Annotated in this window: 55 protein-coding genes (1 of these 55 running past the window's edge); 33 read left to right on the top strand and 22 right to left on the bottom strand. The window is 67.8% G+C overall.

Features of this window, described 5'->3' with window-relative positions; translation table 11 throughout:
* A protein-coding gene (locus AC07PF_RS27775) for a heavy metal sensor histidine kinase (protein ID WP_494614045.1) crosses the window boundary here: on the top strand, window positions 1-236 show its final stretch. The gene continues 1,168 nt to the left of window position 1, outside the view; 236 of the gene's 1,404 nt are visible here — the last part of the coding sequence; its start codon lies off the left edge, out of view; its stop codon occupies window positions 234-236.
* Window positions 237-263: 27 nt separating this feature from the next.
* Here the strand turns inward: AC07PF_RS27775 and AC07PF_RS27770 are convergent, their stop codons facing one another.
* Window positions 264-1,067, bottom strand: coding sequence for an exodeoxyribonuclease III (locus tag AC07PF_RS27770; protein WP_494614044.1), 804 nt, complete (start codon window positions 1,065-1,067; stop codon window positions 264-266).
* Window positions 1,068-1,077: 10 nt separating this feature from the next.
* Between AC07PF_RS27770 and pyrE the strand changes: the two genes are divergently transcribed.
* Together pyrE and AC07PF_RS27760 are read left to right on the top strand one after the other, a co-directional pair.
* On the top strand, window positions 1,078-1,776 hold the full coding sequence (gene pyrE / locus AC07PF_RS27765) for an orotate phosphoribosyltransferase (protein WP_494614043.1): 699 nt from the start codon (window positions 1,078-1,080) through the stop codon (window positions 1,774-1,776).
* Window positions 1,777-1,780: 4 nt separating this feature from the next.
* Window positions 1,781-2,476: a hypothetical protein gene (locus tag AC07PF_RS27760; RefSeq protein WP_007858121.1), complete on the top strand. Its 696-nt coding sequence runs from the start codon at window positions 1,781-1,783 to the stop codon at window positions 2,474-2,476.
* 83 nt (window positions 2,477-2,559) lie between these two features.
* On the opposite strand, the gene gatB is transcribed toward AC07PF_RS27760, so the two are convergent.
* The 3 genes from gatB to gatC are packed head-to-tail and all read right to left on the bottom strand — an operon-like array spanning window position 2,560 to window position 5,832.
* Window positions 2,560-4,020 (bottom strand): Asp-tRNA(Asn)/Glu-tRNA(Gln) amidotransferase subunit GatB, encoded by a 1,461-nt coding sequence (gatB, locus tag AC07PF_RS27755; RefSeq protein ID WP_494608999.1) that lies wholly within the window; start codon window positions 4,018-4,020, stop codon window positions 2,560-2,562.
* Window position 4,021: 1 nt separating this feature from the next.
* Window positions 4,022-5,524 carry an Asp-tRNA(Asn)/Glu-tRNA(Gln) amidotransferase subunit GatA gene (gene gatA, locus AC07PF_RS27750; protein WP_494614042.1) on the bottom strand — a complete coding sequence of 501 codons (1,503 nt, stop codon included), beginning with the start codon at window positions 5,522-5,524 and terminating at the stop codon, window positions 4,022-4,024.
* Between the two features lie 8 nt (window positions 5,525-5,532).
* Entirely contained in the window at window positions 5,533-5,832 is a 300-nt protein-coding gene (gene gatC / locus AC07PF_RS27745; RefSeq protein WP_007858124.1) for an Asp-tRNA(Asn)/Glu-tRNA(Gln) amidotransferase subunit GatC, read from the bottom strand.
* A gap of 204 nt (window positions 5,833-6,036) precedes the next feature.
* Between gatC and AC07PF_RS27740 the strand changes: the two genes are divergently transcribed.
* The 4 genes from AC07PF_RS27740 (at window position 6,037) to mrdA (ending at window position 10,661) form a co-directional block, all read left to right on the top strand.
* Complete coding sequence (locus AC07PF_RS27740) at window positions 6,037-7,080, top strand: rod shape-determining protein (RefSeq protein ID WP_007858125.1); 1,044 nt, start codon at window positions 6,037-6,039, stop codon at window positions 7,078-7,080.
* A gap of 132 nt (window positions 7,081-7,212) precedes the next feature.
* Window positions 7,213-8,136 (top strand): rod shape-determining protein MreC, encoded by a 924-nt coding sequence (mreC, locus tag AC07PF_RS27735; RefSeq protein WP_007858126.1) that lies wholly within the window; start codon window positions 7,213-7,215, stop codon window positions 8,134-8,136.
* Window positions 8,133-8,651 carry a rod shape-determining protein MreD gene (gene mreD / locus AC07PF_RS27730; protein WP_007858127.1) on the top strand — a complete coding sequence of 173 codons (519 nt, stop codon included), beginning with the start codon at window positions 8,133-8,135 and terminating at the stop codon, window positions 8,649-8,651. Before mreC ends, mreD begins: the two co-directional genes overlap by 4 nt.
* Window positions 8,652-8,714: 63 nt before the next feature.
* Window positions 8,715-10,661, top strand: coding sequence for a penicillin-binding protein 2 (mrdA, locus tag AC07PF_RS27725; protein ID WP_145694396.1), 1,947 nt, complete (start codon window positions 8,715-8,717; stop codon window positions 10,659-10,661).
* A 9-nt stretch (window positions 10,662-10,670) separates the two neighbouring features.
* Here mrdA and AC07PF_RS27720 read toward each other — a convergent pair whose 3' ends face one another.
* The 6 genes from AC07PF_RS27720 to AC07PF_RS27695 all read right to left on the bottom strand — a co-directional run bounded on the left by AC07PF_RS27720 (window position 10,671) and on the right by AC07PF_RS27695 (window position 16,296).
* On the bottom strand, window positions 10,671-11,561 hold the full coding sequence (locus AC07PF_RS27720; RefSeq protein ID WP_494614041.1) for a DMT family transporter: 891 nt from the start codon (window positions 11,559-11,561) through the stop codon (window positions 10,671-10,673).
* Window positions 11,562-11,630: 69 nt separating this feature from the next.
* Complete coding sequence (locus AC07PF_RS27715; protein ID WP_007858132.1) at window positions 11,631-12,926, bottom strand: DcaP family trimeric outer membrane transporter; 1,296 nt, start codon at window positions 12,924-12,926, stop codon at window positions 11,631-11,633.
* 49 nt (window positions 12,927-12,975) lie between these two features.
* Window positions 12,976-13,719: an amino acid ABC transporter ATP-binding protein gene (locus tag AC07PF_RS27710; protein WP_007858134.1), complete on the bottom strand. Its 744-nt coding sequence runs from the start codon at window positions 13,717-13,719 to the stop codon at window positions 12,976-12,978.
* Window positions 13,716-14,498: an amino acid ABC transporter permease gene (locus AC07PF_RS27705; protein ID WP_007858135.1), complete on the bottom strand. Its 783-nt coding sequence runs from the start codon at window positions 14,496-14,498 to the stop codon at window positions 13,716-13,718. Before AC07PF_RS27705 ends, AC07PF_RS27710 begins: the two co-directional genes overlap by 4 nt.
* A gap of 25 nt (window positions 14,499-14,523) precedes the next feature.
* Complete coding sequence (locus tag AC07PF_RS27700; protein WP_145694400.1) at window positions 14,524-15,288, bottom strand: ABC transporter substrate-binding protein; 765 nt, start codon at window positions 15,286-15,288, stop codon at window positions 14,524-14,526.
* 249 nt (window positions 15,289-15,537) lie between these two features.
* The gene (locus AC07PF_RS27695; RefSeq protein ID WP_007858137.1) at window positions 15,538-16,296 is read right to left on the bottom strand and encodes a sulfite exporter TauE/SafE family protein; all 759 of its coding nucleotides are present in this window, start codon (window positions 16,294-16,296) and stop codon (window positions 15,538-15,540) included.
* Between the two features lie 353 nt (window positions 16,297-16,649).
* On the opposite strand from AC07PF_RS27695, the gene AC07PF_RS27690 reads away from it, so the two are divergent.
* Both AC07PF_RS27690 and AC07PF_RS27685 read left to right on the top strand, forming a co-directional pair.
* Window positions 16,650-18,029: an ammonium transporter gene (locus AC07PF_RS27690; protein ID WP_494614040.1), complete on the top strand. Its 1,380-nt coding sequence runs from the start codon at window positions 16,650-16,652 to the stop codon at window positions 18,027-18,029.
* Between the two features lie 30 nt (window positions 18,030-18,059).
* On the top strand, window positions 18,060-18,383 hold the full coding sequence (locus AC07PF_RS27685) for a hypothetical protein (RefSeq protein WP_007858139.1): 324 nt from the start codon (window positions 18,060-18,062) through the stop codon (window positions 18,381-18,383).
* A 4-nt stretch (window positions 18,384-18,387) separates the two neighbouring features.
* Here the strand turns inward: AC07PF_RS27685 and AC07PF_RS27680 are convergent, their stop codons facing one another.
* A complete protein-coding gene (locus AC07PF_RS27680; protein ID WP_494614039.1) occupies window positions 18,388-20,061 on the bottom strand; it encodes a GMC family oxidoreductase in 1,674 nt (557 codons plus the stop codon).
* 279 nt (window positions 20,062-20,340) lie between these two features.
* On the opposite strand from AC07PF_RS27680, the gene AC07PF_RS27675 reads away from it, so the two are divergent.
* The 5 genes from AC07PF_RS27675 (at window position 20,341) to AC07PF_RS27655 (ending at window position 25,372) form a co-directional block, all read left to right on the top strand.
* Window positions 20,341-21,468 (top strand): MlaE family ABC transporter permease, encoded by a 1,128-nt coding sequence (locus tag AC07PF_RS27675; protein WP_007858141.1) that lies wholly within the window; start codon window positions 20,341-20,343, stop codon window positions 21,466-21,468.
* A gap of 4 nt (window positions 21,469-21,472) precedes the next feature.
* Window positions 21,473-22,366, top strand: a complete 894-nt coding sequence (locus tag AC07PF_RS27670) for an ABC transporter ATP-binding protein (protein ID WP_494614038.1) — start codon at window positions 21,473-21,475, stop codon at window positions 22,364-22,366.
* Window positions 22,366-23,343, top strand: coding sequence for an MlaD family protein (locus tag AC07PF_RS27665; RefSeq protein WP_494614037.1), 978 nt, complete (start codon window positions 22,366-22,368; stop codon window positions 23,341-23,343). The genes AC07PF_RS27670 and AC07PF_RS27665 overlap by 1 nt, the downstream gene beginning before the upstream one ends.
* Window positions 23,344-23,378: 35 nt before the next feature.
* Window positions 23,379-24,056 (top strand): ABC-type transport auxiliary lipoprotein family protein, encoded by a 678-nt coding sequence (locus AC07PF_RS27660; RefSeq protein ID WP_494614036.1) that lies wholly within the window; start codon window positions 23,379-23,381, stop codon window positions 24,054-24,056.
* Between the two features lie 368 nt (window positions 24,057-24,424).
* A complete protein-coding gene (locus tag AC07PF_RS27655; RefSeq protein WP_494614035.1) occupies window positions 24,425-25,372 on the top strand; it encodes an NHL repeat-containing protein in 948 nt (315 codons plus the stop codon).
* A 148-nt stretch (window positions 25,373-25,520) separates the two neighbouring features.
* Here AC07PF_RS27655 and AC07PF_RS27650 read toward each other — a convergent pair whose 3' ends face one another.
* The 3 genes from AC07PF_RS27650 to AC07PF_RS27640 form a co-directional block, all read right to left on the bottom strand.
* Window positions 25,521-26,879: an NAD(P)/FAD-dependent oxidoreductase gene (locus tag AC07PF_RS27650; protein ID WP_494614034.1), complete on the bottom strand. Its 1,359-nt coding sequence runs from the start codon at window positions 26,877-26,879 to the stop codon at window positions 25,521-25,523.
* Window positions 26,880-27,117: 238 nt separating this feature from the next.
* Window positions 27,118-28,563, bottom strand: coding sequence for a DUF1501 domain-containing protein (locus AC07PF_RS27645; protein WP_494609011.1), 1,446 nt, complete (start codon window positions 28,561-28,563; stop codon window positions 27,118-27,120).
* A 14-nt stretch (window positions 28,564-28,577) separates the two neighbouring features.
* Window positions 28,578-30,743 (bottom strand): DUF1800 domain-containing protein, encoded by a 2,166-nt coding sequence (locus tag AC07PF_RS27640; RefSeq protein ID WP_494614033.1) that lies wholly within the window; start codon window positions 30,741-30,743, stop codon window positions 28,578-28,580.
* A 352-nt stretch (window positions 30,744-31,095) separates the two neighbouring features.
* Here AC07PF_RS27640 and AC07PF_RS27635 point away from each other — a divergent pair, with 352 nt between their 5' ends.
* The 3 genes from AC07PF_RS27635 (at window position 31,096) to AC07PF_RS27625 (ending at window position 32,683) form a co-directional block, all read left to right on the top strand.
* Complete coding sequence (locus AC07PF_RS27635; protein ID WP_007851196.1) at window positions 31,096-31,314, top strand: CsbD family protein; 219 nt, start codon at window positions 31,096-31,098, stop codon at window positions 31,312-31,314.
* A 125-nt stretch (window positions 31,315-31,439) separates the two neighbouring features.
* Window positions 31,440-32,021 (top strand): hypothetical protein, encoded by a 582-nt coding sequence (locus tag AC07PF_RS27630; protein ID WP_494609013.1) that lies wholly within the window; start codon window positions 31,440-31,442, stop codon window positions 32,019-32,021.
* Between the two features lie 167 nt (window positions 32,022-32,188).
* Window positions 32,189-32,683, top strand: coding sequence for a hemerythrin domain-containing protein (locus AC07PF_RS27625; protein WP_494614032.1), 495 nt, complete (start codon window positions 32,189-32,191; stop codon window positions 32,681-32,683).
* 20 nt (window positions 32,684-32,703) lie between these two features.
* Here AC07PF_RS27625 and AC07PF_RS27620 read toward each other — a convergent pair whose 3' ends face one another.
* Window positions 32,704-33,027 carry a hypothetical protein gene (locus AC07PF_RS27620; protein WP_035202568.1) on the bottom strand — a complete coding sequence of 108 codons (324 nt, stop codon included), beginning with the start codon at window positions 33,025-33,027 and terminating at the stop codon, window positions 32,704-32,706.
* Window positions 33,024-34,463, bottom strand: a complete 1,440-nt coding sequence (gene creD, locus AC07PF_RS27615; protein WP_494614031.1) for a cell envelope integrity protein CreD — start codon at window positions 34,461-34,463, stop codon at window positions 33,024-33,026. Before creD ends, AC07PF_RS27620 begins: the two co-directional genes overlap by 4 nt.
* Window positions 34,464-34,610: 147 nt before the next feature.
* Between creD and AC07PF_RS27610 the strand changes: the two genes are divergently transcribed.
* Window positions 34,611-35,153 (top strand): hypothetical protein, encoded by a 543-nt coding sequence (locus tag AC07PF_RS27610; RefSeq protein WP_494614030.1) that lies wholly within the window; start codon window positions 34,611-34,613, stop codon window positions 35,151-35,153.
* Here the strand turns inward: AC07PF_RS27610 and creC are convergent.
* Genes creC through AC07PF_RS27590 form a run of 4 tightly spaced genes read right to left on the bottom strand, consistent with a single transcriptional unit; the run spans window position 35,150 to window position 38,731 of the window.
* Window positions 35,150-36,616 (bottom strand): two-component system sensor histidine kinase CreC, encoded by a 1,467-nt coding sequence (gene creC / locus AC07PF_RS27605; protein ID WP_494614029.1) that lies wholly within the window; start codon window positions 36,614-36,616, stop codon window positions 35,150-35,152. The genes AC07PF_RS27610 and creC overlap by 4 nt on opposite strands.
* 16 nt (window positions 36,617-36,632) lie before the next feature.
* Complete coding sequence (gene creB / locus AC07PF_RS27600; RefSeq protein WP_494614104.1) at window positions 36,633-37,325, bottom strand: two-component system response regulator CreB; 693 nt, start codon at window positions 37,323-37,325, stop codon at window positions 36,633-36,635.
* Window positions 37,326-37,342: 17 nt separating this feature from the next.
* Complete coding sequence (locus AC07PF_RS27595; protein ID WP_007851175.1) at window positions 37,343-37,978, bottom strand: MarC family protein; 636 nt, start codon at window positions 37,976-37,978, stop codon at window positions 37,343-37,345.
* A gap of 6 nt (window positions 37,979-37,984) precedes the next feature.
* A complete protein-coding gene (locus tag AC07PF_RS27590; protein WP_494609019.1) occupies window positions 37,985-38,731 on the bottom strand; it encodes an SDR family oxidoreductase in 747 nt (248 codons plus the stop codon).
* 111 nt (window positions 38,732-38,842) lie between these two features.
* Here AC07PF_RS27590 and AC07PF_RS27585 point away from each other — a divergent pair, with 111 nt between their 5' ends.
* From AC07PF_RS27585 to AC07PF_RS27575, 3 genes are all read left to right on the top strand, one after another.
* Window positions 38,843-39,532 (top strand): dienelactone hydrolase family protein, encoded by a 690-nt coding sequence (locus AC07PF_RS27585; protein ID WP_494614028.1) that lies wholly within the window; start codon window positions 38,843-38,845, stop codon window positions 39,530-39,532.
* Window positions 39,533-39,536: 4 nt separating this feature from the next.
* On the top strand, window positions 39,537-40,439 hold the full coding sequence (locus AC07PF_RS27580; RefSeq protein ID WP_494614027.1) for an amidohydrolase family protein: 903 nt from the start codon (window positions 39,537-39,539) through the stop codon (window positions 40,437-40,439).
* Window positions 40,440-40,580: 141 nt separating this feature from the next.
* On the top strand, window positions 40,581-41,159 hold the full coding sequence (locus tag AC07PF_RS27575) for a chalcone isomerase family protein (protein WP_494614026.1): 579 nt from the start codon (window positions 40,581-40,583) through the stop codon (window positions 41,157-41,159).
* 33 nt (window positions 41,160-41,192) lie between these two features.
* Here AC07PF_RS27575 and AC07PF_RS27570 read toward each other — a convergent pair whose 3' ends face one another.
* Both AC07PF_RS27570 and hemB read right to left on the bottom strand, forming a co-directional pair.
* Window positions 41,193-42,311, bottom strand: coding sequence for a magnesium transporter CorA family protein (locus AC07PF_RS27570; RefSeq protein WP_007851167.1), 1,119 nt, complete (start codon window positions 42,309-42,311; stop codon window positions 41,193-41,195).
* Between the two features lie 29 nt (window positions 42,312-42,340).
* Entirely contained in the window at window positions 42,341-43,351 is a 1,011-nt protein-coding gene (gene hemB, locus AC07PF_RS27565) for a porphobilinogen synthase (RefSeq protein WP_494614025.1), read from the bottom strand.
* A 283-nt stretch (window positions 43,352-43,634) separates the two neighbouring features.
* Between hemB and AC07PF_RS27560 the strand changes: the two genes are divergently transcribed.
* The 12 genes from AC07PF_RS27560 to AC07PF_RS27505 all read left to right on the top strand — a co-directional run.
* Window positions 43,635-44,063, top strand: coding sequence for a CopD family protein (locus tag AC07PF_RS27560; RefSeq protein WP_007851160.1), 429 nt, complete (start codon window positions 43,635-43,637; stop codon window positions 44,061-44,063).
* Between the two features lie 20 nt (window positions 44,064-44,083).
* The gene (locus AC07PF_RS27555; RefSeq protein ID WP_007851158.1) at window positions 44,084-45,175 is read left to right on the top strand and encodes a VanZ family protein; all 1,092 of its coding nucleotides are present in this window, start codon (window positions 44,084-44,086) and stop codon (window positions 45,173-45,175) included.
* A gap of 176 nt (window positions 45,176-45,351) precedes the next feature.
* Window positions 45,352-45,861 (top strand): sigma-70 family RNA polymerase sigma factor, encoded by a 510-nt coding sequence (locus AC07PF_RS27550; protein ID WP_494614024.1) that lies wholly within the window; start codon window positions 45,352-45,354, stop codon window positions 45,859-45,861.
* The gene (locus AC07PF_RS27545) at window positions 45,858-46,838 is read left to right on the top strand and encodes a FecR domain-containing protein (protein ID WP_494614023.1); all 981 of its coding nucleotides are present in this window, start codon (window positions 45,858-45,860) and stop codon (window positions 46,836-46,838) included. The genes AC07PF_RS27550 and AC07PF_RS27545 overlap by 4 nt, the downstream gene beginning before the upstream one ends.
* 114 nt (window positions 46,839-46,952) lie before the next feature.
* Entirely contained in the window at window positions 46,953-49,382 is a 2,430-nt protein-coding gene (locus AC07PF_RS27540) for a TonB-dependent siderophore receptor (RefSeq protein ID WP_494614022.1), read from the top strand.
* Between the two features lie 110 nt (window positions 49,383-49,492).
* A complete protein-coding gene (locus tag AC07PF_RS27535) occupies window positions 49,493-49,855 on the top strand; it encodes a (2Fe-2S) ferredoxin domain-containing protein (protein ID WP_007851146.1) in 363 nt (120 codons plus the stop codon).
* Window positions 49,856-49,946: 91 nt separating this feature from the next.
* Complete coding sequence (locus AC07PF_RS27530; RefSeq protein WP_494609025.1) at window positions 49,947-50,591, top strand: alpha/beta hydrolase; 645 nt, start codon at window positions 49,947-49,949, stop codon at window positions 50,589-50,591.
* A 99-nt stretch (window positions 50,592-50,690) separates the two neighbouring features.
* Complete coding sequence (locus AC07PF_RS27525) at window positions 50,691-51,860, top strand: D-alanyl-D-alanine carboxypeptidase family protein (RefSeq protein ID WP_494614021.1); 1,170 nt, start codon at window positions 50,691-50,693, stop codon at window positions 51,858-51,860.
* Between the two features lie 170 nt (window positions 51,861-52,030).
* Window positions 52,031-52,408, top strand: a complete 378-nt coding sequence (gene rpsL / locus AC07PF_RS27520; protein ID WP_007851137.1) for a 30S ribosomal protein S12 — start codon at window positions 52,031-52,033, stop codon at window positions 52,406-52,408.
* 163 nt (window positions 52,409-52,571) lie between these two features.
* On the top strand, window positions 52,572-53,045 hold the full coding sequence (gene rpsG, locus AC07PF_RS27515; protein WP_005798541.1) for a 30S ribosomal protein S7: 474 nt from the start codon (window positions 52,572-52,574) through the stop codon (window positions 53,043-53,045).
* A 151-nt stretch (window positions 53,046-53,196) separates the two neighbouring features.
* Complete coding sequence (gene fusA / locus AC07PF_RS27510; protein WP_007851118.1) at window positions 53,197-55,299, top strand: elongation factor G; 2,103 nt, start codon at window positions 53,197-53,199, stop codon at window positions 55,297-55,299.
* A gap of 180 nt (window positions 55,300-55,479) precedes the next feature.
* Window positions 55,480-55,571 (top strand): GTP-binding protein (locus tag AC07PF_RS27505; protein WP_005434227.1); only part of this gene is annotated, 92 nt, incomplete at its 3' end.

The raw sequence follows: 55,571 nt of genomic DNA, 5'->3' as shown, positions 1-55,571 counted from the left end.
AGGAGGGTGCCTCAACGATGGTGGTGGAGAACCAGGGCCTGCCGATTCCGCCCGCGCAGATGGAGCGGCTCTTCGACCGCTTCTACCGGGCCGAGGCCGTGCACGCCCGCCCCGCCGAGTCCAGCGGCCTGGGCCTGGCGATCGTCAAGGCCATCATGGACCTGCATGGGGGCGAGGTCCGGGCGTCGTGCCCGGCACCGGGCACGATCCGTTTCGAACTGCGGTTCCCGCGCTGAGCGGATCGCCGGCAAACCCCCGCGGGCTCACATCGTGAAGTCGTAGCCGATGGTGATGGGCGCGTGGTCCGAGAACTTCACGTCCTTGTAGATGGCCTCGGTGCGCGCCAGCGCTGCCATCGCCGGGGTGGCCAGGTGGTAGTCCAGGCGCCAGCCCACGTTGTTGGCATAGGCCTGGCCGCGGTTGCTCCACCATGTGTACGCGGTGTCGGTGGTGGTCGGTTGTAACTGACGGTAAACGTCGATCAGGCCGCCGCCTTCATCAGTTGTGTGCAACAACTTTGTCATCCACGCCCGTTCTTCGGGCAGGAAACCGCTGTTCTTCTGGTTGCTGCGCCAGTTCTTGAGGTCGATCTGCTGGTGCGCGATGTTGATGTCGCCGCACAGGATGAACTCGCGCTCGCCCTTGAGCTTCATGAGGTGGGGATGGAACTCGGCGAGAAAGCGGTACTTGGCGAGCTGGCGCTCCTCGCCCGAGGAGCCGCTCGGGAAATAGGCGCTGATGATGGACAGCTTGCGCCGGGGGGTGTCAAAGCGCAGTTCGAGGTAGCGGCCTTCGGCATCGAACTCGGTCGAGCCGTAGCCGACGACCACGTCGCTGGGCAGGTGGCGGGTGTAGATGCCCACGCCCGAGTAGCCCTTCTTCTGCGCGTAGTGGAAGTGGCCGTCCATCTCGGCCAGGCGCTCGAAGCGTGTGGCAATGTCGGCGGCCTGCGCCTTGACTTCCTGCACGCAAATACAATCTGGCCGTGTGGCAGCCATCCAGCTTTCCACCCCCTTGGTGGTGGCGGACCGGATGCCATTGAGGTTGAGGCTGGTCAAATTGAACAAGGAATTTCCCATGGTAGATGTAGGTAGCCAGGGCCCGGATCAGGGCCAGCTGGCGCAGGACTTTGTGCGGTTTGCCGTCGAATCGGGGGTGCTGCGCTTTGGGGAATTCAAGACCAAGGCCGGGCGCCTGAGTCCTTATTTCTTCAATGCAGGCCTGTTCGCCGATGGCAGCAAGATGGGGCGCCTGGCCGAATTCTATGCAAAAGCCCTGATCGCCAGCGGCATCGAGTTCGACATGGTGTTCGGGCCCGCCTACAAGGGCATCCCGCTGGCCGCCACCGTGGCGGTGGAGCTGGCGCGCCATGGGCGCAATGTGCCCTTTGCCTATAACCGCAAGGAGGCCAAGGACCATGGTGAAGGCGGCACCCTGGTGGGCGCGCCCCTGCAAGGCCGCGTGCTGATCGTGGACGACGTGATGTCGGCCGGCACTGCCGCGCGCGAGTCCATCGCCCTCATCCAGGCCGCCGGTGCCACTCCCCATGCCGTGGCCATTGCACTGGACCGCCAGGAGAAAGCCACCGAAAATGGACTGGACGTGGAGCACAGTGCAGTGCAGTATGTGCGCCAGCAGCTTGGAATGAAGGTTTGTACTATCGCCAAGCTGGCAGACTTATTGCTGTACCTATCGCAAACAGGGGGGGCGGAGATGCGCGCTCACCACGAGCGGGTTTTGGCCTATCGCGAGCGGTACGGGGTGAATGAAGGGTAATTAGTTGCACAAGACGGCGTGGCTCATCGGCGAGTTGGCATTGGCAGGCCTGGCCACGGCATCCGTGTGGGCGCAGCAGCCTACGGGCCCCGTAGGCAGTATCTACACCTGCACGGACCGCAATGGGCGCAAGCTCACGGCGGACCGGCCGATTGCTGACTGCCTGGACCGCGAGCAGCGAGAGCTGGCCCCCTCGGGCATGGTGCGGCGCCAGGTCGGCCCGGTGCTGTCCGAGCAGGAGCGTGCGGTGGTCGAGGCGCGCCAGCGCAAGGAGGCCGAGGAGCGCTCCCGTGCCCTGGAGGAGCGCCGCCGCGAGCGTGCCTTGACGGCGCGCTACCCCGACAAGGCAGCCCACGACGTGGAGCGCAAGGCCGCCATCCAGATGGTGGAAGACGTCGCTGCCACGGCAGAAAAGCGCCTCATCGAGTTGCGCCAGCAGCGCAAGACGCTGGACACCGAGATGGAGTTCTACAAGAAGGACCCGAGCAAGGCGCCGATGGTGCTGCGCACGCGGATCGCCGAGAACGAAGACAGCGTTGCCGAGCAGCAGCGCTTCATTGCCGGCCAGGGTGACGAGAAGCGCCGGGTGCACCAGCGCTTCGATGTGGAGCTGGCACAGCTGCGCAAGCTGTGGGACGAGCAGCGGGGCGTTGCGGTGCCCGGTGCCGCCACCCCGGCATCCGCTGGCGGCTCACGCTGAGCCTACATCCCTGGAACCCCGGGCGGGGTTCCGTGGGGCAGACACTTTCCAGGGGATGGAAGGAAGGTGCCCGGGGAACGGTGTCAGCCTGACAGCTTGGCGCGCAGCAGGTCGTTGACCTGTTGCGGGTTGGCCTTGCCCTTGCTCGCCTTCATGATCTGGCCCACCAGTGCGTTGAAGGCCTTGTCCTTGCCCGCGCGGAACTGCGCGACGTTGTCGGCATTGGCCGCAATCACCTCGTCGATGATGCCTTCCAGTGCGCCCGTGTCGTTCATCTGCTTGAGGCCCTTGGCCTCGATGACGGCATCCACGTCGCTGGACTCGCCGGTCCACAGCGCTTCGAACACCTGCTTGGCGGCGTTGTTGGACACCGTGCCGTCGGCGATGCGACCGATCAGCGCACCCAACTGGGCGGCCGTCACGGGCGATGCGTCGAGCGCCAGGTCGCCTGCGTTCAGGCGGCGCGAGACCTCACCCATGATCCAGTTGCTGGCCAGCTTGGGCTGCTGGCTGGCCTGGGCCGCTGCCTCGAAGTAGGCGGCCATGGCCTTGCTCTGGGTCAGCGTGGTGGCGTCGTACTCGGGCAGGCCGTAGTCGGCCACGAAACGCGCGGCCATGGTGCGCGGCAGTTCGGTCATGAGTGCGCGCTGCGCATCCACCCACTCGCGCGGGATCTGCAGCGGCGGCAGGTCCGGGTCGGGGAAGTAGCGGTAGTCGGCCGCGTCTTCCTTGGTGCGCATGGCGCGCGTCTCGCCCGTGGCGTCGTTGAACAGCACCGTGGCCTGCTGGATGGTGCGGCCATCCTCGATCTCCTCGATCTGCCACAGGATCTCGTAGTCGATGGCCTGCTGCATGAACTTGAAGCTGTTCAGGTTCTTGATCTCGCGGCGCGTGCCCAGCGGGGCGCCGGGCTTGCGCACCGAGACGTTGGCATCGCAGCGGAACGAACCTTCCTGCATGTTGCCGTCGCAGATGCCGATCCAGGTCACGATCTTGTGCAGTTCACGCGCATAGGCCACGGCTTCTTCGGTGGAGCGCATGTCGGGCTCCGTCACGATCTCCAGCAGCGGCGTGCCGGCACGGTTCAGGTCGATGCCGCTTTGGCCGATGAAGTCCTCGTGCAGCGACTTGCCGGCATCCTCTTCGAGGTGGGCGCGCACCAGGCGCACGGTCTTCTTCTCGTCGCCGAGGAAGAATTGCACCTCGCCACCCTGCACCACGGGGATCTCGAACTGGCTGATCTGGTAGCCCTTGGGCAGGTCGGGGTAGAAGTAGTTCTTGCGCGCGAAGATGCTCTCGGGCGCGATGTGCGAGCCGAGGGCCAGGCCGAGCTTGATCGCGCATTCCACCGCGGCGCGGTTCATCACCGGCAGCGTGCCGGGCAGGGCCAGGTCCACGGCGCAGGCCTGGGTATTGGGCTCGGCACCGAAGGCCGTGGAGGCACGGCTGAAGATCTTGCTTTCGGTGGCGAGCTGGGCGTGGGTCTCGAAGCCGATCACGACCTCGTAGCCGCGGATCAATTTGCTGGTCGTCGTTGTCGTCATGTCACAGACCTCCGGGTTGGCGGAGGTGAAAGTCGGTGGCCTGCTGCAGCCGGTGCGCTGCGTTGAGCAGGCGCGCTTCCTGGAAGTAGTTGCCGATCAGCTGCAGGCCCACGGGCATGCCGCCTTCGCCGAAGCCCGCGGGCACGCTCATGCCCGGCAGGCCGGCCAGCGAGCCGGGCAGCGTGAAGATGTCGGCCAGGTAGTCGGCCAGCGGGTCGGCGCCATGCTCGCCCAGCTTCCAGGCCACGGTGGGGGCCACGGGGCCGGCGATCACATCGCACTGCGCGAACGCCTGCTGGAAATCGTCGGCGATCATGCGGCGGATCTTCTGGGCCTTGAGGTAGTAGGCGTCGTAGTAGCCGTGCGAGAGCACGTAGGTGCCGATCATGATGCGGCGCTTGACCTCGTCGCCGAAGCCTTCGGCGCGGGTCTTCTTGTACATGTCCACCAGGTCGACGTAGTCCTTGGCGCGGTGGCCGAACTTCACGCCGTCGAAACGGCTCAGGTTGGACGACGCCTCGGCCGGCGCGATGATGTAGTACACCGGGATCGACAGTTCCGTGCGTGGCAGGCGGATGGGCACCAGCTTCGCGCCGAGCTTCTCGTATTCCTTGAGCGCAGCGTCCACGGCGGCGCGCACGTCGGGTGCCAGGCCGTCGCCGAAGAACTCGGCCGGGATGCCGATGCGCAGGCCGTCGATGGAGTCGTTCAGCGAGCGGCTGTAGTCCTCGGCAGGCACGTCCAGCGAGGTGGAGTCGCGGTCCAGGTCCGGGCCGCACATGGTGGACAACAGCAGCGCGCAGTCCTCGGCGGTGCGCGCCATGGGGCCGGCCTGGTCCAGGCTGGAGGCGAAGGCGATCATGCCGTAGCGCGAGGCCCGGCCATAGGTGGGCTTGATGCCGGTGATGCCGCAGAACGAGGCCGGCTGGCGGATGGAGCCGCCGGTGTCCGTGCCGGTCACGGCCGGGGCCAGGCGCGCGGCCACGGCCACGGCGCTGCCGCCCGAGGAGCCGCCAGGAATGCGCGCGGTGTCCCAGGGGTTGCGCACCGGGGCGGGTGCATCGAAGCCCACGGGGACCACGGCCGAGTTCTCGTTGGCCGAGCCCATGGCGAATTCGTCGCAGTTGAGCTTGCCCAGGGTCACGGCGCCGGCTTCGGCCAGCTTGCGCACCACGGTGGCGTCGAACGGTGACTGGTAGCCCGCGAGCATCTTCGAGCCGGCGGTGCTGGGGAAGTCGCGCGTGACGAAGATGTCCTTGTGCGCCAGCGGCACGCCTTCGAGCGTGCCGGCCGTGCCTGCGGCGATGCGGGCATCGGCCGCGCGGGCCTGGGCCAGTGTGGCGTCTTCATTGACCGCCACGTAGGCACCCAGCGACTGGTGGGCCTTGGCGCGGGCCAGGAAATGCTGGGCCGCTTCCACGGCGGAAACCTGGCGTTCGCGCAGCTGCGCGGCCAGGGCGGTGACGGTCAGGTCGTGCAGGTCGGTGGTCTTGTTGTCGCTCATGGCCGGCCTCACTCGATCACCTTGGGCACAAGGAACAATCCTTGCTCTACCGCCGGGGCACTGCGCTGGTTGGCCTCGCGCTGGTTGGGTTCGCTGACCACATCGTCGCGCAGGCGCAGGGCGACCGCCTGGATGGCCGCCACGGGGTGTGCCAGGGGCGTGAGGTCCCCGGTATCCACAGCGCTCATTTTCTCGACGATGCCGAAAAAGCCGTTGAGTTGCGTGAGCATGCGCTCACTTTCGCTCGCGCTCAATTCCAGTCGCGCCAGGTTGGCGATTCGACCGATGTCCAGGGATGTCAGTGCCATAGGGAAAAAATTCGGGGGAAACCAGATGTAAAGCTGAATGGGGGGGGGGGGCCAGGGGAGTTATTCACAGGGGATAGGGTATTATCCCGGCTTTGCCGCAATACCCTCCCTCATGCCGGTCATTGTGCGAAAAAAGCGAAATTTGACCCCGTAAACCCGGCGATGGCAGGCCGATGCGCACGCCATGCCTGAGAGGATTCTTGAATGTTCGGAGCTTTCCGTCGGTACTTCTCCACCGACCTTGCCATTGATCTTGGCACAGCCAACACCCTGATATTCGCCCGCGACAAAGGCATTGTGCTCGATGAGCCCTCTGTAGTCGCCATCCGCCACGAAGGCGGCCCCCATGGAAAGAAAGTCATCCAGGCCGTAGGCCATGAAGCCAAGGCCATGCTGGGCAAGGTGCCCGGCAACATCGAAGCCATCCGGCCCATGAAGGACGGGGTGATCGCCGACTTCGTGATCACCGAGCAGATGATCAAGCAGTTCATCAAGATGGTGCACCCGCGCACGCTGTTCACTCCCAGCCCGCGCATCATCATCTGCGTGCCCTGCGGCTCCACCCAGGTCGAGCGCCGTGCCATCAAGGACGCGGCCGAAGCGGCTGGCGCCACCGCCGTCTACCTGATCGAGGAACCCATGGCCGCCGGCATCGGCGCCGGCCTGCCGGTCTCGGAAGCCAGCGGCTCCATGGTCGTGGACATCGGCGGCGGCACCACCGAGGTGGGCGTGATCTCGCTGGGTGGCATGGTCTACAAGGGCAGTGTGCGCGTGGGCGGCGACAAGTTCGACGAAGCCATCATCAGCTACATCCGCCGCAACTACGGCATGCTGATCGGCGAGCCCACCGCCGAATCCATCAAGAAGAACATCGGTTCCGCCTTCCCGGGCTCCGAAGTGCGCGAGATGGAAGTCAAGGGCCGCAACCTTAGCGAAGGCGTGCCACGCAGCTTCACCATCTCCAGCAACGAAGTGCTGGAGGCGCTGACCGATCCGCTCAACCAGATCGTCTCGGCCGTCAAGAACGCCCTGGAGCAGACCCCGCCGGAACTCGGTGCCGACATCGCCGACCGCGGCATGATGCTGACCGGTGGCGGTGCGCTGCTGCGTGACCTCGATCGTCTGCTGGCCGAGGAAACCGGCCTGCCGGTGCTGGTGGCCGAAGACCCGCTGACCTGCGTGGTGCGCGGCTGCGGCATTGCGCTGGAGCGCATGGACCGCCAGGGCAGCATCTTTACAAGCGAGTAAGTTCCCCGTGCCTGCGCGCCGCGCAGGCACCCCATCGCGCTGAAATGGCATGACCGCAACCGCACCGATGCTTTTTGAGCCGTGCCCCTGGCCGCCGCGTTCTCACGCGCTGCAGATCCGACGCTGAGCGCCATGCCCCTGGGAACCCTGGAGCGCAGTGCGCCTCCCTTCTTCAAGCAAGGCCCTTCGGCCCTGTCACGGCTGGCGCTCTATGGCGCTCTGGCCCTGTTCCTCATGGTGGCGGACGTCCGCTTCAAGCTGACCGGGCCGTTCCGCCAGGCCGTCTCCACCGTGCTCTACCCTGTGCAGTGGCTCATGCTGCAGCCGGTGGAGTTCGCGGGGCGGGGCGCCGGCTACTTCCAGGACCTGAAAACCGCGCAGCACGATGCCGATGCCGCGCGCAGCAAGATGGCGCAGATGTCCGAGCGCGCCAGCCAGGCCGAGCAACTGCTGCTGGAGAACGATCGCCTGCGCAAGCTGCTGGCGCTGCGCGAGCGGGTCAGCACGCCATCGCAGGCGGCCGAGGTCATCTATGACACCGCCGATCCCTACACCCGCCGGGTGGTGCTGGACAAGGGCCAGATGGGCGGCGTGGAGCTCGGCGCCCCGGTGCTCGACGAGGCCGGCATCCTGGGCCAGGTCACGCGTGTGTTCCCCATGCTCAGCGAGGTCACGCTGCTGGTGGACCGCGACCAGGCCATCCCGGTTCTTAACATCCGCACCGGCGCGCGCGGCGTCGCCTATGGCGATCCGGTCGCCGGCAACGAGGGCGGCATGGAACTGCGCTTCATGCCCGCCAATGCCGACGTGCGCGAGGGTGACCTGCTCACCACCAGCGGCGTGGACGGCCTGTACCCCTCGGGCCTGCCCGTGGCCAAGGTCGTGCGTGTGGAGCGCCGTGCCGATTCGGCCTTTGCGCGCATCTACTGCGCCCCGCTGGCCCAGGTGCAGGGGGCCCGCCACGTGGTGGTGCTCAAGCCGCTGTCGGGCCACATCCCGGAGCGGCCCGAGCCGGCACCCACGCCCAGCTCCAGCAAGAAGGGGCGCCACAAATGATCATGCCGCGCGGCCAGCCGCTGCTGCTCCCCGTCAATCCCGTGTTCATCGCTGCCAGCCTGGCGGTGGGGCTGGCCATCAACATGCTGCCCCTGGGCCGCGTGGTCTGGACGCCCGACCTGCTGATGCTGCTGATCGTGTTCTGGAGCGTGCACCAGCCGCTGCGCATCGGCATGGGCACGGCCTTTGCGCTGGGCCTGTGCATGGATGTGCAGCAGTCCGCGCTGCTCGGCCAGCATGCGCTGTCCTACTCGGTGCTGGCCTTCGGCGCCATCGCCATCCACCGCCGCCTGCTGTGGTTCAGCGTGCCCTCGCAGGCGCTGCAGGTGCTGCCGCTGTTCCTCATCGCGCATTCCATCGAACTGCTGGTGCGCGTGGTCTCGGGGGGCATCTTCCCCGGCCTGTGGATCTTCGTGGCGCCAGTGCTGGAGGCGCTGCTCTGGCCCCTGGCCAGCTGGGTGCTGCTGGCACCCCAGCGGCGCCCGCCCGATCGCGACCAGAATCGCCCGCTATGAGCCCGGTGTGGACCATCCAGCAACCCGCCTGCGCCCGCCGCATGGTGGTGGGGAGCGTGCAGCATGACTGAATTGCGCAACGCCGAAGCGGACTCCTCGCGCTTTCGCGCCCGCATCTTCACCGTCGCCTTCGTGGTGCTGCTGGCCTTCGGCCTGCTGGTCTCGCGCCTGGTGTACCTGCAGGTGGTGCGCCACGACGACCTGGCCGCCCAGGCCGAGAGCAACCGCACGGCCGTGGTGCCCATCGTCCCCAACCGCGGCCAGATCATGGACCGCAACGGTGTGGTGCTGGCCACCAACTATGCAGCCTACACGCTGGAGATCACGCCCTCGCGCACCGGCGGGCTGGAAGACACCATCGAGGAACTCGCCAAGGTGGTCGACATCCAGCAGCGAGACCGGCGGCGCTTCAAGCGCCTGCTGGAGGAGTCGCGCAATTTCGAGTCCCTGCCCATCCGCACGCGCCTCACGGACCAGGAAGTGGCGCGGTTTTCCGCGCAGCGCTACCGCTTCCCCGGCGTGGACATCAAGGCCCGGCTGTTCCGCAACTACCCGCTGGGCGATGCGGGCGCCCACGCCATCGGCTACATCGGGCGCATCAACCAGACCGAGAAGGCGCGCATCCAGGATTCGGAGGACGAGGCCAACTACCGCGGCACCGAATACATCGGCAAGCTCGGCGTGGAGCAGAGCTTCGAGAACATGCTGCATGGCCTGACCGGCGTGGAGCGCATGGAGACCTCGGCCGGGGGCCATGCCGTGCGGCGCCTGGCCAGCCACCCGGCCACACCGGGCAACACGGTGATGCTGTCGCTGGACATCAAGCTGCAAAAGCTCATCGAGGACATGTTCGGCGACCGGCGCGGCGCGCTGGTGGCGATCGACCCGCGCAACGGCGAGGTGCTGGCACTGGTGAGCAAGCCCACCTTCGATCCGAACCTGTTCGTCGAAGGCATCGACAGCGAAAGCTGGCAGGCGCTCAACGAGTCCATCGACAAGCCGCTGCTCAACCGCGCGCTGCGCGGCACCTACCCGCCGGGCTCGACCTACAAGCCCTTCATGGCCCTGGCCGCGCTGCAACTGGGCAAGCGCTCGCCGAGCATGGTGGTCAACGATCCGGGCTTCTACACCTTCGGCGGCCATACCTTCCGCAGCCACGAAGGCGGGCTGGGCGGCGTGGACATGCACCGCGCCATCCAGTTCTCGAGCAATACCTACTTCTATTCGCTGGCCGTTGAAATGGGCGTGGACGCCATCCACGACTTCATGAAACCGCTGGGCCTGGGCCAGGTCACGGGGATCGATCTCAATGGCGAGCTGCGCGGCGTGTTGCCCAGCACCGCCTGGAAGCGCAACGCCTACAAGCGCCCCGAGATGAAGCGCTGGCATCCGGGCGAGACCGTGTCCCTGGGCATCGGCCAGGGCTACAACAACTTCACCATGCTGCAGCTGGCGCAGGCCGAGGCCACGCTGGCCAATGGCGGTACGCGGTATGCGCCGCACCTCATCAAGGCGGTGCGCGACACGGTCACCGGCACCGTGACACCGGTGGTGCAGCCCCCGGGTGAAAACCTCGGCTACCTGCCCAAGAACGTGGAGATCGTGCGCAATGCGCTGGTGGCGGTGAACAAGGGCGGCACGGGCACGCGCATTTTTGCCGGCGCACCCTACACCTCCGCCGGCAAGACGGGTACCGCGCAGGCCATGAGCCTGGGCCAGAATGTGCGCTACAACGCCAAGGCGCTCGAAGAGCACCAGCGCGACCACTCGCTCTTCGCGGCCTTCGCGCCGGCCGAGGAACCCAGGATCGCGCTGGCGGTCATCGTGGAGAACGCCGGCTTCGGCGCGGCTGCGGCCGGCCCGATCGCGCGGCGCGTGTTCGATTACTGGCTGCAGGGCGAGTACCCGAACGAGGAAGACCTGGCCGCCGTGCGCAAGGGCCTGGCCGCGGCGCCCATCGGCAAGCCGCGCCTCGCGGCCGATGTGCCCGTCAGCCCGGCGGCACCCTGAGTTTCTTCGTCAGGCCTTGGCGCCCTGTGCCGGCGGCGCCAGCTGGCTGAACACCAGCGCGGCCACGATCAGGGCCGCGCCGCCCAATCCTGCCCAGCCCAGCCGCTCACCCAGCAGGGCCCAGGCCGTGAGGGCGGCAAACACCGGCTCCAGCCCGAAGACGATGGCACTGCGCATGGCGTCCACGCGCTGCTGGCCCCAGGCCTGCAGCGTGACCACCACCACGCTGGCCAGCACGCCCAGGTAGACCAGGGCCACCCAGGCATCGGCCGGCAGGCGGCCGGCGGCCTGGGGCAGCCAGTCCATCCCGCTGCCACGCGCGAGCAGCAGCAGCGTGGAAGCCAGGGCCATCACCAGGGCCTGCGCCGCCGCCATGCGCGTGGCCCGCAGCGGGTGGGCCGCGGTGCGCCGTGCGCATTCTTCCAGCGCCAGGATGTACAGGGCATAGAACACGGTGCTGGCCAGCGTCAGCGTATCGCCCAGGTTCCAGGGCTCGTTCTCGTGGAACATCAGCGCCATGCCCGCGCAGGCCATGGCGCAGGCCGCCCACAGGCGCCAGCCGTAGCGCCGGCCCATCAGCGCCATCGCGATCAGGGGCACGACCAGCACGTTCAGGCCGGTCACGAAGGCATTGCGGTTGCTGCTGGTGCGTGCCAGGCCCTCGATCTGCAGCCAGAACGCGAGGAACAGCAGCAGGCCCAGGGCGCAACCCCAGCGCCGCTCGTGGCGCAGCATGCCGCGCCACAGCGGCGCGAGCACCGCCAGGGCGATCACGAAGCGCAGCCAGATGATCTGCAGTGCATCGAGCTGGGCAGAGAGCAGCTTCATGGCGGGGAAGGTGGTGCCCCACACCACGGTCACCACCAACAGGGCCAGGAGGCCGAAACGTTCGGAGCGCATAGGTAGAAAAAGAAAAGGCTGGCCGGGTCTCCGGCCAGCCTGTCAGGCGAAAGGGATGCCGACGATCGATCAGTTGAACAGGTAGCGCGCCTGCAGGTTCAGGCGCAGCATGTCGCCCTTCTGGCCGTCGAAGGTGGTGCGGCGGCCACCGATCAGCTCGCTGCCCAGCTCCACGTTCTTGATCGGCAGGTAGTACATGCCGGCATGCCATTGGTAGAGCTTGTGGTTGCCTTCGCCGCCATAGGCGTTCACGTAGTCGTCGCCCAGGCGGTGGCGCGAGCGCACGGCGCCCAGCGACACGGTGCCGCGCATCTTCTCGCTGAACACATTGCTCAGGCCGATCACCACGCCGTGCGAGCGGTCCAGGCGCACGGTACCGCCATCGAGCACGGGGTAGTTCGTGCCCACCAGGTAGGCGCCATCGCCGTCGCCGTCCAGGCGCGTGTACTGGGCCATCAGCGTGGTGGTGCCGGTGATCTTGTAGCCGGCGCCGATACCCAGGCCCAGGCCGCGCTTGCTGAAACCGTCGATGCGCTGCTCGTGCGAGAGCAGGCGGGCGTTCACATTGCCCCAGTCGAAGGCCTTGTCCACGCGGGCCACGAAGTTCAGGCCCTTGGCGCCATCGGTGGGTTCTTCGAGCGCGAACTGGAACTTGGCCAGGTCAGGGTTGTTGTAGGTGTAGCGGATCTGCGCGGGGCGGCGGAACGTGGCGCCGGGCGGGCCGTTGAAGTCCACGGTCTCGGGCAGGTTGTCCGTGTCCATGAAGGTCGACCAGGTCTGGCCGATCAGCCAGCCGGCGTACTCGCCGTAGGCATGGCGCAGGCGCAGGCGGTTGCGGTTGCACTCGCTGCCGCAGTAGGCGTAGAAATCGGCTTCGATCTTGGTGTTGAAGGTGCCGATCGACGTGGGCGTGGAGGTCTCGAAGCCGAAGCGCGAGGTCTGTGCGGTCAGACTGCTCTTGCCGCCGCGCGTGTCGCCCAGGGGCTGCTCCATCAGGTTGGTGAAGGTGTCGCCGGGGGCCGTGCCCTTGAAGTCCTTGACCAGGTTGGCCTCGGCAAAGCCGTAGACACGGATCGAGGTCTCGCTGCCGGGCAGGCGGAAGCTGCCGGGGATGTCGCCGAGCACCACGGCGTCCTTCTGCTTGAGTTCCACGGCCTCGATGCGGTCGTTCCAGGCCGATGCCGAGGCGGCGGGCGCGGCAGGCGCCTGGGCCTGCTGGGCCTTGAGCGCGTTGAGCTCGGCACGCAGGGCCTTGAGCTCGTTGCGCATCTCTTCGAAGTCCTTGGCGGTCTGGGCAAAGGCTGCGGGTGGCAGGCTGCACAGGCCGGCGGCCATCAGGGCGAGGAACGTGTGGTTCAGTTTCATGGTCACTCCGGTAGGGGCTTGTGGTTGTTGCGCTGGGTGGGCCTGGATCTCAGGCGCCCATGCGGCCGATGAAGGCGCGGATGCGGTCGTTGGCGGGGTTGTCGAAGAATTCGGCGGGTGCTGCGTCGTGGGCGATGCGCCCCTGGTCGAAAAACATCACGCGGTCGGAGACCTCGCGGGCAAAGCCCATTTCGTGGGTCACCACGATCATGGTCATGCCGCCACGGGCCAGTTCGCGCATCACGTCGAGCACCTCCTGCACCATTTCGGGGTCCAGGGCCGAGGTGGGCTCGTCGAACAGCATCACCTTGGGCTGCATGGCCAGCGCGCGGGCAATGGCCACGCGCTGCTGCTGACCGCCCGAGAGCTGCCAGGGGTATTTGTGCGCATGGTCTTGCATGCCCACGCGGCGCAGCAGGGCCATGGCCTGCTCATTGGCCTGGGTGCGCGGCGTTCGGCGGATGCGCCGGGGCGCCAGCGTCACGTTGTCCAGCACGCTCATATGGCCGAACAGGTTGAACTGCTGGAACACCATGCCGACTTCGCTGCGCTGCTTCTGCAGCGTGTGCTGGTCGTCGGTCACGGGCTCGCCGCCGATGGTGATGGTGCCGCTGTCGTGCGGCTCCAGCCGGTTGATGGCGCGCAGCAGCGTGCTCTTGCCCGAGCCCGAGGCACCGATGATCACGGTGACCTCGCCGGTGTTGAACACGGTGGAGACATCGCGCAGCACCTGGTGGCTGCCGAAGGACTTGCAGACCTGCTTGACGACGATGAAAGGCGTGGGGCGGCTCATTGGTTGCGCCCTTCCACGTCGAAGCGGTATTCCACGGCGTTCGAGATCTGGGTCACCAGCGTGGTCAAGAGCAGGTAGGTGATGGCCACCGTGGACAGCGTGGCAATGGGCTGGAACGTGGCCGACTGGATGCGGTTGCCCACGTTGGTGAGCTCCACCACGCCGATGGCATAGGCCAGCGAAGAGTCCTTGAGCAGCGCCACGAAGTTGCTGACCAGCGGCGGCAGCGAGATCTTGAAGGCCTGCGGAAACACCACGTCGGCGAACACATGCATGCGGCCCAGGCCCAGGGCCCGGGCGGCTTCGGTCTGGCCGCGCGGAACGGCCAGCAGCCCGGCGCGGATGGCCTCGGCGTTGTAGGCGCCCACGTTCAGGCCCAGGGCCAGCACGGCCGCCGCGAAGTCGGGCAGGTTCAGCCCCGGCACCAGCACCGGCAGCGCAAAGTAGACGAACAGGATCTGGACCAGCAGCGGCGTGCCGCGGATGACCCAGATGTAGAAGCTGGCCACCCAGCGCACGGCCATGAAGCGCGAGGTGCGGGCCAGTGCGGCGCCGGTGCCGAGCACCAGGCCCACGCTGCCGCTCACCAGGGTGAGCCACAGAGTGGTGCGCGCGCCGTCAGAGAAGGCCTGGGCGTTGGGCCCGATGGGCTCGGGCAGGAAAGAGAGCAGTTTGCCCAGCAGCGCCAGCGCCAGGACCATCAGGACGACGGCCGAGACGAGCGTGGCGTTGCTGCGCTGCTGGCGAGACCAGCGCTCGGGCCAAAGGGCAGTGAGCATGGGAAACCCCGTTCAGGACCAGGGGTCAGTTCGTGCAGCGAACGTCTTCGTTGAAGTACTTCTTGGACAGCGCGGCATAGCTGCCGTCGGCCATCACTTCGGCCAGCGCCTTGTTCCAGCCGCCGGCCAGCGAGCTGTTGCCCTTGGCCACGGCAGCGGCGATGCGCTCGATGAACAGCATGTCGCCGAGCTTGAAGCCGGCGCCGGGGTTCTTCTCGGACACGGCCTTGGCCACGAAGCGGTCGGTCACCCAGGCGTCCACGCGGCGCGAATTGAGGGCGCTGCGGGCGTCGACGTCGGTGGGGAAGTTCTTCATTTCCTTGATCGACGACACCTTCTGCACGTTCTCGAGGTAGCTGGTGCCGGTCTGCACGGCGACTACCTTGCCGGCCAGGTCCTTGGCGCTCTTGATGGCCGGGTCCATGGCGATGATCATGCCGCCCGAGCAGTAGTGGGGTTCGGTGAAGGTCACGGCCTTGGCGCGCTCTTCGGTGATGCCGTGGGAGGCGATCACCAGGTCCCAGCGGTCCTGGCGCAGGCCGGTCAGCAGGGCGTCGAAACCCAGGGTCTTCCACTGGATCGTGAGGCCCATCTTCTTGGCCACGAGCTCGGCCGTCTCCACTTCGAAGCCGGTCAGCGTGGTGCCGTTGAAGAAATTGAAAGGTGCGAACTGTCCTTCGGTCGCGATGAGGATCTTGCCGTCCTTCTTCACCTCGTCGAGGGTCCGGGCCTGGGCGGAGAAGGCGGCGCAGAGCGCGAGGGCGGTGGCTACAGCCTTGAACAATTGCATGGGATGGATCCTGTACGGGGGTATTTCAGGTACAAAAAATCCGGCATGCGGGTAAGCAGGCCGGAGACGGTGGGAGTGCACGAATGCCATCGCGGATTGCGATGGCTGCCGTCACGAAATAGTCACCAATTATAAGGAGGGGGATTTTTCCGCCGCCACAGGGGAGGCCCTGCAAAAGCCGGTTGTGTGCCAATTCACAACAGGTTTAGAGAAGTCTCCCGGGCTTTTGGGGCGCCCGGCATGGCCTACCTAGCGCCAGAAAGCGTCGTAGCCCGTCTTGAGGATCAGTGCCCCGACCACCACGATGAAGATACCGCGCACGAAGCCGGTGCCGTGCTTGAGCGCCATGTGCGTGCCGATGAGGCTGCCCATCACGTTGGCCACGGCCAGCGTCACCGCAAAGTGCCACCAGACATGGCCCTTGGCCGCAAACAGGGCGATGGCCGCCACATTGGTGGCCGTGTTGAGCAGCTTGGCCGACGCCGAGGCATTGAGGAAGTCGTAGCCGAGCAGCCGCACGAACAGGAAGACGAAGAAGCTGCCCGTGCCCGGGCCGAAGAACCCGTCATAGAAGCCGATGGCCAGGCCGATCAGGCTCGCGGCGGCGATTTCCGCGCGGCCTGCGAAGCGCGGCGTGTGGTGCCGCCCCATGTCCTTCCTGGCCAGCGTGTAGGCCAGCACGCCCAGCAGCACCAGCGGCAGCAGGCGGCGCAGGAAGTCGGGCGATACCACGGTGACGGCCCAGGCCCCGGCGAACGAGCCCGCAAAGCCGGCGGCCGCGGCCGGCAGCAGGGCCGCCCAGCGCATCTGCACGCGGCGGCTGTACTGCCAGGTGGCCATGGCCGTGCCCCAGACGCCGGCCGCCTTGTTGGTGCCCAGCAGCGTGGCGGGCGGCGCCACGGGAAATGCCGCGAACAGCGCCGGCACCAGCACCAGGCCGCCGCCGCCGACGATGGCATCCACAAAACCGGCCAGCAACGAGGCGAGGGTGATGAAAATCCATTCCATCCCTTGATTGTCGCACCCCGCCAGCTACGTTTTTGCTAGCGATATCGCTTTCGCTGCGGGCATAAAAAAGGCGCTGGGATTGCCAGCGCCTGAAAGGGGGGTGCACCTCGTTGGGTGCTTGTTCGGTTGTGCTTGTAGGGATGTCTCCTCGGCCCCTCGTCCAGCACACCGGGGCGCGCTTTCGAGTGACGGTACTGTAACGGCGGCACCCGCTTGGTGCATTGGGGGTTTCCCGCCCCCATTTGGGGGAGCAGATCGGGCGGGGAGGCACCCGGATTGCCCCAAATGGGGCTTTTTGCTTGGCATGCCTTGTGCGTTGTGCCTTGTAACAAATTGCGAAAGGGAGCTTCCACATGCGGGCAGTCATCCATGGGTTCGTCACGGTCATGGCCTTGTGCCTTGGGCTCTGCACCGCAACGGCCTGGGCGCAGGCGCCCGCTCCCGAAGCCGCCGCATCGGCCACCATGGCCACGCCTGCACCCGCACCCTTGACGCGCCCCGGCCTGGTGGCCAAGGAGGCCATCAATGCCGCCGACACCGCCTGGATGATGACCTCCACGGCCCTGGTGCTGCTCATGACGCTGCCGGGCATCGCCCTGTTCTACGCCGGCATGGTGCGCCGAAAGAACGTGCTCAACACCATGGCCAGCGTGGTGGCCATCGCCGCGCTGGTGAGCCTGTGGTGGTTTGCCATCGGCTACTCCTGGGCCTTCACCCCGGGCAGTGCCTGGCTGGGCGGCACCGAGCGCATGGGCTTTGCCGGGTTCGACTTCCAGCTGGCGGCCGGCAAGCTCTCGGTGAGCCATGTCGCGCCGGCCATTCCCGAGTCGGTCTACGCCATGTTCCAGCTCACCTTCGCCATCATCACCGCCGCGCTGCTGGTGGGGGCCGTCGTCGAGCGCATGCGCTTTTCCGCGATGCTGCTGTTCATCAGCCTGTGGACGGTGTTCATCTACGCACCCGTGGCGCACTGGGTCTGGGAGCCGGGCGGCTGGCTGGCGCAGATGGGGGCCCTGGACTTTGCCGGGGGCTCCGTGGTGCACGTGAACGCCGGCGTGGCCGGCCTGGTGTGCGCCTGGTTCCTCGGGCGGCGCAGCGGTTACGGGCGCGAGCCTTTCGAGCCCTACAGCCTGGCGCTGACCATGGTGGGCGCGGGCATGCTCTGGGTGGGCTGGTTCGGCTTCAACGCCGGCTCTGCCGTGGCGGCCGACGGCCGGGCAGGGCTGGCCATGGCCGTCACCCATGTGGCCGCCGCTGCCGGCGCGCTGTCCTGGATGCTGGGCGAGGCCGTCATGCGGGGGCGGCCGTCCTTGCTGGGCCTGTGTTCGGGCCTGGTGGCCGGGCTGGTGGCCATCACGCCCGCCGCCGGCTTCGTCACCCTGCGCTCGGCCGTGGTCATCGGCCTGGTGGCCGGTCTGGCCTGCTACTGGGGCGCAACGGGGCTTAAGCGCCTGCTGCGTGCCGATGACTCCCTGGACGTCTTCGGCGTGCACGGCATCGGCGGCATCGTGGGCTCGCTGCTCACCGGCGTGCTGGCCAGCCGCAGCGTGGGCGGCGTGGCGGGCAGCCTGTGGACCCAGGCCATCGGCGTGGGCGCGGTGATGCTGTTCAGCCTGGTGGGCACGGCGCTGCTGCTGTGGATCACCAACCTCGTGCTCGGCCTGCGCGTGGATGAGCAAAGCGAACAGGCGGGTCTGGATATTGCACAGCACCGGGAGCGCCTGGGTCAGTAGGCCTGCCAACGTTCTGAGGAGTTCATCACCATGCAGGACAGCGACAAACTCGCCATCGCAGCGCATCTGCACGTGCTGCTGCGCCGCAAGACCGGCCGCGTGACCGACACCGAGTGGATGGCGGTCAACGCCGAGTACGCGCTGGAGGTCGTGCGCTTCGCACGCCAGCATGCGCTGGAGGACGGGGTGCCCGAGCTCGCTGAATGGGCCGACCGGCTCGATCGGGCGGTGCACGAGCCGGCCCCTGCGCCGCAGCGTCGCCCCTTGCTGGATGCCGCCAGCCAGGCGGTGCGCCAGCGCCTGGTGCCTGCTCCGGTCGTCGAGGTACCCCGCTACGTGGGCGGCATACGCTGACGGCTTACGCCCTCTGCGCCGCCAGGATCCATTCGGACGCCTTCTCGGCCAGCATCAGCGTGGGCGAGTTGGTGTTGCCGCTGGTGATGGTGGGCATGGCGCCCGCATCTACCACGCGCAGGCCGGCAATGCCACGCACGCGCAGCTGCGAATCGAGCACGGCCATCGGGTCGTCGGCCCGGCCCATGCGCGTCGTGCCCACGGGGTGGAAGATGGTGGTGGCGATGTCGCCGGCCAGGCGTGCCAGGTCTTCATCGCTCTCGAACTGCACGCCGGGCTTCCACTCCTCGGGCTGGTAGCCCGCCAGGGCCGGCTGGGCGACGATGCGGCGCGTGACGCGCAGGCTGTCGGCGGCCACCTGCCGGTCCTCGGGGGTGCTCAGGTAGTTGGGGGCGATGGCCGGCGCGGCCTGGAAGTCCGCGCTCTTGATCTGTACCGTGCCGCGGCTCGTGGGGTTGAGGTTGCAGACGCTGGCCGTGAAGGCCGGAAAGCTGTGCAGGGGCTCGCCGAAGGCATCGAGCGACAGGGGCTGCACGTGGTACTCGATGTTGGGCCAGGGCTGGCCGGGGTCGCTGCGCGTGAAGGCGCCGAGCTGGGACGGCGCCATGCTCATGGGGCCGCTGCGCTTCATCGCGTACTCCATGCCGATCTTGGCCTTGCCCCAGAGCGAGCTGGCCATGGTATTGAGCGTGGGCACGCCGTTGACCTTGAACACCGCGCGGATCTGCAGATGGTCCTGCAGGTTGGCGCCCACGCCCGGCAGGTCCTGCACCACGGCGATGCCATGCCGCTGGAGCAGGTCGGCCGGGCCGATGCCCGACAGCTGCAGCAGCTGGGGCGAGTTGATCGCGCCGGCGCTCAGGATCACCTCGCCGGTGGCGTGGGCGGTGACCATCTCATGCCCGTCCCAGACCTTCACGCCCGTGCAGCGGCGCGTACCGTCGGCCTGGGTCTCGATGATGAGCTGCGTGGCATGCGCGGCGGTCCACATCTCGAAGTTGGGCCGGCCGTAGCAGGTGGGCCGCAGGAAGGCCTTGGCCGTGTTCCAGCGCCAGCCGCTCTTCTGGTTGACCTCGAAGTAGCCCACGCCCTCGTTGCTGCCGCCGTTGAAGTCGTCGGTGGCCGGGATGCCGGCCTGCTGCGCGGCCTTGGAAAAGGCGTCCAGCACGTCCCAGCGCAGGCGCTGCTTCTCCACGCGCCACTCGCCGGTGCTGCCGGTGGACTTGTTGCCGTGCAGGCGCTTGAAGTTCTCGTTGACCTCGCCGGGCTGGTCCAGGCGCCAGTGGTCCTCGTGGCGACGGAAGTAGGGCAGGGCGTTGTCCCAGCGCCAGCTGGCATCCCCGGTGAGCTCGGCCCACTGGTCGTAGTCGCGCGCCTGGCCACGCATGTAGATCATGCCGTTGATGCTGCTGCAGCCACCCAGTGTCTTGCCGCGTGGGTAGCGCAGGGTGCGGCCGTTCAGGCCGGCATCGGGCTCGGTGTTGTAGAGCCAGTCGGTGCGCGGGTTGCCGATGCAATACAGGTAGCCCACGGGAATGTGTATCCAGTGGTAATCATCCTTGCGACCCGCCTCGATGAGCAGCACGCGCTTGCGGCCGTCGGCGCTCAGGCGGTTGCACAGCAGGGCACCCGCTGTGCCGCCGCCGATGATGATGTGGTCAAACGTGGTGTCGCTCATGGGAAGTACGGTGTGGCAAAGGGGTGGCGCAGGTTGATCGGAAGGGTCGGCGCCATTGTGCGGAGCGCGTTGGTGGTGTCGAGGGGGTAAACGCGGCTTGCTAGCAAGTTTGTAGCTCGCATGGCTTGCAGGATTTGCGATTGCAAGCAATTTGATAATAATTGCAAGCATTCGGGCCCGTGTCGTGCTTGCACGCAAGGGCTTGTCCTACCTGCGGGCCATCGGCTCCGCTACCATGCTTCCCCAACTCCCTTACCGGTGGCTTGCGCCGCCCGTTTCATGACCGACCCTGCCCCGCGCATTGCCCGCACCGACACCCCCGAAGGCCCGGGGCTGCTGCTGCATGGCCGCTGGGGTGCTGCAGAGCTGGGCACGCGCCGGCAGTGGAAGTCCCTGTCCGCGCAGCTTGAGGCGCAGCCGGGCGGTGCCGGGCTTGGCTGGGACCTGCGCCAACTGCAGTGGCTGGACCACGTGGGCGCACAGCTGCTGTGGAACCACTGGGGCCGCGCCTGGCCCGAGCGCCTGGCGCTCACCGACATCCAGCGCGACATCCTGGAGCGCGTGGCCGAGTTCACCGTGGCCGAGCCGCCGCCGCCCGAGCCCTGGAGCCTGGCCAAGGAGGTGGACCACCTGGGCCTGCTGGTGCTGCATGGCGTGGACCATGCGCGCCACATGCTGCAGATGGTGGGGCAACTGGTGCTGGACCTGCTGCGCCTGGCGCGCGCGCCCCAGCGCGGCCCCTGGCGCGACGTGTCGGGCCACCTGTACCGCATGGGCGCCACGGCGCTGCCCATCACGGCGCTGGTCGGCTTCCTGATCGGGGTGGTGCTGGCCTACCTGATGTCGCTGCAGCTGCGCCAGTTCGGCGCGGAGTCGTTCATCGTCAATATCCTCGGCATCTCGCTGATCCGCGAACTCGGGCCCATGCTGGCGGCCATCCTGGTGGCCGGGCGCTCGGGCTCGTCCATCACTGCGCAGATCGGCGTGATGCGCGTGACCGAAGAGCTCGATGCCATGCGCGTCATGGGCATCCCGCATGGCTTTCGGCTGGTGATGCCGCGCACGCTGGCGCTGGCGCTGGCCATGCCGCTGATCAGTGTGTGGACCACGCTGGCCGCGCTGGCCGGCGGCATGCTGGCCGCCGACGTCGCCATGGACATCTCGCCCGCGTATTTCGTGCAGGCCTTGCCCTCCGCCGTGAAGATCGGCAACCTGGGGCTGGCCATGGCCAAGTCGGTGGTGTTCGGTGCCTGCATCGCGCTCATCGGCTGCCATTGGGGCCTGCGCGTCAAGCCCAATACCCAGAGCCTGGGCGAGGGCACCACGGCCTCGGTGGTCACGTCCATCACCATGGTCATCATCGTGGATGCGCTGTTTGCCATCGGCTTCAAGAGCATCGGGATCTGACGCCATGGCCACCACGACAGACACCGCTCTCATCGCTGCCATTGGCAATAGGCCGCAGGCGCTGGACGTGCCCCCGGGCACCCCGCCCGTGGTCGAGGTCAAGGGCCTGTGGAGCGTGTTCGGCAAGAGCAGCGAAGCCTTCGCCGTGCACCAGGACCTCGAATTCACCGTGCAGCGCGGCGAGATGCTGTCGCTGGTCGGCGGCTCGGGCACGGGCAAGACGGTGCTGCTGCGCCAGATACTGGGGCTGGCGCGGCCCGCGCGCGGCACGGTCACGGTGCTCGGCCGCCCGGCCTCCGAGATGGGGCGCGCGGGCGCGGCCAGCCGGGTGGGCATGCTGTTCCAGCATGGGGCGCTGTTCTCGGCCTTCAACGTGCTCGACAACGTGGCCTTCGCGCTGCGCGAACAGGGCACCCTGCCCGACGATCTGGTGCGCGATGCCGCGCTGGTCAAGTTGCAGATGGTGGGCCTCAAGCCCGAGCACGCCAGCCGCATGCCGTCCGACCTGTCGGGCGGCATGGTCAAGCGCGTGGCCCTGGCGCGGGCATTGATCATGGACCCGCCGCTGCTGCTGCTCGACGAGCCCACGGCCGGGCTCGACCCGAACAGCGCCGACGAGTTCTGCGCGCTGCTGCGCGAGCTGCACGCGGCGCTGGGCCTCACGGTGGTCATGGTCACGCACGACCTCGATACCCTGTTCGCCCTGTCCACGCGGGTGGCCGTACTGGCCGACAAGAAGGTCATCGTCACCGGGCCACCCACCGAGGTGGCGCGCTTCAAGCATCCCTTCATCGAGCACTTCTTCATGGGTGAACGTGGCCAGCGCGCCATGGCCCCCCTGGCAGGCTCGCCCGGGCAGCCGGCCGCGGCCCCAACGCAGACTTCCAAGGACGCCTGATGGAAAACAAATCACACGCACTCGCCGCCGGCATCTTCGTCATCGTGGTGGCCGCCATGCTGGCGGGCCTGGCGATCTGGCTCACGCGCGACAACGCCAACTACGAGCAGTACGAGCTGTCCACCAAGGACGGTGTGAGCGGCCTGCAGCCCCAGGCCACCGTGCGCTACAAGGGTGTGGCCGTGGGCAAGGTCACGCGCATCGGCTTCGATCCCCAGGTCAATGGCAATGTGCTGATCCGCATTGCCGTGAACGAGCAGGCCCCCATCAGCCCCAACACCTTTGCCGTGCTGGGTTACCAGGGCGTCACCGGCCTGGCCCACGTGCAGCTCGACGATGCGGCCTCGCCGTATCCCGAGCTGCCGCCCGGTCCGAGCGGCCTGCCGCGCCTGCCGCTCAAGCCTTCGCCGTTTGGCCGCCTGGCCGAGCAGGCGCCGGCCATCCTGGGCCAGGTGGAGGAGGCCACGCGCCGCATCAACCAGCTGCTCGGCGACAACAACCAGAAGCTGCTCACCGAAGCCATCGGCAACATCGGCCAGGCGGCCGGCAGTGTCAACGCGCTCACCAAACGCCTGGACACCACGCTGCAGACGCGGCTGGACCCGGCCCTGGCGTCGCTGCCAGCGCTGGCCGGCGATGCCCGCCAGACCTTGCAGTCGCTGCAGAAGGCCGGTACCAGCGTGTCGGACATGGCGGCGGGCATCAATGCCACCAATCAGCGGCTTGCGGCCGAGGGTGGGGCCATCGACCAGATCACCCAGGGCACCCAGGCGCTCACGCGCGCGGCCGACGCGCTGGGCAGCAACACCCTGCCGCGCGTCACCCGCGCGGCCGATGAACTGTCGCGCACGGCGCGCCAGATCGGCCGGGCCGCCAACAGCGTGAGCGACAACCCGCAGTCCTTCATCTATGGCTCGGGCCGCATCCCCCCCGGTCCGGGCGAAGAGGGTTTTGCCGCACCCGGTGCCGCGCGCTGATGGCGCTGTCCGACGCATTCAAGGAGTACATCGCCATGCTGGATATCCAACGCACTGTCTCGGGACGCCTGGAGCGCCGGAGCGTCGCCCTGGTGTGCGCCGCCACCCTGCTGGCCGGTTGCTCGGCCCTGCCCGGCCCTCCCACACGGGCGGTGCAGTACGACTTCGGCCCCGGCGCCATGGCGACGGCACCGAGCGACCGCCGCGCCCCGCTGCCGCCGCTGGCCCTGGCCGATGTGGAAGCCACCGGCATGCCCGAGAGCAGCACCTCGGTGCTCTACCGCCTGGCCTACGCCGATGCCCAGCAGCCCCGGCCTTATGCGCAGGCACGCTGGAGCCAGCCTCCGGCCGTGCTGGTGCAGCAGCGCATCCGCGAGCACCTGGGCCTGCGCCGGGCCATCCTGAACACCAGCGATGCGGCCGTGCAGGCCCGCGTGGCGAACAAGCGCCCGACCGTGCTGCGCCTGGAGCTCGAAGAGTTCAGCCAGGTGTTCAGCAGCGCCACCGAGAGCGCGGGGCTGGTGCGCCTGCGTGCCACCGTGGCCGAACCGACCCCGCTGGGCGAGAACCTGGTGGGCCAGCGGGTCTTCATCGTGCAGCGCCCTGCGGCCACGGCCGATGCGGCGGGAGGGACCCGCGCGCTTGCCGAGGCAGCCCAGCAGGCCGCGCGCGAGATCGACGAATGGCTGGAGCAGGTGGTGCAGGCGCGCTGAGGCGCCAGCCCCCGCAGCGGGTGGCCTGCCGCGGTTGAAACACTTTGTGTATTCGGCCCAAACCCTACTTTGGTAGGGTGCCCCGGCAAGCAACCCTCTTCCATAATGGTCCGGACCGTGTTGACGATCTGTTCGGGGCCGCTCAAGTCCCTTGCCGGGCAGCAACCGCAGGCGCTGCCCGACACGGCTTCGCATGGATCGTCAGTACGTTCCTGGCGTGCACAAACGCCTGGTGCCTGCCGCAGCGAGAAGCTGTAGGTTGGTTTTTCTTCTTCTCCGCCCTGTGGGCACGTGGCGGGGTGGCGCACGCTGAGCCACCCTGGCCCCCGCAGGCTCCGAACCACTTCATTGCCGAGGTCATTTTCCGTATGTTCTTCAAGCCATCGCTGCTGCGCTCCGCCTGCGCCGCCACCATCGCCCTTGCCGCCACCGCCACCGCCACCACCGCCTGGGCCGGTGACAAGCTCTATGTGCAGGACAGCGGCAAGATCATGCTCGTCGATGTGGACGCCAAGTCCCTGACCCTGGTGTCGCGCCCCACGGTGGACGGCTCCATCACCGACATCGCCACCAACGCCGCCGGCACGCTGTATGTGCTGACCTTCACTTCGCTGTACCGCCTGGATGCGGCGGGCAACGCCACACTGATCGGCAAGCACGGCATCAATGGCGCCAACGCGCTCACCTTCGACGGCGGCGGCCGGCTGTTCGGTGCCTCCAGCACCAACAAAAATCTCTACCAGATCAACCCCGACAACGCGCAGTCCACCATCGCCGGCACCCTGCCCGCGCAGTCGGCGGGCGACCTGGCCTACCTCAACGGCCGGCTGTTCTTTGCCGGCGAGAACGACTCGCTGGGCATCGTCAACCTGCGCAACAACCAGCAGTCGGCCAACGTGGGCAGCTTCGGCCTGGCCACGTCGGTCTACGGCCTGGCCGAGGGCGACAGCAACACGCTGTACGGCGCCGCCTTCGACAAGCTGTTCAAGGTGGACCCCTCCACCGGCGCCATCAGCTACGTGATGAACTTCACGGGCCTGGGCCAGGCCGGCGGCCTGGCACCGTTCAAGGCGGTGGTCACGCGCGCCGAGGACCGGCTGTTCAACTATGCGGAAGACACCTTCCCCACCATGTTCAAGCCCTCGTTCGCCCCTTCGCTGACCTCCGGCAACCAGTACTATCGCTTCTACCGCGACACCGGCACCATCCTGTCCATCAGCAACGGCCAGTTGAGCTACACCTCGGTGGGTTCGGCGCCGGGCGTCCTGGGGGCAGTGGATACCTTCCTGCCGCTGGCGATCGGCGCTGGGTACTGATTCGGTACATCCCCCTGAGGCGCTTCGCGCCTTCACCCCTTCTCTCGAATTGCTGCGCAATTCGGGAAGGGGGACGCAACCCGTGCGGCGGGGCGGCCCTTGCACGGTTGCTCTGGCTTGGGCAGTGCGTGCGCACAGGCTGTGGGTTCTATTCCCGCAGCTGTTTCTTGGCGCCTTCAATGCCGGTCACCACGCGGGCGTAGCGCGCGAAGCTCCAGTAGGCCCAGCCCCAGTCCATGAGCACGACCAGGCGGTTGCGAAAGCCGATGAGGAAGTAGACGTGGGCGAAGAGCCAGAACAGCCAGGCGAAATAGCCTGAAAAGCGCACCGGCCCCATGGGCGAGGTGAGGTCCACCACGGCGGCGTTGCGGCCGATGGTGGCCAGGTTGCCGTAGTCGCGGTAGCGGAAGGGCTGGGCGGGTTGGCCGGCCAGGCGGCGCAGCACGTTGGCCGCGGCGGCCCGGCCCATCTGCTTGGCACCGGGGGAAACACCGGGCACGGGCGTGGGTTCCTGGCCAGGCACATGGCTTTTGGCCGCGGCCAGGTCGCCCACCACGCTGATCTCGGGGTGGCCGGGCAGGCTGAGGTCGGGCTCCACCACCACCCGGCCGGCACGGTCCGTGGTGCTGCCCGTGGCGTCGGCCAGCAGCCGCCCCAGCGGCGATGCCGCCACGCCCGCGCCCCACACGATGCACTGGCTGGGAATGGTGTAGCTGGTGGCGGCAGGGTCTCCGCCCGGCGCGGGGCCGGCCACCGTGAGGCCGGTGGCGTCGATGGCGGTGACCCGGGCATTCACGCGCACCTCCACCCCCAGCTTTTCCAGCTGCTCCTTGGCGCGCTGGCTCAGGGCCTCGGGCATGGCCTGCAGCACCCGCGTGCCGCCTTCGAGCAGGATGATCCTGGCGCTGGCCGGGTCGATGTGGCGGAACTCGCCAGGCAGGGTGTGGCGCGCGATCTCGGCCAGGGTGCCGGCCATCTCCACGCCCGTGGGCCCACCGCCCACCACCACGAAGTTGAGCCAGGCGGCGCGGCGCACCGGGTCGCCCTCGCGCTCTGCGGCCTCGAAGGCCAGCAGGATGCGGCGGCGGATCTCGAAAGCGTCGTCCAGGGTCTTGAGGCCGGGCGCGAACGGGGCCCAGTCGTCGCGGCCGAAGTAGCTGTGGGTGGCGCCCGCAGCCACGATCAGGTGGTCGTAGGGCAGGGCATCGCCACCCTGCAGCAGCACGCTGCGTGCGGCCACATCGATGCGCTCCACCTCGCCCAGCAGCGTGGTCACGTTGGGCTGCTTGCGAAACAGGTGGCGCACGGGGGCTGCAATCGCCGGCGCCGAGAGTCCGGCGGTGGCCACCTGGTACAGGAGGGGCTGGAAGAGATGGTGGTTGGTCTTGTCGATGACCGTGACATCGATGGCGCTGCCGTGCAGTGCGCGGGCCGCTTCGAGCCCGCCAAACCCGCAACCGATGATGACGACCCGGGGACGGATGGGTGTATTGGGAATGCTGCTCATGGCTGCATTATGGGCAGTCCGCGCGGGACCATCCCAATACGGAATCGCTGGCGTCGTTGGTTCGCTGGGTCAGTTGCCCATTGCGCTGCACGACACCCGCTGCGCACGAAACTGGCGTGCGCCAAAGCCAGTGCCCCCGTGCAAGGGCCGCCCCGCCGCACCGGGGGCGTCCCCCTCCCAGATTGCGAAGCAATATGAGAGAGGGGGAAGGCGCGAAGCGACTCAGGGGGTGTTCACTTCATGCGTTCATGAAACCCAAGTCCACGGGGTATTCGGCGCCGCCGAAGTGGCTCAGGTTGGGCAGCACCCCGGCCAGCTCGGTGCTGCTTACGCCGAACCACTTGGCCAGTGTGGCCGCGTACTGGTCCACCGAGGTGCTGGGCAGCAGGCGGCCCTGGCCCACATGCCACTGGTCGTCGGGCGCGGTGGTGTTGGTGTTGCTGACCGGCGGGGCCGAGCCGTAGAAGGCCTTGCCCTTGACGGCGCCGCCCACCATCAGGTGGTGGCTGCCCCAGCCGTGGTCGGAACCATCACCGTTGGAGTTGAGCGTGCGGCCGAAGTCGGACGCGGTGAAGGCCGTCACCTTGTCGGCGATGCCCAGTTCCACCGTGGCGCTGTGGAAGGCGGTCATCGCATCGCTCAGGCGCTGCATCAGCCCCGGCTGCTGGGAGATCAGGTTGTCGTGCAGGTCGAAGCCGCCCATCGAGACCATGAACACCTGGCGCTTGGTGCCCATGGTGCCGCGCGCGCCGATCAGGCGCGCCACCATCCTGAGCTGGTCCGCCAGGCCGTTGTTGGCGGGGAAGGGCGTGGCCAGGTTCACGCCCGCGATGCCGGTGGTGACCAGCGATTCGGAGGTCACGGCGCGCGTGGTCACCTTGTTGTATTCGTTCTCCAGCGTCTGGCCGCTGGTCTGCTGGATCAGGCTGGTCAGCGCCGAGCGCACGGCGGTGGAGCCATAGACGCTGTTCTTGACGCCATTGATCGGGATCGCACCGCTGGTGCTCACCTGGTATTGCAGGGCCGAGTCGCCCGAAAGGAACACCGCATTGCCCGTGACCGAGATGCAGGTGAACAGCGAGTTGGCGTTGGACGACAGGGCCAGATCGCCGATGTTGCCGCCCCAGCCGATGGTGGAGCCTTCGGGCGAGGACGATTGCCACACCGACTGCTGGTCGTTGTGCGAGAACAGCTTGGGCGGCAGCGGGTAGAGGCTGCGGTTGGAGCCGTTGTACTGGGCGCGCGTCAGCGGCACCACCAGCGGGCCGACGTTGAGCTGCACGGCGGCCTTGCCGCTGTTGAACAGGCCCGTGAGGCCCGACATGGCCGGGTGCAGCGCGTACTGGCGACCACCGGGCAGGGCGGCCGTGGGGCTGAGCAAGGTGGCGCCCAGTGCATCCCTGGGGATGGCGATGCCACCACCGCCGAGACCGTTGCCGCCCCGGATGGCGCTGTACTTGAGGTAGCTCGGGTCATCGTAGGTGACCACGGTGTTGGCGTAGTCGTTGCCGCCGTAGAGGAAGACGCAGACCAGGGCCTTGTAATCGGTGGCCGTGAAGGCGGCGGCCTCGCCCATGGCGGCCAGGTTCAGCGCAAAGGGCAGGGCGGTACCGGCCAGGCCGAGTTGGCCGCTGCGGCGCAGGAAGGCACGGCGGGTGTGGAGTTCGGGTTGGAGCAGGTGCATGGCAGCGCGTCCTCTTATTTCTGGATGAGGTACTCGGCCGAAGCCATGACCAGGAAGATCGCCGACGCGATGCGGTTGAGCTTGACGGCATCGGTGCTGGCTGCCGTGACCGGCGTGGCCTTGATCGCATCGCTGATCAATTTCACGGTGGCGGCCGACAGCTGGCCCGCGCACATCAGCAGGTTGATGCGCGCGACCAGGGCATCGGGGTCGACGACCAGCACCATCTCGTGGGTGTACAGCGCCTTGATGTCGTAGCCGTTGGTGCCGTTGCTGCTGTTGAAGGGAACGTCCGGCGCATTCACGTAGATGCCGTTGCGGATCACGCCCTGGATGTAGTTCAGGTAGCCGCCCACACTGCTTTCGTTGACCAGCTGGAACTCGGGCGCGACCGCGCCACTCTGGGCCAGGGTGGTCGACGGCGGCACGTAGCCGGGCCGAAAGAAGTTGAACACCGAGGGCGAGCGCAGCGGGCTCTGGCCCAGCCGCGAACTGGCGGAACTGGTGTCCCCGATCTTCCAGCTGCCGAAGCCGGAGCTGATGTTGAAAGTGCGACCCCACTGCACAAGGCGCAGCATGGGCTCGCGCAGCTTGCCGAAGCCCGGCTGCGTGAGGCCGGCGGAAGAGCGCGCCTCATCGTCGAGCAGGATGGCCCTGACCACCGACTTCATGTCGCCGCGCACGCTGGCGCCGTTGTTGTTGAACACCGTGGCCACGCGTGCCACGTAGGCTGGCGAGGGGTTGCTGGTGACCAGGCGCTGGATCAGCTGCTTGCAGATGAAAGGACCCACATTGCCGTGGTAGAACAGGGTGTCCATGGCCGTGGCCAGGGCTGCAGCCCCCGGCGTGTTGGCCGGGATGGTGGTGCCCAGGAAATTGACCGCCAGACTGGAGTGCAGCGAGGCATTGAGCGACATGGGCAGCCGCGTGAACGCCGTGTTGGGGATCGTGCGCGTGGTGCCGGGAACGGTGCCTTGCTGGTTCAGCGACTGGTTGTAGTCGTAGCCTGTGAACACGCGCGCCAGGTTGGTCACGTCGGACTGGCTGTAGCTCTCGATCGGCTGGCCCGCGCCGTCGCGGCGCACGGTGCCGTCGATGTTGAGCATGACCAGCCCGATGGACATGAGCTGCATGACCTCGCGCGCATAGTTCTCATCCGGCTGGCGGCCCGTGGCCGCGTTCTCCTTCTGGTTGCCACGGGTGTTGAGGTAGTAGCCCATGGCCGGGTTCAGCGACACATCCTGCAGCAGGTTGCGGAAGTTGCCGAACGAATGCAGGACCAGCGTGTCCCAGTAGTGCGCGATGGCGTGGCTGCGCCAGTTGAAGTCCAGGCCCGAGAGAGAGACCACGAAGATCTCCGACAGCGCGAGCGCCACCCGCTTGCGCAGGACATCGGGCGAAGTCATGAGCTGCGACCAGATCATGCAGTCGCCGGGGTAGGTGTTGTCGTAGTAGGCCGTGGAGTTGTCGACCGTGGCATAGCCGCGCTGGTTGAGCCATTCCCAGCCCGAGATGCCGATGGGCGCGTTGAACTGCGAATTCAGCCAGGCTTCGAAACCGATGGAGCGGACTGTGGCGATGTCCTGCGTGGTCGCCGCAAAGCCCGCCTGCAGCAGAAAGCGCGCAGCCTCCGGGTCGTTGAGCGGCCGGCCGCTGGAGAAGACCGCATCGCCAAAGCTGGCCAGCGCGCCGACGTTGACCACGGCGTTGTTGGTGGGCGGGCCCAGCACCACCACGTTGCCCTGGTACACCCCGAGGTAGTTGCGCGTGCCGCCGTAGTAGCGGAACACGAGCGCGCCGTTGGTGATGGTGGCCTGGTGCGAGTCGAAGAACTGCGGGAACACCATCTCCGCCCAGTCCATCAGCTCATCGGGCGTGGGCGTGCGGCTGGCGGCCTGGTCCGACCGGAAGGAGCCCGAACCGCCCATGTCGCCCAACAGCGGCATATGGGGAGCGTTGTCGGCCTGCCGCAGGGCCTGGGGGGCTTCGGCCTCGGCCTCGCCTCCGCCGCACGCGGCCAGCGCAGCGCTGGCCGCGACTGCAGCCGAGACCTTGAGCCACGGGGAGCCCACGGAGTCCGACGCGCCTGGTGCTGCATCGGCTGGCGACAAAGAGGAGGGCGCGCGGGCGGGCAACGGTGTTGCCAGCGCCGCATCGGAAGCTTCGTGGGCGTGTGTCATAGCGACTTTTGTGAAGATTTGTAGAGAAGTGTAGGCAACCTCCTACAAAAGTTGCATTCCCTACATGCTAGTAAGCGTTACCAAAAGAAACGCCCGGGTGCCGCCACAGAGAGCAGGCCGGGTTTTTCCGATGCATTGCTGCAACACCCGCTTTTTTCGGCGATCACAAACGGTCCAAACGCCTTAACGGGCGTTTGTCCGGCAAAGCCGTAGGCATGCGCCGACGCGGGTTCCATGGTGCGGACTACGCCCCGCAGGCGGGCCCGTTCTTACAGTCTCTCCATCGCATCACGCAAGTGTTCCACGCAATCCGAGTGGATGGCTGAAGCGACATGTTTGGAGGATGCACACCATGAATGAAGACACCATCAAGGGCAACTGGAAGCAGTTCAAAGGCAAGATCACCGAGCAGTGGGGCAAGCTCACCAACGATGACCTCGACGTCATCGATGGCAAGCGCGAGCAGTTCCTGGGCAAGCTGCAGGAACGCCAGGGCATTGCCCGCGACGCCGCCGAAAAGCAGCTCAGCGACTGGCAGAGCCGCCACCCCGACTTCCGCTTCAACGACTGACATGGCCGTGGCGCACCGGTAGCCAGAACCCTCCAGGGCCCAATACCCTGCAGTTGGCGGGCCACCGAATGCACATCGCTCTTTCATCGCCCTACAAGACACCCTGAGACCCCGAGGAGAACACCATGAAATTTGCCCGTACCCTGATCGCTTCCATTGCCGCTGGCCTGCTGGCCACTTCCGCCATGGCCATGACCGACGCCGAGTACAAATCTGCCAAGGACAAGATCTCGGCCGACTACAAAGCCGCCAAGAAGAACTGCGACACCCTGAAGGACAACGCCAAGGACATCTGCGTCAAGGAAGCCAAGGGCGCCGAAAACGTCGCCAAGGCCGAGCTGGATGCCCAGCACAAGCCTTCCGACAAGGCCACGAACAAGGCCCGCGTGGCACGTGCCGATGCCGACTACGATGTGGCCAAGGAAAAGTGCGATGACCTCAAGGGCAACGCCAAGGACGTGTGTGTGAAGGATGCCAAGGCAGCCCACACCACCGCCAAGGAAAACGCCAAGGTCGCCAAGGCCGCAGCCAAGCCCGCCGACAATGCCGCAGAAAAGGGCGCCCAGGTCGCCGAAGCCCGCAAGGACGCCACGGCTGAGAAGAACGAAGCCAACTACAAGGCCGCCAAGGAACGCTGCGACGCCATGAGCGGCGACGCCAAGTCCAAGTGCGTGGACGACGCCAAGCGCATGTACGGCCAGAGCTGAGCGCGCTGAACCCGGCCCCTGCTCCTGCAAGGAGCGGCGGTGCCCCAGGAGAGCCCCGCCCCGTGCGGGGCTTTTGCATTGGCGGCGCTGTCTGACCTGGGTCAAAGCGGCCCGGGCCGGGAGTCCCTAAGCTGGCCCTTCAATGGTTTGCAAGAACGGAATGGCACATGGCAGCACTGGAATGGTCTGACGCACTGGCACTGGACCTGCCGCTGATGGACGAAACCCACGAGGAGTTCGTCGACCTCCTGGCCCAGGTGGAGCGCTCGGACGACGCGCGGCTGCTGGCCCACTGGCAGGCACTCGTGGCCCACACCGAGCAGCACTTCGGCATGGAGGATCGGTGGATGGCCGCCACGCGCTTTGCCTCGGGAAACTGCCACAGCATGCAGCACAAGGTGGTGCTGCAGGTCATGCGCGAAGGCGCCGCGCAGGCGGGGCAGGGCGACCTGCAGGTGCTGCGCATGATGGCCGCCGAGCTGGCGCTGTGGTTTCCCCAGCATGCGCAGACCATGGACGCGGCGCTGGCCCTGCACCTGCGCCGTGTGGGCTTCGACGCGTCCACCGGCGTGGTGAACGCACCGGACGCGCTGCCCGGCGGGCTGGTGCATGGCTGCGGCGGCGCGGGCTGCTCGTCCCCGGCGCAGCCGGTGGCTGCCTGAGCCACCGCCGGGCCCCGTCCTCAGCGCTCCAGCAAGCCGGCCGGGTGGCGCGGCAGCCGCAGGATCGCCATGTGCCACGACAGGTCGCGCAGCGCTGCACGCAGGGCGGCCGAGGCCGGCGTGCCCGGCGTATCCGGTGGGCCATAGGCGGCCCGCAGCACGGCCTGCTTGGCACATTGCAGCGCGGCCCGGTCCTGCGCCCGCAGGGCGGCCAGCAACTGGTCGCGGTGGCGTTGCACGCGCCGGGCCTCGGCACTCGACAAAGACCGTGCGGGCGCAGCGGCAGGCGCTGCCAAGTGCTGCTCCCAGGCCGACGGAGGCTGTCGCGTGGCGGATGTGTTCACGACGGGCTCCCTGGCTGGGTGGCGGTGGCCAACCCAGGTTGGGCGGGCGGGCGGGGCGTGTTGGCAGCCGGGGTCAGTCCGTACCAGTTGACCTTGCGGGTCAGCACCATCACGGCCGCCAGCACCAGGAAGAGCGCGATCGCACCCACGGCCAGCGCGGTCTGCTCCAGCTGCAGCAGCACGTAGAGCAGGCCATACAGCAGGGCAATGGCTGCGCCGAGCGGGATGCCGCGCGCCAGGCTGCCCAGCATGTGGCTCGCGTAGTAGGCCAGCAGCAGCACGCAGGCGGTGGCCGCGATGCCGTAGGCGATGCCGAAGGGCAGGTGCTCCGACAGGCTCACCAGCAGCAGGAAGAAACTGCACAGTGCGCTGCCCACCAGCAGGTACTGTACGGGGTGCACGCGCAGCTTCTTCATGAGCTCGAACAGGCCCACGGCCACGAAGGTCAGCGCGATGAACAGCACCCCGTACTTGGTGGCGCGGTCGGCCAGGGTGTAGGGGTTCACCGGGTCGACGAAGGCCACGCTGAAGCTGTCGGCGCAGTCGCTGGCGGTGCCGCCGCCCGGTGCCGCGTACTCGTTCGGGCTGTCCTGGCCGTTCACGCAGATGCGCTTGCTGTTGGCGATGTCCTGCTGGGCCGTGGTGGCCAGCGACGACAGGCGCCATTGGGCGGTGAACCCGTCTTTCGTCACCTCGCGTTCAGAGGGGAGAAACCGCCCCGAGAACGAGGGATGCGGCCAGCCGCTGGTCATCTGCACCTCGGTGCTGCCGCCCAGGGGCACGATGGAAAGGCGCTCGGTGCCCACCAGTTCCAGGTCCAGCGTGGCCGTCAGGCCCTCGGCCCGGCCGCGCACCGACTCGGGCAGGCTGACATGCAGGCCGCGCGTGTAGGTGGGGTGGAAGGTGCCGGGCTTGAGCGGCAACGCCTGCTCGCCCAGCGTGACCTGGGCCATGCGGATGCCGCGCGCATCGCCCACGGCCACCATCAGGATGGGGGCGCCGCAGTGCATGCGCGAGCCCTTCATGGTGCTTTGCGGCTGCAGGCTGCCAAGCGCACCCCACTGCGCGGTGATGTGCGACTTGAGGTTGAAGGTGTTGACCTTGTGCAGGCCGCGGGCGCGTTCTTCCATCGCGGCGCCGGTGCGCAGCTTGAGCTGCTCGGGCATGGCCGTGAGCAGGAATTCGCGGCGCTGCTCCACGGTGCGGCGCTCCTCGCCCTTGCCGGTCTCCACATCCCAGCTTTCCACGCAGGCGCTGTGGATCATCGGGCCCATCAGCGTCTGCGGTCCGGCCAGGCTGTCGGCCACGCTTTGCGCCGTCATGCTGCGGTAGCGCTGCCGGTCGCGCACCACGTCCTCGATCAGGCCCAGCCCGACCATGAGCAGCAGCACGATGGCTGCCAGCCCCAGCAGCTTGATGAACAAGGGGTGTTTCAAGGAGTCCTCCACAGGTGATGAATGTGCAGGCAGTGTTGGCGGCGGGTGTGAGGGGGCAATGAAGTTTGTGAGGGCTGTGTGAAGTGCCGGTGCGATGGCAAAATGGTCCCGATGCCAGCCCCAGGATGGCGTACCGGAGAGATTGCCATGCGCCGCGCTTCCCGCTTCATGCCCCCTGTTTCGCGCCAGCCCCCACCATGGCGGTGGGTCGGCCGCCTCCTCGCGGCGGCTGTTTCGTGCGCCTTGCTCTGGGTTCTTTGGACCCATCCCCTTGCGGTGTGCGCTTCGGCCATCGTGCTGTGGGGCCTGGTCACCGTCGCCGGCTGGCTGAACGAAAAGCACTTCGCGCGGCTGATGCAAGCGCGCGCGGGCGAGTCGATCTGCCAGTTCGCCCGGTCCTTTGACTGCCGCAGCGTGGATACCTGGGTGGTGCGTGCTGTGTACGAAGAGCTTCAGGCCGGACTGGCGCTGCAGGGGATGCGGTTGCCGGTGCGGGTGACGGACCGGCTCCAGAAGGACCTGCGCCTGGATGCCGACGACCTGGACCTGTCGCTGGTGCCGGACATCGCCCAGCGCGCGGGCCGTGAGCTTTCATGCACCCAAGGCAACCCGTTCTACGGCAAGGTCACCACAGTGGGTGACCTGGTGCACTTCCTGAATGCCCAGCCTCGGTTGGCCGTTGCGAATTAGGCGCCCCGAAACTCCAGCTCCACCCGCAGCCCCGGCGCCGTGTTGCGCACCACCATCTGCCCGCCGTGCAGCGCCATCACGCGCCGCACGATGGCCAGGCCCAGGCCGGAGCCGCTGCGCGCGCCGTCGGGCCGGGCGGTGGTGAAGAAGCGCTCGCCGAGCCGGGGCAGGGCGTAGTCGGGCACGCCGGGTCCGCTGTCCTGCACGGCCACGGTGGTGCCCGCCAGTACCACGCGCACCGTGCTGCCGGCGGGGGCGAAATCGATGGCGTTGTCCAGCAGGTTGGTCAGTGCCAGGGTCACCAGTTCCGATTCCCACGGCCCGCTGGCACCGCTGCCGGTGATGGCCAGGCTGATGCCGCGCTGGCCCGCGCGCCCCTGGGTCTGTGCCACGGCAGCGCCCGCGCAGTCCTGCAGCGCCACGGGGGCCTGGGCGTCGGCATGGTGGCGCTGCTCCAGCTTGCTCAGCTCCAGCAGGCGGTCGATGATGCGCTGCAGGCGCTCGCTCTGCTGCACCACCTGGGTCGCGAACTCGGCGCGGTCGGCAGCCGGCAGCTCGTCCTGCAGCAGCTCGCCCGCGCCGCGGATGGCGGCCACGGGGCTCTTGAGCTCGTGGGTGAGGGCGCGCACATAGCCCTCGATGTAGTCGCGGCCCTCGAGCCGGGCGCGCATGCGGTCCATGGCACGGGCCAGGTCGCCCAGTTCGCCGGGCACCTCGGGCACTGCCAGGGCCGTGGTGGGGGGGCTGTCGTGGTCGCCGGCCGCCGGGCCCTGCACGCTGAGGGCGTAGTCGCGCAGGCGGCGCACGTTCCACACCATCCACAGCGTCACGGCCACGCCCACGGCGGCCGACAGGGCCAGCAGCAAAACCCCGCTGGCCAGCACCTTGTTCTCGGCCCGGTCGATGAAGCGCTGCACCGTGCGCGTGGGCTTGGTCACGGTGAGCACGCCGACGATGCGGCGCTCGCCGGCGCTGTGGCCCGGCGCATAGATGGGGGCCGCCACATGCATCACGCCGCTGGCATCGTCGTCCGGCACGTCGCGGGTGGAACGCGCGCCGTACTCGCCGCGCAGCGTGCGCGCCACATCGCGCCACTGCGAATAGTCGGCGCCCACGGCACGGTTCTCCGAGTCGAACAGCACCCGGCCCGCGGCGTCCGTCACATAGATCCGGTAGTCCAGCGACTGCTTGGAAAAGCCCCAGATCGCCGCATCGATGGGCCGCGTGGCGTAGATGCGCACATGCCGGGCAAAGGCGCTGTCCACCGCGCCACCCTCCAGCCGCCCGGCCACCAGGTCGTCGCTGGCCAGCTCGGCCAGGATGTTGGCCGTGTCCACCATCATGTCTTCCATCACCTCGCGCACGCTGGGCTTGATCTCGGCGGTGAACACGCGCAGCACGAAGAACGCGGCGATGCCGTTGATCAGGAAGAACGCGAACAGCAGGCGGATGCCCAGGCGCATAGGCGGCAGTCCTTGTCTACAGATCCAGGCAGTAGCCCATGCCGCGGTGGGTGCTGATGTACTCGCGGCCGGCATCGACATCGCGCAGCTTGGCGCGCAGGGTCTTGATGTGCGTGTCCACCGTGCGGTCGGTGCTCTCGCTGTCGTCGCCCCAGGCGGCGTTGAGCAGCGCGTCGCGCGAGTGGATGCGGCCCGCGCCGCGCAGCAGGCAGGACAGCAGGCGGTACTCGCGCCGCGTCAGCGCCAGCGGCTGGCCGCGCAGGCTGATGCGCTGGCCGGCCTCGTCGTCGTGGAACAGCGGGGCAGGGGCCGCAGCGGCGACGGCAACCGCCTGGGTACCCGCGCGGCGCAGCAGGGCCTTCACGCGGGCAGACAGCTCGCGCGGGCTGAAGGGCTTGGCCAGGTAGTCGTCGGCACCCAGCTCCAGTCCCAGCACGCGGTCGATCTCCTCGCCGTGGGCGCTGAGCACGAGCACGGGCAGGGCGGCCGTGGTCGCGGTGCCGCGCAGCTCGCGCAGCAGGTCCAGGCCGCTGCCATCGGGCAGGCCCACGTCCAGCACCAGCAGGTCGAAAGAAGAGCGCGCGAGCTGCTCGCGTGCGTCGTGCACCAGCACGCTGTGCGCCACCGCCAGGCCTTCGCGCTCCAGCGCATAGGCCACGGTGCGCGCAATCGCCGGGTCGTCCTCCAGCAGCAGCAAGCGCGCCGGCACAGTGCGTGCGGGGAAGCTCAACGCGCCACCAGCACCGGGAACAGCTTGCCCAGGCCGTCGGCCATCACCTCCACGGCCAGCGCTGCGAGGATCAGGCCCATGAGCCGCGTCATCACGTTGATGCCGGTCTTGCCCAGCACGCGCGCGATCGGGTCGGCCAGCGAGAAGCACACGGCCGTGGCCAGGGCGATCACGACGCCGTAGCCCACCAGCGCCACCTGCTGCCAGATGGTCTGGGCGCGGTCGGCATAGATCACCACGGTGGACATGCTGGCCGGCCCGGTCAGCAGCGGAATGGTCAGCGGGACCACGGCGATGCTGGAGCCCGCCGCCGCCTTCTCCACGCCTTCCTCCAGCTCATTGGTCATGGGCTTGGCCTCGGCCGGCTGGGCGTTGAGCATGTTCATCGCGCTGATCAACAGCAGCATGCCGCCGCCCACCTGGAAGCTCTGCAGCGAGATGTTGAAGAACTCCAGGATCTGCAGGCCCAGCAGTGCACAGGCCGCGATCACGCAGAACGAGGCCAGTGCCGCGGTGCGGATGGTGGCACGCCGCTGCGCGGCCGAGAAGCCCTGGGTGTAGTGGATGAAGAAGGGCACGATGGCCAGTGGGTTCACGATGGCCAGCAGCGTGATGAGTGGTTTCAGATCCATACAGTTCTACCTTCCTCCAGAGACATCCAACAGTGACATGGTCGTGTAGGGTGAGGCGTCCGACATCAGCCACACGATGGCCTGCGCCACCTCCTGGGCCGTGCCGCCGCGCTGCATGGGCACCTGGTGCGCCAGGTCGCGCACGCGCTCGGGCAAGCCGCCGCTGGCGTGGATGTCGGTCTCGATCAGCCCGGGCCGCACGGCGTTCACGCGGATGCCCTCGGCCGCCACCTCGCGCGCCAGGCCCAGGGTGAAGCTGTCGATGGCGCCCTTGCTGGCCGCGTAGTCCACGTACTGGTGGGCCGAGCCCAGGCGCGATGCGGCGCTCGACACATTGACGATGGAGCCGCCCGTCCCGCCATGGCGCGTGCTCATGCGGCGCACCGCCTCGCGGGCGCAGACGATGCTGCCGATGACATTGGTCTCGAACATGCGGCGCAGGCGCGCCACGCTCATCTCGTCCACGCGCTGGGTCACGTCCACCACGCCCGCGTTGTTCACCAGCGCGCTGAGGCGGCCCAGTTGCGCATCCACGGCGGCGAACATGGCCAGCACCTGCTCCTCGTGGGCGACGTCGCCTTGCACCGCAATGGCGCGGCCGCCCTGCGCGCGGATCTGTGCCACCACGGCATGGGCCGCCGCTTCGTTGGCCTGGTAGTTCACGGCCACGGCCCAGCCCTGGCCGGCGGCCAGCAGGGCAGTGGCGGCGCCGATGCCCCGGCTGCCCCCAGTGATCAATGCAACTTTGTCCAAATCGGCGTCTCCTGCAAGAATGGGGCATTACAGCATTCCCCAGGGCCTTTGCGGGCCCGGGTTCGCCCCCTCTTTTCCCTTTGTCCGGTTTTGTCTTCAAGGAGTTGCAGCATGGGTCAATTTGTCGATCTGAAGTCCGCCGATGGTTTTGTCTTTCCCGCCTGGGTGGCCGAGCCCGACACCGCGCCGCGCGGCGCCGTGGTGGTGCTGCAGGAGATCTTCGGGGTCAATTCCCACATCCGCGCCATCGCCGACCGCCTGGCCGCGCGCGGCTACCTGGCCGTGGCGCCCGCCACGTTCCACCGCGTGGAGCTGGGCGTGGAGCTGGGCTACACCGCAGAGGATGTGTCTGCCGGCGCCGCCCTCAAGGCCGCGGTGGAAGGCCTGCCCGCCCCCGGCGTGCTGCCGGACATCCAGGCCGCCATCGACTATGCGGGCCAGCGCTCTGGCCGCAAGGTCGGTATCGTGGGCTTTTGCTGGGGCGGCCTGCTGACCTGGCGCTCGGCCTGCCTGCTCCAGGGCCTGTCGGCCGCGGTGCCCTACTACGGTGGCGGCATCACCACCGAGACCGAGACCGCGCGCCAGCCCCAGGTGCCCGTGCTCGCCCATTTCGGCCAGCGCGACAAGCACATCCCGGTGGATGGCGTGCAGGCCTTCGCGCGCGCCCACCCCGAGGTGGAGGTGCATATCTACGAGGCCGACCACGGCTTCAACTGCGACCAGCGCGGCAGCTACGACGAAGCCTCGGCCCTGGTCGCGCGCGACCGCACGCTGGCCTTCTTCGACAAGCACCTGGGCTGACGCCATGGCCCGACGCTTCCAAGGGCTGGGGGGCTGGCTGCTGGCAGCGGCCTGCGCAGCGGGCGCCGCGCAGGCCGCCGACTACACCGGCCCGCTGTTCGACGCGCACCTGCACTACAACGAAGAGGCCTGGAACGGCCAGAACGGCCCGCACCCGCCGGCCGACGTGATCGCGCGCATGAAGGCCTCGGGCGTGCGCGCCATCGTCGCCAACTCGCGGCCCAACACGGGTTCGCTGGCGCTGGCGGCCTCCAGGGAGGTGCGCGATGCCGGCATCACCGTCGTGCCCTTCGTGCGGCTGTACCGCAACCGCGACGACTACAGCAACTGGTTCCGCGACGAAACCATCTACGAGATGGTGCAGGCCGAACTGGCCAAGGGCACGGCCTCGGGCCCCTACAAGGGCATCGGCGAGTTCCACCTGTACGACAGCGCCAATGCCGACGGCCCGGTGGCGAAGAAGCTCATGGCACTGGCCGAGCAGCGCGACCTGGTGGTGCTGGCCCATGTGGACGATGCCGCCATCGACCTGCTGATGGCCAACACCCCTTCCAAGGGGCAGAAGGTACGGCTGATCTGGGCGCACACGGGCATCGGCGGCGCACCGGTGGAGCGGGTGGACGCGCTCATGGCGCGTTACCCGGGCCTGGTGGGCGAGTTGTCCTACCGCCCGGGCCTGGTCTGCGACAACGAGCAGCTGTGCCCGGCCTGGCGCGCCCTGCTGCTCAAGTACCCCGCGCGCTTCGTGATCGGCTCGGACACCTGGGTCAACCAGCGCTGGCAGCACTACGAGGGGCTCATGAAGGGCTACCGCAGCTGGCTCGGTGGCCTGCCGCCCGCGGTGGCGCAGAGTGTGGCTTTTGGCAACAGCGCGGCTTTGTTCGGCATTCCCGTGCCAAGCAAATAGGGCCCCGTGGCGCGCTCTGGCCTATGATTTCCGCGCAGGTGCGGCGCGGCCAGGAGGTTCCCCTGGCATGCCGGCCTGCATTGCGGAGACAAGCCCTTGAAAAACACAACAACCCTTTCCTTCCACCCCGTCCTCCGTCCCATGGCCCGCAGCGCCTGTGCCCTGGCCCTGGCGGCCGCCAGCCTGGGCTTCGTGGCGCCTGCCATCGCGGCCACGGCCTTCGAGCCGACCCAGAACGTGCAGGGCACGCCCCTGGTGCTGCAGGGCGCCGGTACGCGCTACCGCGCCGTGTTCAAGGTCTACGACATGGCGCTGTACCTGCCGAAGAAGGTGCGCACGGCCGACGAGGCGCTGGCCGCCACCAGCGGGCCGGTGCGCCTGCAGTTCGTCGCCCAGCGCGACATCCCGGGCACGGACCTGGGGCTGTCGTTCATCAAGGGCCTGTCTGCCAACGCCACGCCCGACCAGATCCGGCGCCACACGCCGTCGAGCAACCGCCTGGTCGAAGTCTTCTCGGGCCGTACCAAGCTGGCCTCGGGCGATACCTTCGCGATGGAATTCGTGCCGGGCAAGGGCACCACCTTCTTCATCCAGGGCCAGCCGCAGGGTGCGCCCGTCGGCGATGCCGAGTATTTCGGCATGGTGTTGCGCATCTGGCTGGGGGCCTCACCGGTGGACAACCAGCTCAAGGACGCTTTGCTGGCATCCGGCACCAACTGACCTGCCCCCCTGCGAGGGCGGGGCCGTCGGCCGTCAGGAGCCTGTACGGGCCAGGTAGCGCTTGCGCCAGAAGACCGCAACCAGCACCACCGCAATGGTGATCATGGAGCCCATGGCCCACCAGAAACCGTCCTGCTTGTGGATCAGCGGGATGAATTCGAAGTTCATGCCGAAGATGCCGGCGATCAGGTTCAGCGGCAGGAACACGGCCGTGAGCGCCGTCAGCGTGCGCATGATGTCGTTGGTGCGGTTGCCCTGCACCGAGAAATGCATCTGCACCGCGGTCTCGGTGTTCTGCTCCATGCGGCGCACGTGGTGCACCACGCGCTCGATGTGCTCGAGCACGTCGCGGCTGCGCACCTTGAGCAGGTCCAGGTCGCGCAGGCCCGTGGGGGACTCGGGCACGGCCCAGGTCTCCAGCGCATCGATCCAGTCCTGCACGGCCGTGTGCTGGTCTTCGCAGATTTCGTCCAGGGCATGCAGCGACAGGCGCGCTTCCAGCAGCGAGCTCCAGTTGACGTAGCGTGCGCGGGGCCGGAGCAGCTCGGTCTGCCAGTGCTCCAGCTGGCGCGCGATTTCGCGGCGCAGGTCCAGGTAGCCATCGACCATGAGGTTCACCACCCGCAGCATCAGGTCGGCGGGCGAGGTGGGCTTGCGCAGCCCCGAAGCCGTGGGATTGGCCCGGCCCTCGCGCGGGTCGCTGGGCGCTGGCGCCAGCAGGCGCGCCGCATAGGCGTCGCGCACGCTGCAGTCGCCCGGGTGTACGGTGAGCAGCACATTGTCGAACACGGCAAAGCCCACCGCGCTGGTGTCGATGCGCCGCAGCACCGGCGGGCCGCCCCGCCGGGGTGGGGTGGGCGGGGCCACGGCATCCTCGCCCGTGGGGGCCGTGGTCAGGCGGCGGAACACCAGCAGGTCGTACTGCGAGGTGTAGTCGTAGTGCGAGGGCAGTTGCACGTTGAGCAGGTCGGCCACGTGCAGGTCCACCAGCTGCAGCCCGGTCAGCCGCAGCAGGGCGGCCTGCACCTCGGCCAGCTGGGCCTGGAAGACCGGCCGTGCGCAGGCGATCCAGACATAGCCCTGGGCCGGCGGCTCTGCAGGGATGGCGTCGAGCTCCTGCGCCCCGCTGCTCTGGATGTGGAAGATGCGCATGGAAGCTGGCAGATCGGACACGTCGGGTGCTATCGGTTCAGGAGCAGGCGTGCCGCATCGCGCGCGAAGTAGGTCAGCACGCCATCGGCGCCCGCGCGCTTGAAGGCCAGCAGGCTTTCCATCATCACCGCGTCGTGGTCGAGCCAGCCGTTGGCGGCCGCGGCCTTGAGCATGGCGTACTCGCCGCTCACCTGGTAGGCAAAGGTGGGCACGCGGAACTCGTCCTTCACGCGGCGCACCACGTCCAGGTAGGGCATGCCGGGCTTGACCATCACCATGTCCGCACCCTCGGCGATATCGAGGGCCACCTCGCGCAGCGCCTCGTCGGTGTTGCCGGGGTCCATCTGGTAGACGTTCTTGTCGGCCTTGCCCAGTGCGCCGCGCGTGCCCACCGCATCGCGGAAGGGGCCGTAGAAAGCGCTCGCGTACTTGGCGCTGTAGGCCATGATGCGCGTGTGGATGTGGCCCTGTACCTCCAGCGCCTCGCGGATGGCGCCGATGCGCCCATCCATCATGTCGCTGGGGGCGACGATGTCCACGCCCGCCTCGGCGTGCGTGAGCGCCTGACCGGTGAGGATCTCCACCGTGTCGTCGTTGATGATGTAGCCCGTGTCGTCGAGCACGCCGTCCTGGCCGTGGCTGGTGTAGGGGTCCAGCGCCACGTCGGTCATCACGCCCAAGGTGGGGAATTCCTTCTTCAAGGCACGCACCACGCGCGGGATCAGGCCCTCGGGGTTCAGGGCCTCCTTGCCATCGGGCGTCTTCAGGGACGGGTCGATGGCCGGGAACAGGGCCAGCACCGGGATACCGAGCTGCACGCAGTCTTCCGCCACGGGCAGCAGCAGGTCCAGGCTCAGCCGGTCCACACCGGGCATGGAGACCACGGCCTCGCGCCGGCCTTCGCCCTCGTGCACGAACACGGGGTAGATCAGGTCGTGCGGGGTCACGCGGTGCTCGCGCACCAGGTTGCGGGTGAAGGCATCGCGGCGCAGGCGGCGCGGGCGGTTCTGCGGGAAGGGGGCGGGGCTTGGGAGGTGCATGGGGAAAATTGTGCCTCAAGCGCTGGTACCGGGGCTGCCGCAGGGGGTCTTGCGCACGTGTCAAACCCTGCTTGTATGCCCCGCGGGCTGGTGCTAAATTGGTTCCGGGCAGCTTGCTGCCCCCCGCTTTTCCTCCCTGAGCGGGGCTCTGGGCTGCCGCAATGCAGGCAGGGCTTTCGAAGCCCGGCAGCTTTTGCCGGGCTTTTTTTTGCGGCACCGTCCACCTTGCCCGCCCTGGCTGTGCATCGCCAGCGCGGGTTCAGCGTTCCCTTAAACTGCCGCCATGCTCTGGGTCAAAGCCTTCCACATCGTCTTCATCGCCAGCTGGTTCGCCGGCCTGTTCTACCTGCCGCGCATCTTCGTCAACCTGGCCATGGTGGCGCCGGGCTCGGTGGCCGAGCGCGAGCGCCTGATCCTCATGGCGCGCAAGCTGCTGCGCTTCACCACCTTGCTGGCCGTGCCGGCGCTGGCCCTGGGCCTGTGGCTGTGGATGGGCTATGGCATCGGCCGGGGGCCGGGCAATGGCTGGATGCATGCCAAGCTCGCCGTGGTGGTGCTGGTGATCGGCTACCACCATGCCTGCGGCGTGCTGCTGCGCAAGCTGGCCGATGGCACGAGCCGCCGCAGCCACCGGTGGTTCCGCTGGTTCAATGAGGTGCCGGTGCTGCTGCTTGTGACTGCGGTGGTGCTGGTGGTGGTCAAGCCCTTCTGACCCCCGAGGCACGCCACCCCGTGTACAAGAGCTCCGCAGGTCCCCTGGCGCTGATCTACGCGGCGCTGATCGTCTTTGCCAGCCTGTTCCCGTTCGACGGCTGGCGTGCGCAGGGCATCGACCCCTGGGTGTTCCTGGCCTCGCCGATTCCGCCGCCCTACTGGACGGGCTTTGACGTCACCTCCAACCTGGTGGGCTATGCCCCGCTGGGTTTTCTGCTGGCGCTGGCGCTGCTGCGCATGCGCTGGCGCTGGGGCGCATGGGTGCTGGCCACGCTGGCCGGCGTGCTGCTGTCGCTGAGCCTGGAGTTCCTGCAGATCTACCTGCCCCGGCGCGTGCCCTCCAACATGGACCTGCTGCTCAACTCGGCGGGCACGCTGGCCGGGGCGCTCACGGCCGCGGCGCTGGAACGCCTGGGGGCCATCGACCGCTGGAGCGACTTTCGCAACCGCTGGTTCGTGCAGGATGCGCATGGCGCCCTGGTGCTGCTGGCGCTGTGGCCCCTGGCCCTGCTGTTCCCGGCGGCCCTGCCGTTCGGCCTGGGGCAGGTGCTCGAGCGGCTGGAAGGGGCCCTGGTCGAGATCCTGGCCGACACCCCGTTCCTCGACTGGCTGCCCATGCGCGACACCGCGCTCGACCCCCTGTCTCCCGGTGGCGAGCTGCTGTGCGTGACGCTGGGCCTGCTGATTCCCTGCCTGCTGGGCTACTGCATCATCCGCGAGATGGGGCGCCGGGCCCTGTTCGCCCTGGCCGTGGTGGTGGTGGGCGTGGTGCTCACGGCCCTGTCGGCGGCGCTGAGCTGGGGCCCCGCCCATGCCTGGGAGTGGATGGGCCTGCCCGTGCGCGTGGGCGTGTGGGGCGCCCTGGCGCTCGCGGTGCTGCTGCTGGCGCTGCCCCGGCGTGCCTGCGCCGCCGTGCTGCTGCTGGTGCTGGTTTGGCACCTGGGCCTGCTCAACCAGGCCCCCACCAGCGCCTACTTTGCCCAGACGCTGCAGGCCTGGGAGCAGGGGCGCTTCATCCGCTTCTACGGGCTGGGCCAGTGGCTGGGCTGGGTCTGGCCCTATGCGGCGCTGGCCTACGTCGTGGTGCGCGTCGCCCGGCGCGACACCTAGCCGACTGCCATCTCCATCGGATCTGCCATGCCAGGCCCAGCGCGAGAGAGGCCGAAGCGCTGTTGCGGGCGCACCATCGCCTGGCCCCGGATTGCGAAACGCAGCCCATCAATCCTACAATGATAATTATTCGCATTTAAAAATCGGGTGCCGGGCACCCCTGAAAAGAGGTTCCCATGCCGGCTGCCGAGCCCGCCCTGCAGCAGATCCACACGCTCTACCGCCACCACCACGGCTGGCTGCATGGCTGGCTGCGCCGCCAACTGGGCAACAGCTGCGATGCCGCCGACCTGGCGCAGGACGTGTTCATGCGCCTGCTGGCACGCGAGACGCTGGAGACCCCGCGTGAGCCGCGCGCCTACCTGGGCACTATCGCGCGTGGCCTGGTGGCCGACCACTGGCGCCGCCGGGCGCTGGAGCAGGCCTGGCGGGACACCCTGGCCCATCTGCCCGAGGCCGAGGCGCCATCGCCCGAAGACCGGCTGGCCCTGCTCGAAACGCTCGTCGCCATTGATCGCATGCTCGATGCGCTCAAGCCGCGCGTGCGCACGGCCTTCCTCTGGGCCCAACTCGAGGGGCTGACCTGCTCGCAGATCGCCGAGCGCCTGGGCGTCTCGCTGGCCACCGCCGAGCGCTATGTGGCCACGGCGCTGCGCCACTGTTATGCACTGCGTTTCGGCCCATGAAGACCGGCGTTGACCCGCTGCCGCAGGGCGTGGTGGACGAAGCCATCGCCTGGGCCGTCAAGCTCGACTTCAGCACGCCCACGCCGCGCGCCCGCGCCGCCTTCGAGCGCTGGCTGCAGGCCGCGCCGGTCCACGCCAGCGCCTGGGAGCGTGTGCAGTCGCTGCGCGGTGACTTCGCCGCCGTGCCGCCCGCGCTGGCCCTGGGCACCCTGCACGCCGCCGAGGCGCAGCGCCAGCCCCGCCGCCAGGGCCTGCGCCTGCTGGGTCTGGCAGGCATGGCCGTCGCCGCGGGCTGGACGGTGCGCGAACATGCGCCCTGGCAGCGCCTGCTGGCCGATGCCAGCACCGGCGTGGGTGAGCAGCGCACGCTGCGCCTGGGCGATGGCACCACCGTCGTGCTCAACACCGACACGGCGCTCTCCTCGGCCCTGTCCCCCGAACTGCGCACGCTGAAGCTGCACCGCGGCGAGATCCTGGTGACCACCGGCGCCGATGCGGGTGCACCGGCCAGGCGGCCGTTCTGGGTGCAGACGCCGTTCGGTGCGCTGCAGGCGCTGGGCACGCGCTTCGTGGTGCGGCTGGAACCGGGCCGGGCGCGCATCAGCGTGCAGGACGGCGCCGTGCAGATGCACCCGGCCGAAGACACCGCCTCCCGCATGGCGAGGCCGGGCGATGCCTGGTGGCTCGGCGCCACGGGGGCCCAGCCGGCGCCACCGCTGGGCTTCGATGCCGACGGCTGGGCCGATGGCGTGGTTGCCGGGCAGGACATGCGCCTGGCCGACCTGCTGGCCGAGCTCGAGCGCTACCGGCACGGCCGCATCGTCTGCGACGAGCGCGTGGCCGGCCTGCGCGTCTCGGGCGTCTACCACGTGCGCGATACCGACCGGGCGCTGCAGTTCCTGCTGCAGACCCAGCCGGTCGAGGTGGTCTACCGCACCCGGCTGTGGGTCTCGGTGGGGCCATCGACCCCGGCTTGAAAAATATTTCCCGAAAAAGTGAGGGGATCGGGCGTTTCGAGCGGCCTCCCTGGTGAAAGCCTCCCCTGGGCAGCTGCCCCGGGGTCCCTCCACCGTCCTGGAACCGCCGCCGCCATGCCCCGTACCGACCGCCGTTTTCCCTCCCACCCGACCGCCGCTGCCCTGGCCTGCATGCTGGCATGGGCCAGCCTGCCAGCGGCTGCCCAGCCCGCCACGGCCGCGGCCCCACCCGCCAGCGCAGAGAGCCGCAGCTTCTCCATCCCGGCCGGTCCGCTGGGTGCCGGGCTCGACCGCTTTGCGCGTGCCGCGGGCGTCAACCTGAGCTACGAGCCCGCGCTGGTGGCCGGCCTGGCCACGCCGGGCCTGTCGGGTGCCTGGCCGGTGGGTGCAGCGCTGGCGCGCCTGCTGGCTGGCACGGGCCTGGAGGCCCTGGCGCAGCCCGGCGGCGGTTATTCGCTGCGCCGGGCGTCGGCTCCCGCAGCGCCCGCCGGGGCAGACGGCGCCACCACCACGCTGCCGGCCGTGCGCGTGACGGCCAGCCAGGAGCTGCCGGGCGAGCTGCCCAGCGCCTACGCCGGCGGCCAGGTGGCCCGCGGCAGCCGCACCGGCATGCTGGGCAACAGCGATGTGTTCGAGACGCCGTTCAGCACCAAGGCCTGGACCAGCGAACTGGTGCGCAACCAGGGCGCGCGCAACGTCAACGACATGGTCGCCAACGACCCGTCCATCCGCACCAGCCTGTCGGCCACCTCGCCGCTGGACCAGAGCTCCATCCGGGGCTTCCTGACCAACAGCGATGCCTACCTGTTCGATGGCCTGGAGGGGCTGTTCGCGTACAGCAACATCCCTGTGCGCCACTATGAGCGGCTGGAGGTGCTCAAGGGGCCGGCCGGTGGCCTGGTCGGGGCGTCGGGCTACGGCGCCACGGTGGGGGGCAGCTTCAACCTGGTGCCCAAGCGAGCCACCGATGCGCCGGTGCGCTCCGTGTCCATCCTGGCGCTCGACAAGTCGCTGCTGGGCGCACATGCCGACATCGGCCAGCGCTTTGGCGTGGACAACCAGTTCGGTGCCCGCCTGAACCTATCGGCCGAGGACGGCAAGCTCTACGATGGCGCCCAGCGGCGGCTGATCGCACCCCAGGTGGCGCTGGACTACCGGGGTGACAGGCTGCGCGTGGTGCTGGACGCGGGCAGCACGCGGCGCGAGTCCTCGCCACTGTTCGGCCACTGGCTGTTGCAGGCCGGTGCGGCCGTGCCGGCGGTGCCCGATCCGCACGTGCACGCCAAGCCCTCCTGGGAAGCCATGGACCTGCGCCAGACCTACGGCCTGCTCAGCGCAGAATGGGATTTCGCAAGCGGCTGGACGGCCCATGCCCGCCATGGGCGCCTGCGCGAAGCGCCACCGGTGCGCCAGTACGTGGACCAGACCACGGTCGACGGCGGGGGCCGGGTGCGCTACACCAGCGCCTCCAGCCTGCTCTGGACCCAGGCCAACCAGGTCACCGACCTGGGCGTGCGCGGCGAATTTCAGTGGGGCGCCACGCGCCACAAGCTGGCTGTGGGCACGGTGCTGCAGCGCCAGCAGCTGCAGAACCTGCGCTCCATCTCCGTGCCGCTGGCCGCGCCGGTGGTGAGCAACATCTACCAGCCGCTGGCCGTGCCCGACCCGTTTGCCAACGGCATCCCCAGCGTACCTGGGGTGGACAGCCCGGCCCTGCACCTGGACAGCCTGGCCGTGGCCGATACCGTCGCGTTGCTGGACGACCGCCTGCTGCTCACGGCGGCCGTGCGCCACCAGCGCATCGAGAAGGCGCCGTACCGCCAGTCGCGCGTCACGCCCACGCTGGCGGCGCTCTACAAGCTGGGGGGTGGGCTCTCGGTCTATGGCAACTATGCCGAATCGCTGGCCCAGGGCGCGATTGCGCCCGCCGGCTCGGCCAATGCGGGCGAGCAGCTTGAACCCTACCTGTCCAAACAGCACGAACTGGGGCTCAAGTGGGACCAGGGCAGCTACGGCATCACCGCCGCGTACTTCGACATCCGCCGGGCCACGGCCTTCGTGGATGGCCGCAATGTGTTCCGCGCCGCCGGCCTGCAGCGCAACCGGGGTGTGGAGCTGGAGACCTTTGGCGAGGTGGCGCGCGGCCTGCGCCTGCTGGGCGGCGTGGCCTGGACGGATGGGCGCATGTCGCGCACGGCGGGCGGCACGGCCGATGGCAAGAAGGCCATCGGCGTGCCTGAAATCACGGCCAACCTGGGTGCCGAGTTCGACCTGCCGGCCGTGCCGGGGCTCACGCTCACGGGGCGCTACCTGCACACCGGCGGCGCCTTCGTGGACCTGGCCAACACCCAGCGCGTGCCTGCCTGGAACCGCATCGACGTGGGCGTGCGCTACCGGACCGCGGTGGGCGACGGCACGACCATGACCCTGCAGGCCGGCATCACCAACCTGGCGGACAAGGCCTACTGGACGATTGCCGGGCGCAACTTCATCGCGGTGGCGCCGCCACGCACCTGGCAGGTGTCCGCCAGCTTCGATTTCTGACCCCGCAGGTTCGATTCCTGTCTGTGGGACGCGGCCCTTTTGCGGGGCCGCTTCTCCCTGTGGGGGTTATGGGTGCGGGCTGGCGCGACGCCCGCTTCTAAAATGATGCCATGACCGACACCTCCACGACGGCACCGGCGGCACAGCCGGGCTATTACCAGCGCCACATCTTCTTTTGCCTGAACGACCGCACCAACGGTGAGGACAGCTGCGCCCACCATGGCGCGCAGGCGGCCTTCGACCGCTGCAAGTCGCAGGTGAAGGCCGCCGGCCTGTCCGGCGCCGGCAAGGTGCGTGTGAACAAGGCGGGTTGCCTGGACCGCTGTGCGGGCGGGCCGATCGCCGTGGTCTACCCCGAGGCGGTCTGGTACACCTTCGTGGACAACGCCGACATCGACGAGATCGTCGAGTCCCACCTCAAGAATGGCCAGGTGGTCGAACGCCTGGTGACGCCGCCGGAACTCGGGCGCTGATTTCCATTCAGAGCGCTGTCGCCTCTCCTGATTTCAGGCTGCCTGCCTTGTCCCTTTTGTGCAGGCCGCTATTGACCTGGTAGCAAATTCCGTGAATTCCCAGACCGAACGCCTGACCCTGACCGGCGCCGCCGGCGCCATCGAGGCGGTGCGCGACGCCGCCGTGCTGTCCGAGGGTGCTGCCGCACCGCGCGGCATCGCCGTCATCGCCCACCCCCATCCGCTGTTTGGCGGCACCATGGACAACAAGGTGGTGCAGACCCTGGCGCGGGCCTTCGTGCACAGCGGCTGGACGGCTGTGCGCTTCAACTTCCGGGGCGTGGGCGGCAGCGCCGGCACGCACGACGAAGGCCGGGGCGAAGCCGAGGACTTCCTGGAGGTTGTGCGCCAGGCGGCGCCCGAGGGGCCGCTGGCCCTGGCCGGCTTCTCCTTCGGGGCGTTCGTCACCAGCCATGCGCTGGCCAGCCTGTGGGGCGAGCGCGCCATCGAGCGTGTGGTGCTGGTGGGCACGGCGGCCAGCCGCTTCACCGTGGCCCCGGTGCCTCCCGAGGCGCACGAGCGCACCCTGGTCGTGCATGGCGAGCAGGACGACACCGTGCCCCTGGCGGCGGTGATGGACTGGGCACGCCCCCAGATACTCCCTGTGACAGTCGTCCCCGGTGGGGGGCATTTCTTTCACGGACAATTGCCGCTTCTGAAAAACCTGGTGACCCGCCACCTGCTGGCCGGGGCCTGACGCTCCACGGCCAGCCGGTGCGCTGCGCACACCGCACGCCGCTATCTCGCTGCTTTCTGCTGTTTTCTCTCCTCTTCTCTCACCCGAATGCCCGTTTCCATGAAGTCCCTCTTGCCCACGTTGCGCTCCGTCCTCCTCGCCGCGGTGCTTGCGCCCGCCGCCCTGTGGGCGCAGGTGCAGGCCCCGCAGCCGCCCGAGATCGCCGCGCGCAACTACCTGCTGCTGGACATCACGGCCGGTCAGGTGCTGGCCGCCAAGGACATCGACGTGCCCGTGGAGCAGGCTTCGCTGACCAAGCTGATGACCGGTTACCTGGTGTTCGACGCCCTGCGCGCCAAGAAAGTCGCCCTGGACCAGAAGCTGCCCGTGAGCGTGCTGGCCTGGAAGATGCCCGGCTCGCGCATGTTCATCGACCCCAAGATGCAGGTGCCGGTGGATGACCTGATCAAGGGCATGATCGTCCAGTCGGGCAACGACGCCACCATGGCGCTGGCCGAAGGCGTGGGCGGCACGGCCGAGAACTTCGTCAAGCTGATGAACGACCAGGCCAAGGCCCTGGGCATGAAGAACACCGCCTACAAGAACCCCGAGGGCCTGACCGAGCCCGGCCATACCACCACCGCGCGCGACCTGGGTGTGCTTGCCAGCCGGCTCATGAAGGACTTCCCGGAGTACATGCACTACTACGCCACCAAGCAGTACAGCTACCCGGGTACGCCGGCTTCCAACGGCAACAACCGCAACTCGCTGCTGTTCCGGGACCCGACGGTGGATGGCCTCAAGACCGGCCACACCGCCGCTGCCGGCTACTGCCTGGTGGCCACCTCCAAGCGCGACTTCCCCAGCGTGGGCCAGCGCCGCCTGCTGTCCATCGTGCTCGGCGCCGCCAGCGAGAACGCCCGTGCCAATGAAAGCCAGAAGCTGCTGAACTGGGGCTATACCGCCTTCGAGGCGGTCAAGCTGTTCGACGCGGGCCAGCCCGTGGCCACCCCTGCCGTCTGGAAGGGTACGGAAAATACCCTCAAGATCGGTCGCAGCGAGGCCATCGTGGTGGCCGTGCCTTCGGGCAGCGGCGGCAAGATCAAGACCGAGATCGCCCGCCCCGATCCCCTGGTGGCGCCTTTCACCAAGGGCCAGGCCGTGGGTTCGCTGAAGGTGGTGCTGGGCGAGCAGACGCTGGCCGAGGTGCCCCTGGTGGCGCTGGACGGCGTGGCGCAGGCCGGCATCCTGGGCCGTGCCTGGGACGCCATTCGCCTCTGGATCAAGTAAGGGCTTCCAAAAGCAGCAAGACGCCAGGGCAGGCGCAAGGACGGTCGACCGGGTTGCACGGGAAAACCGCGTGCCGCTTGCCCGCCGGGGCTCATGCTGCTACATTAGAAGGCTTTTCGGAAATTCCGAAGGGTTTCACGTTTTCGTTTTTTACGTTTAGGGACGTATTCATGCCAACCATCAATCAACTAGTCCGTCAGGGGCGCGAGGTCGAAAAGATCAAGTCCAAGAGCCCTGCGATGGAGAACTCTCCCCAGCGCCGCGGCGTGTGCACCCGTGTGTACACCACGACGCCAAAGAAGCCTAACTCCGCTCTGCGCAAGGTCGCCAAGGTTCGCCTGACCAACGGCTTCGAAGTCATTTCCTACATCGGCGGCGAAGGCCACAACCTGCAGGAACACAGCGTGGTGCTGGTTCGCGGCGGTCGTGTCAAGGACTTGCCCGGTGTGCGTTACCACATCGTGCGCGGTTCGCTCGACTTGCAAGGCGTGAAAGACCGCAAGCAATCGCGCTCCAAGTACGGTGCCAAGAAGCCAAAGGCCAAGTAAGCCCTGGCGGTTGTGTCTCCATCGGTGTTTGATTCGCCTGGCAGGCGCAGTCAAACGAAGTGACCCCAAGCGCGGAGTGTTCCGTGTGGGTCGAGTAAGTGGGGTTCTGAATGAATCTCGCGGTGTCTGAAAAGATGCCAACTGAAGCAATATGAGGTGAAAAATGCCACGTCGTCGCGAAGTCCCCAAACGTGAAATCCTGCCGGATCCCAAGTTCGGCAATGTAGAGCTGTCCAAATTCATGAACGTGATCATGGAAGGCGGCAAGAAAGCTGTTGCAGAGCGCATCATTTACGGTGCCCTGGAACTGATCGAAAAGAAGCACCCTGACAAGGACCCGCTGGAAGCCTTCACCGTTGCCATCAACAACGTGAAGCCCATGGTCGAAGTGAAGTCCCGCCGTGTCGGCGGTGCCAACTACCAGGTGCCTGTCGAAGTGCGCCCTGTCCGTCGCCTGGCCCTGTCCATGCGCTGGATCAAGGAAGCGGCCCGCAAGCGCGGCGAAAAGTCGATGGCCCAGCGTCTGGCCAACGAGCTGCTGGAGGCCACCGAAGGCCGTGGTGGTGCCATGAAGAAGCGTGACGAAGTTCACCGCATGGCCGAAGCCAACAAGGCATTCAGCCACTTCCGCTTCTAAATCGACGAACTGCCCTCGTCGCCAAGCGCAAGGCTGCCGGCATTTTTGCCTGCAGCCTTGTGGCGATTGAGGCGGTCACAAAATTGACGGGTTGCAGCGCCACAATGCTGGGCCCCTCCCCCGAATAACACGACCCATCCAAGGATCCACCATGGCTCGCAAGACTCCCATCGAGCGCTACCGCAATATCGGTATCTCGGCCCACATTGACGCTGGCAAGACCACGACCACCGAACGTATCCTGTTCTACACGGGCGTGAGCCACAAGATTGGTGAAGTGCACGACGGCGCTGCCACCATGGACTGGATGGAGCAGGAACAAGAGCGCGGCATCACGATCACCTCGGCTGCCACGACCTGCTTCTGGAAGGGCATGGACAACTCTTACGAAGAGCACCGCTTCAACATCATCGACACCCCCGGTCACGTGGACTTCACGATCGAAGTGGAACGTTCGATGCGCGTGCTCGACGGCGCCTGCATGGTGTACTGCGCCGTGGGTGGCGTGCAGCCCCAGTCGGAAACCGTCTGGCGCCAGGCCAACAAGTACAAGGTGCCACGTCTGGCCTTCGTGAACAAGATGGACCGTACCGGTGCCAACTTCTTCAAGGTCTACGAGCAGATGAAGCTGCGCCTGAAGGCCAACCCCGTGCCCGTGGTGATCCCGATCGGCGCCGAAGACAAGTTCACCGGCGTGGTCGACCTGCTGAAGATGAAGGCCATCCTGTGGGATGAAGCCTCGCAGGGCATGAAGTTCAGCTACGAAGAAATCCCGGCCGACCTGGTGGAATCCGCCAAGGAATGGCGCGAGAAGATGGTGGAAGCCGCTGCCGAAGCCTCCGAAGAGCTGATGAACAAGTACCTGGAAGAGGGCGACCTCTCCGAAGCCGAAATCAAGTTCGGCCTGCGTACGCGCACCATCGCCACGGAAATCCACCCGATGCTGTGCGGCACCGCGTTCAAGAACAAGGGCGTGCAGCGCATGCTCGACGCCGTGATCGACTACCTGCCAGCACCGACGGACATTCCTGACGTGACCGGTACCGACGAAGACGAAAAGCCAGTCACCCGCAAGGCGGACGACGGCGAAAAGTTCTCGGCCCTGGCATTCAAGCTGATGACCGACCCGTTCGTGGGCCAGCTGACCTTCGTGCGCGTGTACTCTGGCGTTCTGAGCAAGGGCGACACCGTCTACAACCCCATCAAGGGCAAGAAGGAACGTATCGGCCGTATCGTGCAGATGCACGCCAACGAGCGCCAGGAAGTCGAAGAAATCCGCGCCGGCGACATCGCTGCCTGCGTGGGCCTGAAGGACGTGACGACCGGTGAAACGCTGAGCGACATCGACTCCCAGATCATTCTGGAGCGCATGGTGTTCCCCGAGCCTGTGATCACGCAGGCCGTGGAACCCAAGACCAAGGCCGACCAGGAAAAGATGGGCATCGCACTGCAGCGCCTGGCTGCAGAAGATCCATCCTTCCGCGTGAAGACCGACGAAGAATCGGGCCAGACCCTGATCGCCGGCATGGGCGAGCTGCATCTGGAAATCATCGTCGACCGCATGAAGCGTGAATTCGGCGTGGAAGCCAACGTGGGCAAGCCCCAGGTTGCCTACCGCGAAACCATCCGCAAGACAGTGGAAGAAGCCGAAGGCAAGTTCGTGCGCCAGTCCGGCGGCAAGGGCCAGTACGGTCACGTCGTGCTCAAGATCGAACCCAACGAAGCCGGCAAGGGCATCGAGTTCGTCGACGCCATCAAGGGCGGTGTGGTTCCTCGCGAATTCATCCCGGCCGTGGAAAAGGGTATCAACGAAGCCGTCACGCAAGGCGTGCTGGCCGGCTACCCCGTGGTCGACGTCAAGGTCACGCTGCACTTCGGTTCGTACCACGATGTGGACTCGAACGAACTGGCGTTCAAGATGGCTGCCATCTTCGGCTTCAAGGAAGGTTGCCGCAAGGCCAACCCGGTCATCCTGGAACCCATGATGGCCGTGGAAGTGGAAACGCCTGAAGACTACGCCGGCACGGTGATGGGCGATCTGTCCTCCCGCCGCGGCATGGTCCAGGGCATGGACGACATCCCGGGCGGTGGCAAGGCCATCCGCGCCGAAGTGCCGCTGTCGGAAATGTTCGGCTACTCGACCTCGCTGCGCTCCGCAACGCAAGGCCGCGCCACGTACTCGATGGAATTCAAGCACTACAGCGAAGCGCCTCGCAACGTGTCCGAAGCCATCATGGCTTCGCGCGCCAAGTAAGCAGCCCGCAAGAGACTGCCGCCAGCGCCTGCATGCAGGTGCCGGCGGCCGCCTCGACCCTCTTTCGCAAGATTTTGCAGTCTGCGATCCGGTGCCGCCCCGTTGCCTGTGCAGGGCGAACCAGCAACCGGATGCAGACGTTAAACCACAACACAGGCATTGCTCTTTGGAGAATTGAAAATGGCAAAAGGTAAATTCGAACGGACCAAGCCCCACGTCAACGTGGGTACGATTGGCCACGTGGACCACGGCAAGACGACCCTGACGGCGGC

Source organism: Acidovorax sp. GW821-FHT10A04 (assembly GCF_059415825.1).
Note: the sequence above shows the minus strand (reverse complement) of the source record. Positions and strands in the feature narration are given on the sequence as shown.

Bases quoted from the DNA above. Each gene is read 5' to 3' on its own strand.
- rpsG (WP_005798541.1), top strand. From the start codon at position 52,572: ATGCCACGTCGTCGCGAAGTCCCCAAACGTGAAATCCTGCCGGATCCC.
- AC07PF_RS27700 (WP_145694400.1), bottom strand. From the start codon at position 15,288: ATGCAATTGTTCAAGGCTGTAGCCACCGCCCTCGCGCTCTGCGCCGCC.
- AC07PF_RS27575 (WP_494614026.1), top strand. From the start codon at position 40,581: ATGGCCCGCAGCGCCTGTGCCCTGGCCCTGGCGGCCGCCAGCCTGGGC.
- creC (WP_494614029.1), bottom strand. From the start codon at position 36,616: ATGCGCCTGGGCATCCGCCTGCTGTTCGCGTTCTTCCTGATCAACGGC.
- AC07PF_RS27715 (WP_007858132.1), bottom strand. From the start codon at position 12,926: ATGAAACTGAACCACACGTTCCTCGCCCTGATGGCCGCCGGCCTGTGC.
- AC07PF_RS27625 (WP_494614032.1), top strand. From the start codon at position 32,189: ATGGCAGCACTGGAATGGTCTGACGCACTGGCACTGGACCTGCCGCTG.
- AC07PF_RS27550 (WP_494614024.1), top strand. From the start codon at position 45,352: ATGCCGGCTGCCGAGCCCGCCCTGCAGCAGATCCACACGCTCTACCGC.
- AC07PF_RS27525 (WP_494614021.1), top strand. From the start codon at position 50,691: ATGAAGTCCCTCTTGCCCACGTTGCGCTCCGTCCTCCTCGCCGCGGTG.
- AC07PF_RS27720 (WP_494614041.1), bottom strand. From the start codon at position 11,561: ATGCGCTCCGAACGTTTCGGCCTCCTGGCCCTGTTGGTGGTGACCGTG.
- AC07PF_RS27570 (WP_007851167.1), bottom strand. From the start codon at position 42,311: ATGCGCATCTTCCACATCCAGAGCAGCGGGGCGCAGGAGCTCGACGCC.
- AC07PF_RS27650 (WP_494614034.1), bottom strand. From the start codon at position 26,879: ATGAGCAGCATTCCCAATACACCCATCCGTCCCCGGGTCGTCATCATC.
- AC07PF_RS27705 (WP_007858135.1), bottom strand. From the start codon at position 14,498: ATGCTCACTGCCCTTTGGCCCGAGCGCTGGTCTCGCCAGCAGCGCAGC.
- fusA (WP_007851118.1), top strand. From the start codon at position 53,197: ATGGCTCGCAAGACTCCCATCGAGCGCTACCGCAATATCGGTATCTCG.
- hemB (WP_494614025.1), bottom strand. From the start codon at position 43,351: ATGCACCTCCCAAGCCCCGCCCCCTTCCCGCAGAACCGCCCGCGCCGC.
- AC07PF_RS27560 (WP_007851160.1), top strand. From the start codon at position 43,635: ATGCTCTGGGTCAAAGCCTTCCACATCGTCTTCATCGCCAGCTGGTTC.
- AC07PF_RS27660 (WP_494614036.1), top strand. From the start codon at position 23,379: ATGCTGGATATCCAACGCACTGTCTCGGGACGCCTGGAGCGCCGGAGC.
- rpsL (WP_007851137.1), top strand. From the start codon at position 52,031: ATGCCAACCATCAATCAACTAGTCCGTCAGGGGCGCGAGGTCGAAAAG.
- gatC (WP_007858124.1), bottom strand. From the start codon at position 5,832: ATGGCACTGACATCCCTGGACATCGGTCGAATCGCCAACCTGGCGCGA.
- AC07PF_RS27690 (WP_494614040.1), top strand. From the start codon at position 16,650: ATGCGGGCAGTCATCCATGGGTTCGTCACGGTCATGGCCTTGTGCCTT.
- mrdA (WP_145694396.1), top strand. From the start codon at position 8,715: ATGACTGAATTGCGCAACGCCGAAGCGGACTCCTCGCGCTTTCGCGCC.
- AC07PF_RS27540 (WP_494614022.1), top strand. From the start codon at position 46,953: ATGCCCCGTACCGACCGCCGTTTTCCCTCCCACCCGACCGCCGCTGCC.
- AC07PF_RS27580 (WP_494614027.1), top strand. From the start codon at position 39,537: ATGGCCCGACGCTTCCAAGGGCTGGGGGGCTGGCTGCTGGCAGCGGCC.
- gatA (WP_494614042.1), bottom strand. From the start codon at position 5,524: ATGAGCGACAACAAGACCACCGACCTGCACGACCTGACCGTCACCGCC.
- AC07PF_RS27645 (WP_494609011.1), bottom strand. From the start codon at position 28,563: ATGCACCTGCTCCAACCCGAACTCCACACCCGCCGTGCCTTCCTGCGC.
- AC07PF_RS27640 (WP_494614033.1), bottom strand. From the start codon at position 30,743: ATGACACACGCCCACGAAGCTTCCGATGCGGCGCTGGCAACACCGTTG.
- mreD (WP_007858127.1), top strand. From the start codon at position 8,133: ATGATCATGCCGCGCGGCCAGCCGCTGCTGCTCCCCGTCAATCCCGTG.
- AC07PF_RS27595 (WP_007851175.1), bottom strand. From the start codon at position 37,978: ATGGATCTGAAACCACTCATCACGCTGCTGGCCATCGTGAACCCACTG.
- AC07PF_RS27635 (WP_007851196.1), top strand. From the start codon at position 31,096: ATGAATGAAGACACCATCAAGGGCAACTGGAAGCAGTTCAAAGGCAAG.
- AC07PF_RS27670 (WP_494614038.1), top strand. From the start codon at position 21,473: ATGGCCACCACGACAGACACCGCTCTCATCGCTGCCATTGGCAATAGG.
- AC07PF_RS27680 (WP_494614039.1), bottom strand. From the start codon at position 20,061: ATGAGCGACACCACGTTTGACCACATCATCATCGGCGGCGGCACAGCG.
- AC07PF_RS27695 (WP_007858137.1), bottom strand. From the start codon at position 16,296: ATGGAATGGATTTTCATCACCCTCGCCTCGTTGCTGGCCGGTTTTGTG.
- AC07PF_RS27610 (WP_494614030.1), top strand. From the start codon at position 34,611: ATGCGCCGCGCTTCCCGCTTCATGCCCCCTGTTTCGCGCCAGCCCCCA.
- AC07PF_RS27740 (WP_007858125.1), top strand. From the start codon at position 6,037: ATGTTCGGAGCTTTCCGTCGGTACTTCTCCACCGACCTTGCCATTGAT.
- AC07PF_RS27675 (WP_007858141.1), top strand. From the start codon at position 20,341: ATGACCGACCCTGCCCCGCGCATTGCCCGCACCGACACCCCCGAAGGC.
- AC07PF_RS27630 (WP_494609013.1), top strand. From the start codon at position 31,440: ATGAAATTTGCCCGTACCCTGATCGCTTCCATTGCCGCTGGCCTGCTG.
- AC07PF_RS27545 (WP_494614023.1), top strand. From the start codon at position 45,858: ATGAAGACCGGCGTTGACCCGCTGCCGCAGGGCGTGGTGGACGAAGCC.
- AC07PF_RS27655 (WP_494614035.1), top strand. From the start codon at position 24,425: ATGTTCTTCAAGCCATCGCTGCTGCGCTCCGCCTGCGCCGCCACCATC.
- mreC (WP_007858126.1), top strand. From the start codon at position 7,213: ATGCCCCTGGGAACCCTGGAGCGCAGTGCGCCTCCCTTCTTCAAGCAA.
- AC07PF_RS27685 (WP_007858139.1), top strand. From the start codon at position 18,060: ATGCAGGACAGCGACAAACTCGCCATCGCAGCGCATCTGCACGTGCTG.
- AC07PF_RS27665 (WP_494614037.1), top strand. From the start codon at position 22,366: ATGGAAAACAAATCACACGCACTCGCCGCCGGCATCTTCGTCATCGTG.
- AC07PF_RS27710 (WP_007858134.1), bottom strand. From the start codon at position 13,719: ATGAGCCGCCCCACGCCTTTCATCGTCGTCAAGCAGGTCTGCAAGTCC.
- AC07PF_RS27585 (WP_494614028.1), top strand. From the start codon at position 38,843: ATGGGTCAATTTGTCGATCTGAAGTCCGCCGATGGTTTTGTCTTTCCC.
- gatB (WP_494608999.1), bottom strand. From the start codon at position 4,020: ATGACGACAACGACGACCAGCAAATTGATCCGCGGCTACGAGGTCGTG.
- AC07PF_RS27535 (WP_007851146.1), top strand. From the start codon at position 49,493: ATGACCGACACCTCCACGACGGCACCGGCGGCACAGCCGGGCTATTAC.
- pyrE (WP_494614043.1), top strand. From the start codon at position 1,078: ATGGTAGATGTAGGTAGCCAGGGCCCGGATCAGGGCCAGCTGGCGCAG.